The following is a 57184-nucleotide window of genomic DNA, read 5'->3' as shown; positions in this document are numbered from 1 at the left end:
GCGCCCACCGAGGACGAAGAAGAGGCGGCTGTCGTCGATCCGATCCAGACGCCAGCGCCAGCTGTGCCATACGATGTTGACGACATCCTGCGCGAGGGCTGTTTTCTGGAGCGCGGGGAGATCGACCTCCTGCTGGAGCGATTGCGCACACGCAAGAACCTGATCCTGCAGGGACCGCCGGGAACGGGTAAGACCTGGATGGCCAAGCGCCTCGCCTTTGCACTGATGGGGGAGCGCGAGGAGGCACGCGTCCGTGCCGTCCAGTTCCACCCAAACCTCTCCTATGAAGATTTCGTCCGAGGTTGGCGGCCAAGCGGCGATGGCAAGCTGACCCTTGCTGATGGTGTCTTCATGGAGGCGATCCGCGCGGCGCTTGGTCGCCCAGACGCCCGCTTCGTCGTCATCATTGAGGAGATCAACCGTGGGAATCCCGCGCAGATCTTCGGCGAACTGCTGACGCTTCTGGAGGCGGGCAAGCGCACACCGCGCGAGGCGCTCGAGCTCTGCTATCCCGATGCCGACGGCATCCGCCGCCCGGTTCATGTGCCCGAGAACCTCTTTGTCATCGGCACGATGAACATCGCTGACCGCTCGCTGGCGCTGGTCGACCTCGCGTTCCGCAGGCGCTTCGCCTTCGTCGGACTTGAGCCGAGGCTGGGTGAAGCCTGGCGAGGGTGGGTAACCGAGAAGGGCGGCGTCGATCCCGCCCTCGTCGATGACATCGAGCGGCGTATCGTGGCGCTGAATGCGCAGATCGCCGAGGCGTTCGGCCGTCAGTTCGAGATCGGGCACAGCTATGTCACACCGACGGCAAAACTCGAACCCGGCGCAACGCGCGAGTGGTTCCGTCAGGTCGCTGAAACGGAGATCGGCCCGCTGCTTGACGAATACTGGTTCGACGCGCCCAAATCGGCACGAGAGGCACTCGACCGGCTGTTGCAGGGATGGTGATCGCCGATGCCGGGGTTGCGCCTGAGAGCGCTGCTGCGGGGTTCATCGGCCGCATCCCCGTGCGCAATATCTGGCTCCTCATGCTTTACGCCTCGGACCTATTCCGGAAGGCCGGGCCCACGCGCGTAGACGTCGACCGCAACCCCGACGAGATCGCCGATCTCGTCGCTGAGTTATTGGCGCAGGCGGTCGAGGAGCGTCAACGCCAACAGCTGAGCCTCGGTTACCGTCCCCGCAGCGCCGACCTATCGCGGGTCCGGGGGCGGATCGACGTGCTGCGCACGGAGCGCCGACGGTTACTCGCGCGCGGAGCTGTGGCGTGCCGCTTCGTCGAGCTCAGCGTCGATACACCGCGCAACCGCTACGTCCGCGGCGCACTTGAGGCCGTAGCGCGGCTGGTAACGCGCCACGATCTGCGCCATCGCTGTCGACGGCTGGCGGCAGACATGCAAGCGCAAGGTGTGGCTGGGGCCATGCCATCGCGCGGCGAGCTCAGTGCCGACCGGATCGGTCGTCATGACGCCAAGGACAGCGAAATGCTCGCAGCGGCGATGCTTGCGATGGATCTCGTTCTGCCCACCGAGCGAGCTGGCGCGCGCGCCTTGCCGATGCCGGAAAGGGAAGAGCAGTGGGCTCGGCGGCTATTTGAACGCGCCGTCGGCGGCTTCTACAGAACCGTACTGCCACGGGAGCGCTGGCGCGTGCGGACGGGTGGCTTGCTCGAATGGCCGATCGATTGGTGGACCGAAGGCGCACGCGACATATTGCCGGGGATGCAGACTGATATTGTGCTCGACGATGCGTTGGCTATCCGCCGTATCGTGATCGACACCAAGTTCACCAGCATCGTGACGGCGGGCTGGCGCCGCGAAACGACGCTGCGCAGCGGGTACCTTTATCAAATTTACTCGTACATACGTTCACAGGCAGGACGTAACGACCCGCTGGCCGACAACGCGGAGGGCTTGCTCCTGCATCCGGCCATTGGTGAAATGTTTGATGAAGCAGTCTCATTGCACGGACATCTTATTCGCTTCGCCACTGTAGATCTGGCGGCCGACAGCGGAGCTATTCGTGAGCAACTTCTGAAGCTCACGTTGCAGTCCAAAGAAGAGACTGATCATGGCAAGCACGTCCGAGCTCGATCCCACATGACGCTGTAGTCGGCGAGCATTTCGGCAATAGCCGACCCCTCCGGCAACAGACCGAGTTCGTCGGCGGCGCGCGCCTGGAGCCGGCTGCTACCGCCCCAGCACCGACTTGATCGTGTGACCTCCGCCATAGATGGCGAGCCAGAGACCGGCGAAGCCAAGCAGGTTCTCCCATGGGATCGGTACGATGGCTGTGCCGGCGGTTGCGTTCACAACCGGAAGGATCACGCCGTTCCAAGTCCAGAGGAACAGCAACATCCACGACATGGCCGGGCGCCATCCCCAGGAGAAGACGCTGCCACGCTGGTCCTCGCGGTCCAGCATGTGGTCGCGCTGCGTGGTCGCCATAGTGAGATAGGCAACCCACTCGGCGCTTCGTTCGCGCTCGATCGCCTGCACCTTGGCGGCGGCTTTGGGATCAGCCTCGATCGCAGCTTTCACTGCTTCCGGTGTGGGCTGAGCACCGAAGGCCTGGGCGAGCGCTTCAACCACCTGTGCGGAAGCTTCTCCAGCGATCCCGCCGACATTGGTGCGCAGTATCGAACCCAGAATGGGGGCACCGAGGCTGACAAGGACAGGAGCAAGGGAACTAAGCATTTGCGGCCTCCCGGGCGTAGGCGGTGGCGCGGTGGGTGTTGATCACTGCGCGGATGATAAGGAAAGCGAGCGCCGCGAACGCGACGGAGGCGATGCCAACGAGCAGCCAGTCGCCGAGTTGCGCGCCCTGATCGAGGGAGATTGCGCCGCCACCGCCAGCGCCGGCCGCTGCCCCCGTCTGCTTACGCGCCTGGGAGCGCGCCTTGTCCGCCTCACCGCCCAGTTGCTGCTTGACTCGATCGCTGTTGTCGTTCGCAGCCGTCAGGGCCCACGCCACGCCTTTTGCTTCAATATCAGCAACACGACGCGCCCAGCCGCGGCCGAACGTGTTCCAGATGTTCAGCGACCGCATGAAGCTTAGACGGATAGCGCAGATGCGCTTTACCGTCTCATGGTCCGGCCCGCCGATCGACGCGAGGAGCCATTTGCGGCCGCGCGAGACGCCGCAGTTCACCGACGCATCGTAGATGGCAAGATCGACGCCGGTGCCCAGCGTTGGCCCGCCGCTGGGCACCCAATACTGCTCGAAGTAGATCTGCTCGGCTTCGGCAATCGTGATCTGGCGAACCAGGCGAACCGGCTTGCCGTGCTGGCGCAGCCAAGCGTGGTACACGGCTTCGGTCACGCCATACATCGTCTTGCCGCCAGGATCGGCGGGGTGGTCGGACCATCCGCCCTCCCACGCCTTTGTTACGTCATGGCAGCGCCGGAACTTGGCCGTGCTCATGGGGCGGTTCTCCTCTTGAATGCTGGATACGAAAAACCCGCCTCGAGGGCGGGTGTGGTTGGTCATGGCGGCGGGTGCTGCGGCTTAGGGGTTGCCGCCGAAGATCTTCAGCTTGATCGCGATTCCGGCGAGAAGCGCCAGCATCACCCCGGTGGTGATCATCCGTACCGACGTCTGCACCGCGGTGCGGCGCACAAGCCGGATGCAGTCTAAGAGCGCACGCAAATCACGGATGTCGAGCGCCGCCTCCTTGCCCTCCAGGCCAACATCAGCAAGCGCTCGTTTCGCACCTTCCTCGGCGGCGCGCGCCAGGACCTCTTCGAATTCGGCTTGCGGCATACATATGAGGCCTTGATCAGAACGGGGTGGTGTCATCGTCTCTCCTTTCCCGCTCATCAGCCGACCTTAGCGCCCCAGAACGAGGTATGATCAGCGGCGAAATAGCCGTCCGCGACGCGGAAGGTGCCCTGCAGCTCGACCGTGTCTCCGGCACTGAGCGGCACCATCGTTTGCAGCGAGAGTGCCGTCGCTTCGGAGACGTGGGTCCCAGAGCTTTCGCCGAAGGAGCCTCTGATTTCGGTGGCGCCGTTCAGAACCAGGCGACCGCGCATGCGCGCCGTGGTGCTGGAATTGACCTTGTAGAGAAGCGTTGCGCCGAAGAGGTAGGTGCCGGCGACCGGCGCGACGAAACGGTTGTTGCCGGCGTCGAAGGCACCCTGGTCATTGTAGTCCGTGTTGTTGATGCCGATCCTCGTCCAGGTGTCGATGCCGACGTAGTTGTCGTAATTCGTGTAGGCTTTGAAGCGAGGCAGCCGCGGCTGGTCGACGATGCCGTTCGCGTTGTCGACGATGAAGCCGTCAAAGAAGCTCGAGCCGTCCGCCGACACGGCAAGCCGGAACTTGTCCGAGCCGAAGAGCCCAAGCAGCGCTTTCGTGACATAGGCGGTCTGGAGCGTGAGCCCGAGGTCGTCGCCGGCCGATTCCTTGTTCATCGTGTAGAAGAGATGGCCGGTTCCGCCTTCGCCGACGGTCCTGGCTGTCCAGAGCGCGGCGTTGAGCTTGGCGGAGAACGGATTAGCCGCGTCCGCCGTGGTGCCGATCCCGAGCAACTCCAGGTTCTGCAGCGCCGTCGGCGTGGTCCCGATCCAGCTCGACCCATCATAGACGAGCAACACGTTCTCGTCCTCGATCCAGGCCCGCCAGCCGGTCCGAGGCGGCAGGCGCAGCCAGGCGCCGTCGGTCCAGAGCGCGACATTCAGGTCCCAGCCCATCCAGTCACCGCTGGCTCCAGAGCCAACGATGTAGCGGTCGCCATCCATAGGGCTGCCTGGCGGCGCGGTCAGATCGCGGTCGAGGACGGAAAGTTGCACGAGCCCGTCGAGGATCCGCAGCGCCTCGTTGTGGGTGACATGCTTCTGGGCCTGCGCCGCCAGAATGTAGGGCAGCAGGAGATGGGTCGTGGCGTCGGACATGAGGGGCTTTCAGAACGTGAGCGTGACGGTCTTCGGAGCACCCCGACCCACAAGGGCCGAGAGCTGGAATATGCGGACGGTGAGTGTGTTTCCGGGGTCTAGCAGTCCGCCCCAGTCGGTGGACTGCTGCGCGGCGGTGTAGGTGACGCTCGTCGTGCCGGTACTCAAGACGCGCTTCACGGTTGCACCGTCGAGGATCTCGATCTCGTAGGCTTCGAGTCCCTCGGCCAGCGGCACCTCAAGCCCGCCCCAACTGTCGGCGGCAAGCGCGCGAGATCGACGTGTCCAGCGGATCGTCAGATCGCCGACCGTGCGCGGGGTGCGCCATGGCTGCTCGACATGAGCGACCGAGAACGGCCGGAGCCCCACACCCTCCGGCGCAAAGCCCTGCGCCGCATAGGTCTCGTCGCTCACGGGCCGGCTTGCGGGGCCGATGCGCCAGTTCCACGGCAGCCCGAGATCCGCCTCGGCAATCGGCAGGGAGGCGAGGCTGTCGTCGAGTACTACGACCCGAGCACCCGCGGGCGCGGGATTGCCTACTGCGCCTTCGGTGCCGCGCTGGCCGCGCAGGAGCCGCGTCAGCCGGTAGCGGCCCGGCGCGGTGAGCTCGGCCGATCCTGCCTGGACGATCTCCCAGACGCCCGGTGCGCTCTCGATGGCGAGCGCGTTGGCACCGCCCATCAGGGTCAGGTCGGTGACGCTCTCGAGCGTCCCGGAGAACAGATCGACCACCAGCACGTTGCCGAGATCGAAGCGCGAGGTTGGCCCTGACCAGAAGTCAAAGGCCAGAACGCCGACACGCGCCCGTGTTCCGAAGCTCGTCAGCAGTTCGAAGCCGTCCGTTGAAGGGCTCCGGTAAACGGCCATCTGGCCCGGCCACGGCACCGAATGTGCTGCGACGAAGGGTCTGTGCGCAGGCTGGTCCTCGGTCAGTTGCGGCAGATCGAGCAACACTGCCACTGGCGCGCCGAAGACAACGGCCCTGGGCAGCGCCGCGGGGCGTGGCGCACCGGGCGGCAGATCGTAGGCTTCCCGGTCCTGGCGGAGAGCCTCGATACTCCTTGACTCTGTGTCGGCGGTCGAGACGAAGCGCAGCGGGACCTTACGTCCGTCATGAACCAGCGTGATGACGTCGGCCGGATCGAGCGCCAGCCGCGACGGCGGCAGGCGGAAGACGGCGCTCTCTCGCCCGGTCCATGCTTCCATGAGCGCGCGACGGCAGCGCCGCTCGGCCTCCTCGGGCGGCACGGCGAACGGGAAGCTCTCAGAGGCGATGCGGCTCGTATCCACGGTGATGCGCCGGGCCTCGACGAGTGCGGCGTCGTAGTCTTCGTCGGCGCGGGCCACCTGCCACTTCAATGCCTGCGGCAGTTCGGTCTCCTGCCCACGCGTGAGTTCGAGCGCGTCGCCCTCGCGTGCGGCGACAAGATCGTCCGGCGTCACGCTGGCGACCGCTGCCCGCCCGCGCATCATGAAGCGGATCACGCCTTGGGTCTCGACGGCATCAAAGCCGAAGTGGCGCGACAGCGTGGTGATCGAGGCGCGCGGGCTTTCGAGCGCGCCGATGGCGTAGCCCTCGATCGCACCCCAGAGGCCGGTGACGTCGATCCTGTCCTCGGGCATCCCGGCGCGCAGGCAGAGATGGCGGACAAGCGCGGCCAGGGATACGGCCCCGAGCCTCCCGGTCAGCCAGTGCCCGAGCCGCCAATTCGGACCGTCGGTCCAGACGTCGGTGAGCTCGGGGAAGAACGGATATGGCCGTGCGTCCCACGTCCAGGCGGCGCATTCGGGAACGTGCACCATCCGGTCGCCGTAGATCGACGACAGTGGGTTGTTCGCGCTATCGCCCCAGAAGAGATAGGTCGCTTCGAGGTAGGCCCGCTGGATGGCGTCGTCGCGCCAGCCGCGCGAGAAGTAGGGCACGAAGCTCTCCGACGATTTCGGGTCGAAGAACACGTTCGGCTGGTTGGTGCCACGGTCGATTGTGGGGCAGCCGAGTTCGGTGAAGCGAACGGGCTTGGACTCCGGCGCCCATGCGGTGGACGTTCCGCTTTCCACCCCGCCGGGGCGATTGAAGTGCGGGTTCGACCACCAGGCGCGCAGGTCCTTGTAGCGGAACACCCACGACTTGCCGGCGGCGCCATCGGTGATCGGTGTCCGCACCTGCGATGACCGGTCCATGTCCGAGGCATAGAACCAGTCGAAGCCTTCGCCTCCGGCGATGTTCGCCTGCAAGTAGGCGCGGTCGTAAATCGCGGGCCAGCCGTCCTCTGCGTCGAGATGCTCGAAGCCATCGCGCCAGTCGGACAGCGGACGGAGGCCCACGCATGACCGACTCGACGAACACCATCCGGGTCGTCATCCCGCTGACCATCCGCAAACGCAATGGGCGGCCGAAGATCCTGCCGCCCGACGAGGTGATGGTCCGGGACGGCCGGTCTCAAGACCTCATGTGCTGCGCGCCATCGCCCGCGCTTGGAACTGGCGGCGGCAGCTGGAATCCGGTGCCGCTTCCACCATTCAGGATATTGCCGCGGCTGAGAAGGTCTCCGACCGGTTCGTGAGCCGAATGATGCGGCTCGCCTATCTGTCGCCGGAGGTGCTCGACCACCTCGTGATCAGGCGCGTGCCACCGTCGCTTTCGCTGAACGACCTCGTTGCGGTTGCCGATCGGCCGTGGGCGGAGCAGCTTCAAAGGGCCTTTTCCCCATGACGTCTTCCGCATCCCAGCAAGCACATGCGTAGGAGGTGGAGGTGGGGCAGCGTTCGCATCTGGTCAGTGGCGCGGGGAGGATCGTTTGGTGTGGGGGCATCTAGCGACATTTCAATCCAGCCGGCACCACGCGCGTTGTTCCGTGTTGTACCAGGCAGATTGACAGCAGACGGCAGGCGTGAGAGAAGGGCGGCAATGGAACAACGGAGAACAACGCCATGGCCGAGAAATCCTTTACCGCATCGAAGTCCCGTTCCAACCGCCCGGGGTGGAGCGTCACATTTCGCCATCCCGTAAGGACGGACAGTCGTGGCGAGCGCGGCCTCAAGGTTCGGCGCGGTCTCGGCACGAGTGACGAAGCAGAGGCCGATCGCCTCGTCGCTCAACTGAATGAGCTGCTGAGCGACGAATCCTGGTGGAGTGGTGACCGTCGCGGCGATGCTGAGTCCCGGTACGATCCCATTGTTGTTTCCGCCTTCTTCGACGGAATCGAGGCATCGCGCATCGACCCGGAAACAAGGCGTAGCGAAGTGATCCCGCTTCCAGATGCCGAAGACGGCTACAGCACCGTGATGTTCCTCGGCACAACGGGCGCGGGAAAAACGACGCTGTTAAGGCACGTGATCGGCGCTGACCCCGAAACTGACCGCTTTCCGTCCACATCAACCGCCAAAACGACGACGGCCGACTTCGAGATCGTCACAGCATCCGATAACTACACAGCCGCCGTCACCTTCATGCCGGAGCATGAGGTACGCGCGCATATCGACGAGTGCCTTGAGGAAGCCTGTCTTGAGGCCGTTCAGAAGAAACCTAGTAGCAAGATCGCAGCCGCTCTCCTGGAGCACCGTGAGCAGCGGTTCCGGCTTTCATACGTTCTCGGCGGCTGGAGTGACGCAGCGGCGGTGGATGACGACGACTTCTCGTTCGATGACGAACAGGACGCGGCGCCAGAAATCGATGAGGCCGAGGCCGTTCCGCCTGAGGAGCGGGAACAGAACCATGCACAAATTAAGGACTTCGTTAACCGGATCAGAACGCTGACGGTGGAGGTCGAGGAAAAGTTCGTTGGAAGCGTCGGCAGTCTCGTTGACCAGAAGACTGCAGACGATCGGGCTACGTGGCTTGAGCTGTTCGGGGTCGAAGCCTTCAAGCACCCGCAGTTCTCGAACCTCGCCTTGGATATAATGGAAGAAGTCGCTGATCGCTTCTCCAAGATCAATGATGGTGACCTTCAGAGGTCGTCGACAGACTGGCCAATTCTCTGGACTATGGAGTCCGACGACCGCGATCATTTCCTTTCTGCTGTTCGGTGGTTCTCAAGCAACCATTACAAGCAGTTTGGGCGACTCCTCACGCCGCTTGTAGATGGCATTCGAGTGAAGGGGCCGCTATTTCCTGAGCTGGCCGAGGTCAGCGAGGCCCCGCAACTGGTGCTGCTCGATGGTCAGGGACTCGGGCATACTGCGACGAGCGTTTCGTCAGTTTCAACGCGCATTACGAAGAAGTTTGCAAGCGTCGACATGATCCTCTTGGTCGACAACGCGCAGCAGCCAATGCAGGCAGCTCCGTTGGCTCTACTCCGCTCGGTCGGCAGCTCCGGTTTCGCGCGGAAGCTGGCGATCGCCTTCACTCACTTCGATCAAGTCAAGGGGGCGAACCTGGGGTCCTTCGAGCAGAAGCGGGATCACGTTCTCGGATCGGTTGGCAATGCCATCGCTAGCCTGCGAGACGTCGTCGGCTCCGGCGTCGCAGGTGCAATTGAGCGCCAGGTTGACGGTCACTCCATCTTTCTCGGTGGCTTGGACCGCAAGACCGCGAAATTGCCCGGTGGCTACAAGCGCGAACTGGCTCGCCTCATCGACATGATGCAGCGCGCGATCGAGCCCATCGAGAGAACGGATTGCAGTCCGATGTATGAGTTCAAGGGTCTCGAGATCGCTGTGCACGACGCCATCGATGCGTTCCGGGATCCTTGGGTAGCAAGGCTCGGACTGTCCTATCACGACGGCATCGCCAAGGAGCACTGGACACGCATCAAGGCTCTCAGTCGACGGTTGGCCAATCGCTGGGCGGACGAGTACGACACGCTGACACCTGTCGCAGACCTTCTCGCACGGCTTCAGGAAGAGGCTTCCAAGTGGCTGGACCGCCCGGCCGGCTGGACAAGGCAGCCTGAGAACGATGATGAACGCGAGATTGCATTGGATGCTATCCGGGAAGCCGTGTTCAAGGAGCTGTCTCGACTGACCAAGAGTCGACTTACAGATGAGCAAGTCGCCAACTGGCGCGATGCGTACGATTTCAGTGGTCCCGGATCGGCAGGAAAGCGTTCTCGGATGATCGAGGAAATCCACGATCATGCAGCCCCGCGGATCAGCGCCGCGATGAGCCCCGATGCCCGGGCCTTCCTTGATCAACTGCACGACATCCTAAGAGATGCAATTCTTGAAGCCGGTGGGCAGGTTCTTCCTGTGACAGCCAAAAAGATCGCGTAGCGCCTGAACTTGTGATGCCTTGGGGGAGGCTACTGCCTCCCCTCAAACCAGTTCGCTACGAAGAGTCCTGTGCCGAGCGCCCGCTCGCGGCCAGCCCCTCCTGATCGCTGACGGCAGCCAAAGCACGATCTAGAATACGGCCCAGTGCGGGCGACTGCTCCCATACTCGCCATGAAACGCCTACCGCGCGTTCTCTGGCTGGCGACGCCAGCCGGGAGTACGGCAGCAGAAGGTGCGTCGACGATGGAAGGAACTGGCTGAAAACGTTGGCCTTCGCGAAGCCGAACCGGGCCGGACTAGATTCGCTCGGTTAGAGACGGAGGGTCGTTCAGAGACGGAAATTGGACCCGGCGTCAGTCTCCGAGGTTCGGGCGCCTCGGCTAAACGCCTTTGAAACAAAAAGAAAAAGCCCCCCAACGGGAGCCTCATCTCGGGTTCGCTACAAGATAATGGCGGAGGGAGTGGGATTCGAACCCACGGTGGGCTTGCACCCACGCCGGTTTTCAAGACCGGTGCCTTAAACCACTCGGCCATCCCTCCGGGCCCCGAATACTCGGGAAGAAGCGCGACCAGATTAATGGCTTTCGCTTCGCCATCAGTCCACGTCGCGGACATTGCTTTACAGCTCGTTTGCCCGCCTCGTCAACGCGGGATCGGTGCGCCGACCTAATCATCCCGTTCCACAATAACGGGGCGATAGATCACCACGGGATCATCCCACCGGTCCATGCTGAGCATGCGAGCGCGCTGTTCGGCGCGACGATCAAGATCAATCCGCTGCAGGCATTCGGCAAAGGGGGCCGTGCCCGACTGAAACCCGTAAGAGCGACATTGGCGCTCATCGAGTGCACGACGTTCTTCAGGGCTCAGTGTCGCGCAGCCCGCCACCAGCAACGATATGCCTGCAAGACAAGTGCAAATCCACCAGCGCATTATCAATCTCCCGGAGGTCCATCCACCACCAAGCTACACGAAAGCCCGATTCTTCGGAATGCCCGAGCGGCTGCAGAAAGCATTCCATAGGCGTAAGCATTGCGGCAAGCTTCTTAACACGTTACACATTCGGCATATTCCATTGTGGCGATTCATCTAACGGTAACGATTTCAGAGCCATCGGAGGGGCCGGCTTGCCAGAGGGCATCGGCCAATAGACGAGATAAATGGGGCAGACATCGTGAGTTTGAAAGCCGGTGCGTGCGATAGAACGAAATTCGAGGGAAGAGGGCAGTCCGCGTATCCAGTCATCGCCGGTGTCGCGGTTATCTCGATGGTTCTGACGGCTTGCGCCGTGCCGACCGAAAAAGCCTCGCTCGATGAAGGGCAGACGACGGAATATTTTGCTGCATCCGAGTACGGGGTCGAGGCCAGCCCGCGTGTGACTGAAGCCAAATCGGGTCTTCGGCGTGGTGGTGGTAGCTATAAGCTAGGCAGCGCTTATCAGGTCAAGGGTCGCTGGTACCAGCCGCAGCAAGATCCGGACTATCAGGCTGTTGGTGCAGCGTCGTGGTATGGCAACGCCTTCCATGGCCGCCTCACCGCAAACGGCGAAGTCTACGACATGAACCATTTGACTGCAGCGCATCCTACTTTGCCGCTACCGAGTTACGCACGGGTGACGAATCTGAAGAACGACAGTTCTGTTATCGTGCGGATCAATGACCGCGGCCCATTTGCCGAGGGCCGCATCATCGATCTTTCAAAGCGCGCGGCGGAAATGCTCGATTACAAGAATTCCGGGGTGGCTAAAGTTCAGGTCGAGTATGTTGGACCGGCGCCGCTCCATGGGCAGGACGACCACTATCTGATGGCATCCTATCAGCCGGGAGGTACAGACAATGTGCCGGCAGATCTTCCCGACGGCGTTATGGTCGCCATGAATAGCGAAGAGACCTCGGCGCCCCAGGCGGCAGCGGCAACGGCATTTGCCGCGCTATCATCGTCGGGCAATTCCGCTGTGGCATTACCTCAAACCGGTCCAGTAGTCCCTGACCGCCCCCTTGTCGCTCCTGCTTCTTCGGGCTCGAGGGAGCTAGCTCTAATGTCCTACACGGAGCGGCAAAGGACGTCCACGTTGCAGATGTTTGATGCTCTGGTACAACCCGGACAGACGGGTGCGTCGGCGCCTGCAACCTCCCAACGCGGTGATAACCGACCCGCGCAGGCAAACAACGCGTCCTATATCAACCTGGGCGCCTGGTCTGAGCGCGACCAAGTTCAGGATATCCGCAGCGCACTTACGAATGTCGGGAGCGTTACTGTCGAGAAAGCGTCCGTGGGGCACGAGGATTTCTACGTTCTTTCGCTCGTGCCGGAACATCGGGCAAATCTTGACGGGGCATTGCGGGCGGCATGGTCGGCCGGGGCGGGTGATGCGTTTATCGTTCGGGATTAGCGGAATCCCGAGTTGACGCTGAGGGTTCCACCGCTATTCGGCCGTTGATCAGCGGCTCTGGCGGCCTATGTTGAGATCAGCATTATGTCGCGGAATGGGCTGCAGTCATGCTCCTGCGGGTTGCCAGGACAATTCTAATCCTCTTTCTTGCGTCCGTGGTGTGGGGGCATGCGCAGTCACAGCCATTTGAGACCAAGGCTCCTTATGCCTTTCTGATTGAGGCGGAGACAGGCACGGTCCTGTTTTCGAAGAGTGCAGACGAGCCCTTTCCGCCGGCCTCGCTCGCCAAGCTGATGACAATCGAGCTTGTGTTCCAGGCGCTGAAGGAGGGCAGGCTTTCACCGCACGAAATGTTTTTCGTAAGCGAGTACGCTTGGCGCACGGGCGGCGCAGTGTCGGGTACATCCACGATGTTTGCCGAAGTGAGTTCTTCGGTACCCCTTGAAGCGCTGCTGCAGGGCGTGATTGTCCAATCCGCCAATGACGGCGCTATCGCCATTGCAGAGGGCCTAGCCGGTTCCGAGGAGCGGTTTGCGCAGAGAATGACGGATCGTGCCCGCCAGCTTGGGATGGAAACTTCCACATTCGTGAATTCAACCGGATTGCCGGCCGAGGGGCAGCATGTCACCGCCCGCGAGATGACCATGCTGGCACTGCATCTCTGGCGCGAATATCCGGAGTATTACCACTACTTCGCCGAACCGGGCTTCGAGTGGAACGGTATTTTTCAGCGCAACCGCAATCCGTTGCTGGCGGTGGACATCGGTGCCGATGGGCTCAAGACTGGGCATACAGAGGCATCAGGCTATGCAATAGTCGCCTCCGCAGAACGTGACGGAAGACGTCTTTTTGCGACATTGAGTGGTTTGTCGAGCGGGAGCGAACGAATCGAAGAAACGCGAAAACTTCTGGATTGGGGCATGCGCGGATTCGAGCGGAAGAACGTGCTCGAGTCCGAGGAAATCGTGGGCGAAGCGCGGGTCTTCGGCGGCAACAAGCGCACCATAGGCCTGCGGACAACCCGGCCCTTGTCGGTCTTCGTCCCCGTCGACGAATCGGCAAAGCTCTCCGGCCGGATTGTTTATCAAGGACCGCTCACCGCGCCGATCGAAGAGGGTGTGGAAATCGGCAAGCTTCAAATACGATTTGGCGATCAGGTGAGCCAGGAAACGGTGCTCTATGCCGCAGAATCAGTAGAAAAGGGCACACTTCACCAGCGCGCCCTCGACGCGGCTGGCGAACTCCTGATCGGATGGATTCGCTGACAGGCTTCATTTTCCGCGCATCGCGGCAGCGCTGGGCGTCCGAGTTTCAACAACGCATCGGAATACCAACCAATTGTTGGAAACTTCAGTCCGCTGGGACTATGAAGGGTGGAGAGTTGATCTGAAATGAAAATAGGGCGGGTGAGTGCCGCGCGGAGTGTTCATAACGTTCGAAGGAGGCGAGGGCGCAGGGAAATCTACCCAGATTCGCCTCCTGGCAGACCATTTACGTGACAGGGGCCACGAAGTGGTGGTGACGCGCGAACCGGGGGGCTCTCCCGGGGCGGAGGCGATACGTCATGTGCTGCTTTCGGGCGCCGCACAACCCTTCGGCACAAATATGGAGGCCCTGTTGTTCGCGGCAGCTCGCTCCGATCACGTCGAACAGCTTATTCGCCCCGCGATCGAGCGCGGCGCCGTTGTTCTCTGTGACCGTTTCGTGGATTCTTCACGTGTCTACCAGGGTGTTACTGGCGAGTTGGACCCGGAGTTCATGGCGACGCTGGAGCGCGTTACGGTCAATAGCATGATGCCCGACCTGACAGTCTTGCTCGATGTCGATCCGCAAGAGGGCTTGCGCCGAGCATCGGAAAGGCGGGGGGCAGGGGATATCGACCGCTTTGAGAGGGAGGCGTTGCAGAATCACCGTCGGCGCCGCAGGGCCTTTCTCGATATCGCCGGGAACGAGCCGCAGCGATTTGTCGTGATCGATGGTTCCCCCGCCTCGGAGGAGGTTGCCGACGCGATTCGACTGAAAGTGGAAAAGATTCTACCGGAAAGGCGGAACGCTGAAAGTGAAGGCAGTGAGCAGAATGTTTGAGCGCTCTGCCCCGGAAAGGCACGATTCGCTGCCGGATATCCCCGAACCCTCGGAAAATCCGATGCTGGTCGGGCACGAAGAGGTGCGTGCCATGCTTGCCGGCGCCTTTCGATCCGGAAAGATGCATCACGCGCTGCTCTTTGCCGGTGCACGCGGGATCGGCAAGGCGACACTCGGCTTTCACCTGGCCCGGCACTTGTTCGACCACCCGGACGGGGCCGCATCTGAAGCACTTGGTGAAGCAGACCCTTCGAGCCGTACGTTCCGCCTTGTCGCACAGGACGCGCATCCGGGATTGCTGCATTTGACACGTCCACAATCGGATCGGGACAAGAAGTTCAAAACTGTCATTACCGTCGATGAGGTCCGCCGCGTCAGTCGCTTTCTATCGATGACGCCCCCTGATGGTGGGCCTCGTTTCGTGATCGTCGATCCGGTCGACGACATGAACATCAATGCCGCCAACGCGTTGCTGAAGAACCTCGAAGAGCCGCCGGCGAACACCACCTTCATTCTCATAGCGCACTCTTTGGGCCGGTTGCTCCCGACCATCCGATCACGCTGTCAGGTTTTCAAATTCCAGCCGCTTTCCGCCGCGCTTCTGAAAGAATTGCTCGTTCAGCTCGGGGTGGAACTCCCCACCAGCGATGAGAAACGCGCGTTGCTCATGGAGCGGGCCGGCGGCAGCGCACGCAGCGCCATTCTGATGACGCAGTTCGGCGGATTGGAAATAGCGAAGGCGATGGATGAAATCACATCCCGCCGAGTGCTGGATGTTTTCGAATGTCATCGCCTGGGCGAGGCGGTCGCCGCACGCGACCGACAGGTGCAGTTCGATCTCTTCAACAACAGCGTTCTCGACCGGCTTTCGGGTGCTGCAGTTGGCGCTGCACAGGAAGGCGCGATGGGGCGTGCCGCGCATTTGTCCGAGCTATGGGAGGGCCTGCGCGAAACGATCGCGCAGGCCGAAATCTATAACCTCGACCGCAAACAGCATGTCGTCGGCCTCATGGCGCGGCTTCACAACGCCTTGCACGAGCGTTAGCAAGCATGGCATTCGGCGCCGCGATGCGCTATCTGAGCGCGGGCCATAGCAAATCCAGGCACTTTCACACATGACAAGCAACACCTTCTACATAACAACCGCGATTTCCTATCCGAACGGCAACCCGCATATCGGCCACGCCTATGAGCTGATCGCAACCGACGCGCTTGCGCGCTTCCAGCGCTGTGACGGAAAGGACGTCATGTTCCTGACCGGAACGGACGAGCACGGAATCAAGATGCTCCAGACGGCGCGGAAGGAAGGTATGGACCCTCGTGTCTTTGCCGATCGGAACACGCAGAAGTTCATGGAGATGGCGGAGGCGCTGAACGCCTCGAACGACGATTTCATCCGCACGACGGAGGAGCGCCACTATGCGGCATCCCAAGCGATCTGGAAGGCGATGGCCGCAAGGGGCGACATATATCTCGATACCTATTCCGGCTGGTATTCGGTAAGAGATGAAGCTTATTACGGCGAAGAGGAGACGCATGTCGGCGAGGATAGCGTACGCTACGGCCCGCAGGGCACGCCTGTGGAGTGGGTCGAGGAGGAAAGCTACTTCTTCCGCCTGTCGGCGTATCAGGACAAGCTTCTGAAGCTTTACGAGGACAATCCCGATTTCATCGGCCCCGCGGAGCGGCGTAACGAGATCGTCAGCTTCGTCCGTTCCGGCCTGCGCGACCTGTCCATTTCGCGTACGACCTTCAGTTGGGGCGTCCCCGTGCCCGGCGACGAGAAGCACGTGATGTATGTCTGGGTGGATGCCCTCACAAACTACATCACCGCAGTTGGTTATCCTGACCAGAAGGCCGCGAGATGGCGGTACTGGCCAGCCGATGCACACATAATCGGCAAGGACATCACGCGCTTTCATGCGATTTACTGGCCTGCATTCCTGATGTCGGTCGGCTTGCCACTGCCAAAACGCATTTTCGGCCACGGCTTTCTGTTCAACCGCGGCGAGAAGATGTCAAAGTCGGTCGGTAACGTGATCGACCCGTTCGCCCTGGCCGACCATTATGGGCTCGATCAGGTCCGCTATTTCCTGCTGCGCGAGGTTCCTTTCGGGCAGGACGGAAGCTACAGCCACGATGCCATCGTCAATCGCACGAATGCGGATCTTGCCAACGACCTCGGCAATCTGGCCCAGCGTTCGCTCTCCATGATCGCCAAGAATTGCGATGGCAAGGTGCCCGAGCGCGGTGAACTCGCCGAGACGGATCGCAAGCTGCTCGCCCAGACGGAGACAGCGTTGGCGACCGCTCGCGAGGCTATGGGCCGACAGGCACTTCACAGTGCGCTTCAGGCCATTTTTGAGGTGGTTGGCGAAGCCAATCGTTACTTCGCCAGCGAGCAGCCCTGGGCCCTGCGCAAGAGCGATCCCGCGCGGATGGAGAGCGTGCTTTTCACCACAGCCGAGGTGTTGCGGCGTATTGGCTTGCTCTGCCTGCCCTTCATGCCGGATTCGGCGGGAAAGCTGCTCGACCTGCTTTCCGTCCCGGCCGAGCGGCGTAGCTTTGCTGAAATCGGCGAAGCGGGGACGCTCGCACCCGGCACGCCGCTGCCGGCTCCCAAGCCGGTGTTCCCGCGCTACGTCGAGCCGGAAGAAGGGCAGGGGGACTGATGCTGGTCGACAGCCATTGCCATCTCGACTTTCCCGATTTCGAGACGGAGCGGGATGAGATTGTCGCGCGTGCCAGCGAGGCTGGCGTTGGCCTCATGGTCACCATCTCCACGCGTGTCGCCCGTTTTGACGGGCTGCGTGCGATTGCGGAGCGTTACGACAACGTATTCTGCACGGTCGGCACGCACCCGCACAATGCCGCGGAAGAAACGGAAGTGACGGTGGATCAGCTCGTCGAGCTTTCCGCCCACCCAAAGGTGGTCGGCATCGGCGAAGCAGGACTCGACTACCATTACGACAAATCGCCGCGAGATCTTCAGGCACAAAGTTTCCGTCGGCATATCGCGGCGGCGCGTACCACGGGCCTGCCACTCGTCATCCATGCTCGGGACGCCGATGATGATGTGGCGACCATTCTCCGCGAAGAAGCGGAGGAGGGGGCTTTTCCCTTCATTCTCCACTGTTTCTCTTCCGGGCCCGCGCTCGCGCGCACCGGGGTAGAGCTCGGCGGCTATGTCTCCTTTTCTGGCATTCTGACCTTCAAGAAGTCGGATGCCCTGCGCGAGATTGCCAAATCCGTCCCGCACGACCGGCTGCTGGTCGAGACCGATGCCCCCTATCTGGCGCCGACGCCGTATCGCGGAAAGCGCAACGAGCCTTCGTATGTGGTGCATACGGCGAAGGTGCTGGCCGAAACGATCGATCTTACTCCGGAAGAAATTTCCGCCGTCACGACGGATAATTTCTTTCGTATTTTCAATAAGGTGTCGCGAATTGCTGAAGAGGGTGGTTAGGTTTGAGCGATCGAATTCGGCTGACCATTCTTGGCTGCGGGTCATCTCCTGGCGTTCCACGCATTATTGGTGATTGGGGAAACTGTGATCCCACCAATCCCCGCAACCGGCGGTTACGCGCGGCGGCATTGGTCGAGAGGCTGACGCCGGACGGCCATGTGACACGGGTCGCAATCGACACCGGGCCGGATTTTCGAGAGCAGATGATCCGCGCGGGCGTCGACCGTCTCGACGGTGTCGTTTACACACATCCCCATGCCGACCACATTCACGGGATCGACGATCTCCGCGGCTATGTTCTCGTGCAGCGGCACCTCATCGACGTTTATGCTGACGAACCGACGATGCTGCGGCTTCGCGAGGCTTTCAGTTATTGCTTCGAGACTCCGGAAGGCAGCAGCTACCCACCGATCGTGCGACCGCACATCATCAGCCACTCGGAGAGTTTTACGATCACCGGGGCAGGCGGTCCGCTAACCTTTACACCGCTTCCGCAAATCCATGGCCATATCCGGTCGCTCGGTTTTCGCGTCGGCTCGATCGCGTACTGCTCAGACGTGAGCGATTATCCGGAAGAAACCGTGCCGCGCCTAGCGGGCCTGAAGGCGCTTGTTATAGATGCACTTCAGTACCGTCCGCATCCGAGCCATTTTTCGCTCGAGCAAGCATTGGAATGGATCTCACGTCTTGGTCCGGAACGCGCCATTCTGACCCATATGCACATACCGCTGGACTACGAGACGGTAAGAAACGAAACTCCGGAGCACGTGCTTCCGGGATTCGACGGAATGACGATTGAAGAAAAAATCGCATCTGATTGATTTTCGGAGGGATTCAGATGTCAAAGAGCGTTGATCGCGTGGCCGCTGCGGCGGCCGAAGCAGCCTTGTCCATTGAAATCAAACGCATGGGTGAATCGACGCGAACGGCCGATGAAGCCGCGCGCCAGTGCGGATGCACAGTCGATCAGATCGTCAAATCACTTATCTTCGCCGGCGAAACCTCGAACCGTCTTTATCTCTTCCTAGTTTCCGGTGGCAAACAGCTCGATCTCGATAAAGCGCGCGTGGTGGTCGGCGAAAACCTCACGCGTGCCGATCCACATCGCATCCGCGAAGAAACCGGTTTTGCGATCGGCGGCGTATCACCTCTGGCACAGCCTCAGGATGTCCATCGCTACGCAGACAGGACATTGCTCCGCTTTGATCAGGTCTGGGCTGCGGCCGGCGCACACGATGCGGTATTTGCCGCCGAGCCGAAAGCGCTCCTTGCTGCCGCAGGGGCGAAAGTCGCGGATATCGTGCCATGATGGAGCATTCTAAATCTACAGGCGGCACAGGGATTAGTTCCATAATCTATCTTATGCGATCTATTTGTGTATCAGTTGCGCTGGCGCTTTTCCATCTTGCCATTGGCCCGACGGCCGCCGGCGCACAGACCACCCCTTTTGCGAACGGCGATCAAATGCCGGACATGACGGCCACCTGCGAAGATCTCGGTTACTGGATCGAGCAGCTACCTAATAGCGATCACAGAATAGACATGGCTGTGGCAGGTCCTCTGGCGGCGGTAGAGTTCGACGGTGCGTTGGCGTATCTCGTCGTTTGTCCCGCTGATGGTCCGCAGGCTCTCTGCATCACCTACAGCACGAACGGAATGGAACCCGGTGAGCATATCAAGATGTCCGGTGGCACACAGCGTATCGCCTCGAACAAGATTATACTTGATCCATGTCTGGCGGTTCGAGATTGATTATGGACCGCGGTTGAGACTGCTACGGATGCGCGCTACGGCTTTACCGCCACCGAATGGAGCAGTCACCATATGACCCCTTCCAAAGACATTTCCCGCCTGATTGAGATCATGGCTGCCTTGCGCGATCCCGAGACGGGTTGCGCATGGGATGCCCAGCAGAACTTCGCTTCCATCGCACCTTATACGATCGAGGAAGCTTACGAGGTTCTCGACGCCATCCAGCGCGACGACATGCACGATTTGTGCGACGAACTGGGAGACCTATTGCTTCAGGTGGTTTTTCACGCGCGTATGGCTGAAGAAGCTGAACATTTCGAATTTGGCGACGTCGTCGAGGCGGTTACGTCAAAGATGATCCGCCGGCACCCACATGTTTTCGGAGATGAAGACGCTCGCGAAGCCGGCATGGCCAAAGGCATGTGGGACAAGATCAAAGCCGAGGAGAAGGCCGAACGCCGGGCGCGCCGCGGCACCGAGGCGCAGGGTTATCTCGATGAGGTTCCGACCTCCCTGCCCGCACTCATGCGCGCGTTGAAATTGCAGAAACGGGCTGCACAGGTCGGCTTCGATTGGGGTGAAGCCAAACCTACGCTCGATAAGATCGAGGAAGAGATTGGCGAGGTACGACAGGAAATGGAAAGTGGCAACGAGAAAGCCGTTGCGGAAGAATTTGGGGATCTGCTGTTTGCCGTCGTCAATCTCGGTCGGCACTTGGGTGTCGACTCGGAAGCCGCCCTCCAACAGACAAATGAGAAATTCCGGACCCGGTTTCATGCTATCGAACGCGGATTGCAGGCCGAGGGAAAAGCTCTGGGGGCTGCCTCACTTGACGAAATGGAAGCGCACTGGCAGCGCGCGAAGCGCGATAAGTAGGTGATTTTACATATATTTTTTCGCGATTTTATCAAGCGCGATCAGGCGCTCTATCAATTCAGGCATCCTTTCAAGTGGCACCATGTTCGGTCCATCGGACGGCGCGTTGTCCGGATCCTGATGCGTCTCGATGAATACACCGGAGACACCGACTGCCACGGCCGCCCGTGCGAGCGTCTCGACGAAGCGCCGCTCACCGCCAGTAGAGCCGCCCTGCCCGCCCGGCTGCTGCACCGAGTGCGTGGCGTCGAAGATCACCGGTGCGCCTGTTTCGGCCATTAGCGGCAATCCGCGCATGTCATTCACCAGGGTGTTGTACCCGAATGAAGTTCCGCGCTCTGTCACCAGCACGTTGGAATTGCCCGAGGCTGTGATCTTTTCAACCACATTTTTCATGTCCCAGGGCGCAAGAAACTGCCCTTTTTTGACGTTGACCGGCTTTCCGGTTTTCGCCGCCGCGATGAGGAGATCGGTCTGACGGCAAAGGAAAGCGGGGATCTGCAACACATCGGCCACCTCGCCCGTCGCGGCGCACTGCTCTTCGGTGTGAACATCCGTGAGAACCGGAACACCGAGTTCGCGCTTGAGATCAGCAAAGATCGGCAGCGCCATGTCGAGACCCGCACCGCGCTTGCCGGACAGTGACGTCCGGTTAGCCTTGTCGAAGCTGGTCTTGTAAACGAATCCGATGCCGAGCTTTTCAGTAAGCTCCTTTAGCCGACCTGCCATCTCGAAGGCATGGTCACGCGATTCGAGCTGGCAAGGACCGGCGATCAGCGCCAAGGGCGCGTCGTTGGCAAATGTGGCCTGGCCGATATCGACGCGTGGATTGGGGGTCATACCTGGAACTCCTCAAATATAAAGGTCGCGCCCTGCCCCACTGCAGGCGGGACGACAATCCTCCGTTCGCGCACTTCGTGATGAATCTCTGCGGCCGCGAGCGCCCCGCGCACATCAGGGAGATACTGCGTAAGGAATGTGATGCCACTGAGGCCCAATCCGCCACTGCCATCCATGTCTAAGGCGCTAGCCAGAGCCGGTGGGATGAGGGAAACCGTCGCGTTAGCCATGGCGAACTCAACTGGGCCAGCATCGCGGCGCAAGGGCTCAATCCCACAAAACAGGCTCAGGAAGTTCTCGTAATCTCCGGGGCGCGAGGCAGTCAGCAAGACGTGCGAAATACCGATGACCCCATTCCGGTGACGCTGCAGAGTCGCGCGATCCGCCGATGGGGACTTGACGCGTTCGCAGGTGAAGAAAAAGACCTCGCTGTGGATGGGAGCCGCAAAGGCGAGCTTGAAGGACGCTTCGCCTTGCACGCCGTGCGCATCGACAAAGGGACGGGAGAAGGAGAGGATGGAACCCGCCGACACCCCTTCCCCCACAAAGCGCGCGTGATCGGCATCCGCATCCGCCGTGCCAAGCACAAATGCGGAGAAACCTTCGTCACCCTGAACAGCGCGATAATGGCGGTCGCGGTCGACAAACGTATTTCCCACCTGGATAGCCGCCGCAGTCAAATCCTCGGCGACGATCGCGAGCGGCTCCAAATAAGTATCGTCTTCGAAAAAGACGCAGCAATTAGCAGTGCCGAAAGGATGTGCGGCATCCGCCGCGACGGTAAAGCCAAGAGCGCTCAACCTCGCGCGTGCCGCCGCCAGGCTTCGCGTCGGCAGCACGCAATGGTCGAGCGGATAGGGCTTCATCAGACCAGTCGCGATTGCTCGACCGCAGCGCCGATAAAACTCGCGAAAAGCGGGTGCGGCTCGAATGGCCTGCTCTTCAGTTCCGGGTGGTATTGGACGCCGATGAACCACGGATGATCCGGGTACTCGATCGTTTCCGGCAGAACACCATCCGGTGAAAGGCCGGCAAAGACGAGACCACAATCCTCCAGCTTTTCGCGATAGCCGATATTCACCTCAAAGCGATGACGATGGCGTTCAGAAATGTCAGGCGTTCCGTAGATGCTGGCGATCTTCGAGCCCGTTCGGAGACTCGCGTCATAGGCGCCCAGCCGCATTGTCCCACCAAGATCGCCGGCCGCGGTCCGCTTCTCCAGCATATTGCCCTTCAGCCACTCGGTCATCAGGCCGACGATCGGCTCGTCCGTGGGGCCGAATTCGGTCGAGGACGCCTTTTCTATTCCGGCCAGCGACCGGGCCGCTTCGATACAGGCCATTTGCATGCCGAAGCAGATACCGAAATACGGCACCTTGCGCTCGCGCGCGAACTTGGCCGCCAGGATCTTGCCTTCGGACCCGCGCTCGCCAAAACCGCCCGGCACCAGGATGCCATGGACCTTTTCCAGCCACGGTGCGGGATCTTCCTCCTCGAAAATTTCCGATTCGATCCATTCGAGATTGACGCGTACGCGATTGGCCATGCCGCCATGGGCAAGCGCCTCGTTCAGCGATTTGTAGGCGTCCTTAAGGCCGGTATATTTGCCGACCACGGCGATGGTGACCTCGCCTTCCGGATTGTGGATGCGCTCGCAAACCTCCTGCCAGCGCTCCATGCGGGGCTTTGGCGCCGGATCTATGCCGAAAGCGGCCAACACCTCCGAATCGAGGCCTTCGCGGTGATAGGCCATAGGCACGTCATAGATATGGGCAACGTCCAGCGCCTGAATGACCGCGGATTCCCGGACATTGCAGAAGAGGGAGAGCTTGCGCCGCTCCTCGGGGGGAATCTCACGGTCTGCACGCACGAGCAGGATGTCGGGTGCAATGCCGATCGACCGCAACTCCTTGACGGAGTGCTGGGTCGGCTTTGTCTTGAGCTCACCGGCCGCCGGAATCCACGGCATCAGCGTGAGATGGACGTAGATTGCATTGCCGCGCGGCAGTTCGTTGCCGAGCTGGCGAATGGCCTCGAGGAAAGGCATCGCCTCGATGTCGCCGACCGTACCGCCGATCTCGCACAGCACGAAATCATAATCCTCATTGCCCTCGAGGATGAATTGCTTGATCTCGTCGGTGACGTGCGGGATCACCTGCACCGTGGCGCCGAGGTAGTCCCCGCGCCGCTCCTTCTCGATGATGTTCTGGTAAATTCGACCGGTGGTGATGTTGTCGTGCTTGTTGGCAGAACGCCCCGTAAAGCGCTCGTAGTGGCCGAGATCGAGGTCAGTCTCGGCCCCGTCATCGGTGACGAACACTTCGCCGTGCTGATAGGGCGACATGGTTCCGGGGTCGACATTGAGATAGGGATCGAGTTTCCGGATTCTCACGCGGTAGCCGCGTGCCTGGAGCAGCGCACCAAGGGCTGCTGCAGCTATGCCTTTTCCCAGGGAGGAAACCACGCCGCCTGTGATGAATACGTATCGCGCCATGGGACTCATCGCTTAACTGGATGAGGGCGATTCCGCTAGAGCAAAATGCCCACACCCATCTTTTTTTCGCACAGCGATAGCGTTGCGGACGTCGTCATGTCCGCTCTGCCATCCATTCGGAGGCTTCCGTTATTGCCCGGTCGGTACCTGCGTCTCCGGATCGGTCGGCTGGCCCAAGGGCGTTGGCGCTGCCGGCGCGTCCCCTGCCCCGCTTGGAGCTTGCGCCCCATCATCGTCGGCAGGCGTGCTCGGTGTGCCGCCCAGCTCATCAAGAATGCCGCCGCCGCCGTCTTCCTGCGTCTGGCTCTGCGGAAGGTTGTCGAAGATATCCGTCGGTTGCGCTTGATAGCGGGCCAACAGCGAAAGGGCCAGTGAAGTCGCGAAGAAAGCGGCCGCCAGGATAGCCGTTGCGCGCGTCAGGGGATTCGACGAACTGCGTGCCGCCATGAAACCCGAGCCGCCACCGCCGATGCCAAGACCTCCACCTTCAGAACGCTGAAGCAGAATCAGGCCGACAAGCGAGACGACGACGAGCAAGTGAATGACGATTACGATGGTCTGCATAAGTCCCTTCCGGCGCCTGACAGGCAAAAATTCGCCTGCAGGAGCGGCTCATTGCACGGCTTCGATACGTTTTCAACCCCCGGCCACGCGGATACTCGCCGTGCACGCATCGGCTCATATCTAAGCACTTGCCCGTTAAATGAAAAGTGCGTGAAACGGAAAACTCGTGCGTCAGGCGTGCGCCGCGGCGGCGGCTTCGCAGATGGCCAGAAAATCCTCGGCTTTCAGACTGGCACCACCGACTAGCGCGCCGTTCACATGGTCGATCGCAAGCAACTCGCGCGCGTTGTCGGGCTTGACGGAACCGCCATAAAGCAAGCGCACTTCCGAGGCCTCGTTCCCGAGCCGTGTTTTCAGTTCGCGGCGCAGATGATCGTGCGCCTCGGCGACATCGGCAGCCGTCGGCGTCAAACCGGTGCCGATGGCCCATACGGGTTCATAGGCGATCACCGTATTATCCGCCGTCGCTCCTTCCGGCACCGAGCCCGCAATCTGCCGGGAAAGAATGGACAGTGTGTCGCCGGAGTCCCTCTCCGGCCGCGTCTCCCCAACGCAGACGATTGCGATAAGTCCCGCGCGCCAGGCGGCCTTCGCCTTGTCGGCAACATCGGCATCGCTTTCGCCGTGGTCCGTTCGCCGCTCGGAATGGCCGACAATAACGTGTGTGGCGCCGCAATCGGCGAGCATCTCGGCCGAAATTTCACCCGTATGCGCGCCCGTGGCAGATGGATGGCAATCCTGCCCCCCTGTCTTTACCGGTGTATTCCGCAGCGTTTCGCTTGCGCGCGCCAACAGTGTGGCCGGCACGCAGACAAGCCCCTCGATCTCCTCGCCTGCTATCGTCGTGAAGCCTTCCCCGATTGCCTTCAGGACATCGAGTGAAGTGCTCGTGCCATTCATCTTCCAATTTCCGGCTACGAGCGCTTTCATACCGGCCGTCATTTCAGATTCTCCGAGAGAATTTGCATCGCGAGAAACTCCTCCCTATCAAAAAGTGGCTATAAAGCAATCGACAGGGGCGCTTGAGGGCGTTATTGCCCACAGAGGGTAGGAAACAACAAGAATCCAAACGAATACGATTATGCTCGATAGCCTGAGAAATTCCGCCAAATCCTGGGTCGCTAAGCTTCTGCTTGGTCTTTTGGTCTTGAGCTTTGCCGTCTGGGGCATTTCTGGCCAGATGTTCACCGGCATCGGCAGTGACGTTCTGAAAGTTGGCGGGACATCGGTGTCCGTCCTCGACTATCGTCTTGCCTACGACCGCCAGATTTCGCTGCTTTCGCGGCAGCTTGGAACCCGCCTTACGCGCGAGCAGGCGGTGAATTTCGGGCTGGACGATCAGGTTCTTCAGCAACTCGCGACAAGTGCGGTTCTCGACGAAACGGCGCGAAGGATGGGTCTGGGGGTTTCGCAACAAACCGTGGCCCAACTGACCGCATCGGATCCGGCCTTCCGAGGTGCCGGCGGCAGCTTCGACCGGCGGCAATTCGAATTCGTGTTGAGCCAGGTTGGAATGCGTCCGGAAGAATATCTGCAGAACCGGGAAAATGACGCCATCCGGCAGCAGGTCATCGATGCCGTTGCCGAAGGCGTTTCCGCGCCGGATACACTGTTGCGGAACGTCGCTCTCTACAGGGGCGAGAGCAGAACCATAGAATATGTTCCCCTGCCCCGCTCGCTCGTTGAGCCGATTGAGCCGCCGAGTGACGAGGAATTGCAGAGTTGGTTCGACGAGCGCAAGGATAACTATGCCGCGCCGGAGTATCGGCAAATCAATTACGTAAAGCTCGAGCCGGAAGATGTGGCCGATCCCTCGGCGATTTCCGAGGAACAGATTCGCACAGCCTACGAGCAGGAGCGGAATCGTTACACGACGCCTGAGCGCCGCACCATTGAGCGAGTGTCTTTCTCCTCCACCGAGGAAGCCGAGGCAGCACGTGAAAGCCTGCGTAACGGCGCCACGTTCGAGGATATCGTGGAGCGGCAGAATGGCAGCCTTGAGGAAGCGACACTCGGCACGCTTTCACAGGATGAGATAGCCGATCCCGCGATTGCCGAGGAAGCTTTTTCCTTACCTCAGGGTCAGGTAAGCCAGGTCGTGGAAGGCACCTTCGGCCCAGTCCTTCTCCGCGTCACCGAGATCGTGCCCGAAGAGGCCACTCCGCTGGAGGAAGTCAGTGACGAGATCCGGCAGCAATTGGCTCTCGAAGACGGCAGCCGCGTCCTGCTCGACACATACGACGCCTATGAAGATGCTCGAGCTGGCGGAGCTTCGATGCAGGAAGCAGCCAATCAACAGGGGCTGACGATGGAGACGGTCGAGGCAGTCGACCGGTCCGGCCGCCGGCCTGATGGAACCGTCATCTCAGACCTGCCTGAGTCGCAAGAGCTTCTCAACCAGGCTTTCGAAACGGAGCAAGGGCTGGAAAATCCGCCGATCCATATCGGAGCGAACGGTTACCTTTTCTATGAAGTCAGCGAGGTCACGCCGGCCCGAGAGCGCACTTTGGATGAGGTCCGAGATCAGGTTCTGGAGGACTGGACGAACGCCGAAGCGGAAGCGCGGCTGGATGCGCTGGCCGGTAGGCTCGAAGAAGAGCTGGAGGGCGGCAAGACCCTGGACGAGATCGCTGAAGAGGTTGATCAGGAAAAGCGGGTCAAGCGCGGTCTCAAGCGCCAGTCTGACGATCCCGATCTGGGCCAGGCCGGCGTTGCGGCTGTCTTCCGGGTTCCGCAGGGCGACACCGGATCGTTTGCCAACCCGGCTGGTGCAGGCCGGTTTCTTTTCCGGGTGACAGAGGTGTTTCAGCCTGCATCCGCGTCGGCCGATTTCCTGCCCGAGAATGTCGCAAACAGCATGTCGCAGGGAATCTCCAATGATCTTCTGGAGCAACTTGTGACGCAGCTCCGTGCGGAAAACGAGGTGGTGGTGAACCGGGCCGCCATGCAACAGGCCCTGAACTTCTGAGATGGCCGATCTGAAAACGCATATCGCAAAGGTCGCGAGCGGTACGCCTCTTAGCTTTGCGGAGGCCCGTGAGGCGTTCGATATTATTATGTCGGGCGAAGCGACACCGAGCCAGATCGGCGGTTTCCTTATGGCGCTCAGGGTTCGCGGCGAGACCGTTGACGAGATCAGCGGCGCCGTAGACACAATGCGAGCCAAGATGCTTCCCGTGGAAGCGCCTTCGAATGCGATCGATATCGTCGGAACGGGCGGTGACGCGTCGGGTACCTACAATGTGTCCACATGTGCCGCGTTCATCGTAGCTGGTGCCGGCGTGCCCGTGGCTAAGCATGGCAACCGCGCACTGTCCTCCCGTTCGGGTGCTGCCGACAGCCTCAGCGCGCTGGGCATCGACATCGAAATCGGGCCGGAACGGATCGCCTCCTGTATTGCCGAAGCAGGTCTCGGCTTCATGTTCGCGCCCAACCATCATGCAGCCATGCGCCATGTGGGGCCGATGCGCATGGAACTAGGCACACGCACGATCTTCAATTTGCTTGGGCCGCTCTCGAACCCGGCCGGCGTGCGGCGGCAGCTTGTCGGCGTGTTTTCGCCCGAATGGGTCGAGCCCATAGCCCAGGTCCTGAAGCAGCTTGGTGCGGAGAAAGCCTGGGTGGTGCATGGCGACGGGCTGGATGAAATGACGACGGCGGGAACGACGCGCGTTGCCGCGCTTGAAGATGGCTCTGTGACCACCTTCGACATCACCCCCGCAGATGCGGGACTGGAGCACGCCAGCACGGCAGACCTGAAGGGTGGCGACGGCGAGCATAATGGCAAGGCCCTTCGCGCGGTGCTCCAAGGGGAAAAGAACGCCTATCGCGACATCGCGCTTTTCAATGCCGGCGGTGCTCTGGTGGTTGCCGGAAAAGCTTCCAGCCTGCAAGATGGCGTCGCCCTCGCCGCAGAATCCGTCGATAGCGGGCGGGCTCTCGGGGCGCTTGAGAAACTGATCCACGTTTCCAACGGAAACTGAGCCTATGGCGGACATTCTGCGCAAGATCGAAGCCTATAAGCGCGAAGAAATCGCTGCGGCCAAAAGCGCCCTGCCCCAGGCCGAACTTGCCGCACGTGGCCGCGACGCCGCACCCGTGCGTGGTTTTGCCGGGGCACTACGGGACAAGCAGGCCGAAGGCCGGTTTGCCCTCATTGCGGAGATCAAGAAGGCGAGTCCTTCCAAGGGGCTTATCCGGGAAGACTTCGATCCGCCAGCACTTGCGGCAGCCTATGAACGCGGCGGGGCCGCCTGCCTTTCCGTCCTGACCGATGCTCCCTCCTTTCAAGGTAGGCCCGAGTTTCTGACGCAATCGCGTGAGGCCACGCAATTGCCTGCCCTGCGGAAGGATTTCATGCTCGACCCTTATCAGGTGTTCGAGGCGCGCGCTTGGGGAGCCGACGCAATTCTTATCATTCTCGCCAGCGTCTCCGACGATGAAGCAAAGACGCTTGAGGAGACTTCCCGACAACTGGGAATGGATGCGCTTCTGGAGGTCCATGACGAAGCGGAGCTGGAGCGTGCGTTGCGCCTCTCCTCGCCGCTCATCGGCATAAATAATCGCGATCTCAGGACGTTCGAGACAAAACTTGAAACGGCGGAACGGCTGGCGCAGATGGTGCCAGCAGACCGGATCATAATCGGCGAAAGCGGCATCTTCACATATGCGGACTGCCTCCGCCTTTCGAAGGCCGGTATCTCCAGCTTTCTAGTGGGCGAAAGCATGATGCGCCAGAACGACGTCGAAACGGCCACACGCGAACTATTGGGATTGAACGCCGACTCGCGACAAGAGGCTTAGGAATGACCGCTGCATCCAAAGGCTTGACCCATCTCGATGCAGGAGGACAGGCCGAGATGGTCGACGTCGGCGGCAAGGCCGATACGCAACGCACCGCGATCGCGGCCGGTGCCGTCAAAATGAAGCGCGAAACACTCCAGGTTATTCTGGAAGGCAATGCCAAGAAAGGTGATGTGATTGCCGTTTCACGGCTGGCCGGCATCATGGCAGCGAAGAAAACGCATGATCTGATACCACTCTGCCATCCCCTGGCCCTCACCAAGATCGCCGTTGAGATCGACCCCGACGAGACCCTTCCCGGCCTGCGTGTCGAAGCCATGGCAAGGCTTACCGGCAAAACGGGCGTGGAGATGGAAGCGCTAACGGCGGCCTCCATCGCATGTCTGACGATCTATGACATGGCCAAGGCGCTGGATAAGGCAATGGTGATCTCCGACATCCGCCTGATCGAGAAGACCGGCGGAAAATCAGGACACTGGCGGGCGGACGATACGGACGATGGCTCTGCTTCCGGTTGATCAGGCGCTGGAGCGCATTCTCGAGGGCATGCATCCTCTGCCCGCCGAGACGGTGCCGCTCGTGGAGGCGGTTGGGCGTGTCTTGGCCGCTCCGCTGCAGGCGCGCCGCTCCCAGCCGCCTTTCGATGCCTCCGCGATGGACGGGTACGCGGTGCGTGCAGCCGATGTTGCTTCCATACCGGCGATCCTTCGTCTCGTTGGAGAAGCGGCGGCCGGTCAAAGATATGACGGCAGGCTCAGCGCTGGCGAAGCGGTCCGCATCTTCACCGGTGCGCCGGTGCCACCGGGTGCGGACACGATTCTCATCCAGGAGAATGCAAAGCGGCTCGACGACGGGACTATCGAAGCCACGGAGACCGTTGCCCCCGGCTGGTACATCCGGCGGGCAGGGCTCGATTTTCGCGACGGTGATCGGGTCCTCGAGGCCGGTCGGATTCTTGACCCGGCGGCCATTTCTCTGGCCGCCGCCGCCGGTCATCCGGTTGTTCCCGTCGTCGGGCGTCCGCTGATTGCCGTCATCGCCACCGGAGACGAACTCGTTCGGCCGGACACGGACCCGGGCCCCGACCAGATAGTCGCGTCCAACAGCTTCGGGATCGGTGCGCTTGCGCAGCAGGACGGCGCACAAATTCTCGACCTTGGTATCGTGCCGGATGATCGTGAGGCGCTTGCAGCCGGGTTCCGGAAGGCGCTGAAAGCCTCGGCGGACATTGTCGTTACCCTCGGCGGGGCCTCGGTTGGGGAGCGCGACCTCGTGCGGGAAGTGCTGACGGATGAAGGCATGAAGCTAGCCTTCTGGAAGATCGCCATGCGCCCGGGAAAGCCGCTGATGTTCGGCCACGCCGACACTGCACGTGTGCTGGGCCTGCCGGGTAATCCTGTCTCCAGCTTGGTCTGCTCGCACCTGTTTCTCCGTCCCATGATCGCGCGGCTGGCCGGTCGCAGCTACATTCCGGATCTTCGGCAAGCCGTACTGGCAGAATCGATGAAAGCCAATGACGAGCGGCAGGATTATGTTCGCGCTTCGGTGACAGAGGGGAGCGAAGGGCTGATTGCGTCGCCTTTTCGCGTGCAGGATTCATCGATGCTGATGACACTGGCGGCGGCGAACGCCCTGATCGTCCGCGAACCGCACGCGCCCGCGTGTGAAGCAGGCGCGCCCTGCCAGGTTTTGATACTTCGGTAAAGCCCCTGCCCTACCTGGCCATAAAGGTCGGTGTCGTCATGGACTGCAGCATCGTTCGCGTGACACCGCCGAAGATGAACTCCGCGACGCGCGAGCGGCCAAAGGCACCCATGACAAGCAGATCTGCGCCCGTTTCGGCCAGATGATTGGCGATAACCTCGCCCTGCGACAGGTTGCCCGACTGCTCCGCCTTTGTGGAAACGTTGAGGCCATGGCGGGCAAGGGAAGCAGCGATCGCTGATCCGGCCATGCTGGCGTCCTGCTGGAGGGTGTCACTTGGATCGACCGTCAGCACTTCGATATTGCCGGCCTCCTTCATCAACGGAAGCGCGTCGAAAGCCGCGCGCGCGGCCTCCTTGGTGCCGTTCCAGGCCAGAACGACTTTCCGGAATTTAGCGCCATCACCTTTGTACGTGCTGGGCAGGAGAAGCACCGGCCGGCCGCTATCGAAGAGGAGCGCTTCAAGATCCGCCGCAACCCTAGCGTCCGCGTCGGGATCGTTCTGTTGTGCGATCACCAGGTCTGCAGCACGCGCGCTCTCTATCCCCGAGACGGCTGAGTCGCCCGAAACACTCTCAAATTCCCGCCATTCGGCCATGATGCCTTCCGCCGCGGCGCGGTCGTCGAACAGTTTGCGCAACTCGGTATGGCGCTTTCTCGCCTGCGCCTCAAATTCCACGCTGAAATCCACCGCAGGCGCGCCCATTGGCGAGGCCATCGCAACGGGCAAGGCTTCGGCATGCAGCCCGATAACGTGGGCATCCTGTCGGGAAGCGAAGGGCATCGCGAAATCGAGCACCCGCGGCGCATCCGCCCTGCTTTGCAGAATGGCGAGTACTGTCTTGTGGTCCATCCGACCCTCCTGTTGGGTTCGGCGCCAGGCGTTCTGCCCGCACGCCGTTAGAATGTACCCCAACGGAGAAGGCCTTATTTGCGTTTCATCAATGAATCGATCATCGCCTCGACCGCCTCTTTGGCCGCCTTGAGCGCTTCTTCCGATCGTGAACGCACGACGACTTCAGTCCAAAACCGTCCTTCCTCGTATTTCGGATAAGATCCGATGATCGTATCGGGATGCGCCTGCTGAATCTGTCCGAGCGCACCGCCCATCGTTCCCTCCGGCAGAGGTGAAGGAACAGCAACTGATATCAGCTTGGTGCCGACCTTCAGCGTGGGCAGAAGTGCGTCGAGCATGGCCTGGAAGATCGCCGGCACACCTGCCATGACATAGACGTTCTCGACATTGAAACCGGGCGCTATCGAGATCGGGTTTGGGATATGTTTTGCCCCTTCCGGCATGCGCGCCATTCGCTTGCGCGCCTCGGAAAACTCGATGCCGCGCTTGGCATAGTGCTCTTCCAGCATCCGGAAGGCTTTCTCTTCATAGTCGCAAGGAAGGTCGAAGGCGCGAGCGATCGCGTCCGCGGTAATATCGTCGTGGGTCGGTCCGATGCCCCCGGTGGTGAAGACGTAGGTATTGCGCGCGCGCAGGATGTTCACCGCTTCGACGATCGCTCCCTCGTCATCGGCCACGATCCGCACCTCCTTGAGGTCGATTCCAACGGCCGTCAGGATGTCCGCAAGGTGGCCGATGTTCTGGTCCTTCGTTCGGCCGGAGAGGATCTCATCCCCGATAACCACCATTGCTGCGGTAACAATTTCGCCCATTGCGCATTTCCTCGATTGATAGACGTGAGATACCCGCATCGCGAATGCGCGGCAATGCAAGGTGAACACTGTGTCTGCAAATCACACGGTTTCATTGCGGGAAACAACACTTAGATCGAAACGAGCAGTGCACGGGCGCTGGAGAAAAGAGCAGGAGCGATTATGGCTAAGATTCTGGTCCTTTATTATTCGAGCTGGGGTCACATGGAGCAAATGGCGAGGGCCGCGGCCGACGGCGCACGCGAGGCCGGCGCCGACGTGACTGTAAAGCGGGTTCCCGAGCTCGTGCCGGAAGACGTCGCCAAGCAGGCAGGCTACAAACTCGATCAGGAGGCGCCTGTGGCCGACCCGCTGGAACTCGAAAACTACGACGGTTTCATCTTCGGCCTGTCGACGCGCTACGGGATGATGGCCGCACAGATGAAGAATTTCCTCGATCAGACCGGCCCGCTTTGGGCGGCAGGCAAGCTGATCGACAAGACGGCGACCGTTATGGCTTCCACAGCCACACAGCATGGCGGCGCGGAAATGGCGCTGGCTTCCATGCAAATGGCATTGCAGCATCATGGCCTGATTATCGTCCCTCTGTCTTATGCCTACCAGGGTCAGATGGGCAATGATCAGATTCGCGGCGGCGCGCCCTACGGCATGACCACGACCACGAACAGCGATGGTTCACGTTTTCCCTCCGACCAGGAACTGGAAGGCGCGAGGTTTCAGGGCACGCGCTTCGCCGGCATCACGGCCAAGCTGGCCGGCTGATCCCTACCGGCTTGAGGCGGGAAGCGCGGGCGGTCTTCGGATCGCCCGCTTTTGTTTCGGGTGGCAAACCTCATGCAGGAACAACACGCGCTTGCGGCGGTTTGAGCCAATGAGGCCGAGTCCGACTCGGCCTCATTCTAGGTTGATTCCAACGGGAGGAGGACGAAATGCTTTCAATTCCCCGCCGCCATTTCCTTATCGCTGCCGCCGGAACGGCCGGTGCCGCGGCGTCTTCGCTGACCCCGCTCGGCAGCCGGCCGGCGCTGGCGCAGGAAAGCGAGAATGGCTCAGGATCTTTGCCGGAGCCATTCGGCTCGAAAATCGCGGATTCTCTGATTGTCCATTCCGAGTTGACGTTGGAGACGGAACGCGATGCGATCGGCACCAGCGGCATTACCGCCAAGGATATCCTTTACGTTCGCAACAATCTTCCCACGCCCAGTGAAGAGATCGTTGCAGACCCGGATGCCTGGGAAGTGCAGATCGAAGGTGTGCGCGAACCACGCAGCGTGACCGTGGGCGAGCTCAAGAGTATGGGCGTCGAGACGGTTTCTACTGTTCTGCAGTGCTCCGGCAATGGCCGCGGCTTCTTCGATCATGAGACGAGCGGCTCTCAATGGCTCACGGGTGCCGCCGGAAACCTTTTGTGGAGCGGTGTGCCCGTCCGCGATGTGGTTGAAGCGCTGGGTGGCCTGGAGGACGGCCGCAATTTCATGACCAGCACGGGTGGCGAGGATTTACCCGAAGGTGTCGACGAGAGCCAAGTGGTGGTGGAGCGCTCAATCCCGGTCGACCACGCGATGGAGCACGGGATTCTCGCTTGGGAAATGAACGGCGAGCCGGTGCCGCTGATTCATGGCGGACCTCTGCGCGTCGTCATTCCCGGCTATTACGGGATCAACAACGTTAAATACGTAAGACGTGTAGCCTTTACGGAAGAGGAAAGCGACGCGTCCATCATGCGCACGAGCTATCGCGTTCGCCCGGTCGGTGTGGAGGGTGCTCCTGACCAACCTTCCATGTGGGAAATGAAGGTCAAATCCTGGATCACCCGGCCGCTGGCCGATGTGGAGAGTGGCCGTGTTCTGCTCTATGGCGTCGCGTTCGGCGGCATCAATGCGCTGGAGCGTGTCGAGGTGTCTACGGATGGCGGCGAGAACTGGCAGGAAGCGCGTCTGCTCGGGCCGGATCTCGGCCGGTTCGCCTGGCAACCTTTCGTTCTCTCGGCGGAGCTTGAACCCGGAACGTACACCGTCACCAGCCGCGCGACGGATTCGGAAGGCCGTGTTCAGGAGGAAGTTACAGAGCCGAATCACCGTGGTTATGATTACAGCGGGTGGCGCGTGCTTGCCGTGGATGTCACCGTCGTCTAATCTCGTTAAGCCCGCCCTGTTCGGGGCGGGCTCTTTTTCCAATGGAGTGCTTTTATGCTGAAGGCCTGCCGCTACGCCGGTGTTTTTGTATGTCTGGCCGTGACCATACCTCTTGCCGGGGCCAGTGAGGACAATCCTTCGGAAGAACAGATCGAAATGGGGCGCGAGGTGTTCACCTCTGCCGAGCCCGCCTGTGTTGTCTGCCATACCTTGCAGGACGCCGAAGCGGCGGGGCGTATCGGTCCCAACCTGGACGACCTGCAGCCGAGCGAAGATCAGGTTCGCCTGGTCGTGCGTGGTGGTGCCGGCGCCATGCCCGCCTATGAAGGCCTGCTCAGCGATGAAGAGATCGATGCCGTGGCGGCTTATGTCGCCCACGCGGCCGGCGGCGAATAGCGGATAAATAACGCCAAAGCCGCACGCCCGACAGGCTTTCGCAGTTGCAAGCGCGGCGTGACGGCTTCCCCGATATCCACACCTGATACACACTACATATAGCGGTCACAAAACTTACAAGAACGATCCCTTGACGGGGGCATACGAGTCGCCTTTTATACTCCCATAACGTCCGTTCGTGGGCGCGGCCCGAAAGTTCACCAGTCGGCCTAGTTCTTCAATTGGTAGGTGCGTTGTCGATCACCGCTCGGCTTTTTGCGAGCGGGAGAGAGATGCTTTTGCGCCTGTTTGCGAGTGATTGCGTACCGCTGTCAGTGCTGGCGTTAGGAAGCTGTTAATACTATATTTAGGGTTTGTGGCGCAATCTGACACTAGATAAGGTGCAGTTCTCCGCTTGGAGAGATCACCTCGCGAAGCGTCGGATTGGTCCGGCCCGGCTCCTCAACCGGCGGCATGCTTTATCGGCAGGCTGGCGGGGAACGGGGTCTGGGAAGCGGGCGGAATGGCGGCCGTTGCATGGGGCACGGGCCGTTTTCGGCGGAATGGACTCCGTCGCGAAAATGTGACGGGAATTGCCCCGAGCGGGGCACTATATTTTGGGATCGAGAGGGACGAAGATGCGCATCGAACGCCGGTTCACCAGAGAAGGCCAGTCTCCATACGCGGAGGTCGAATTCCGCAAGGCTACGAGCGAGATCAAAAACCCGGATGGCTCCACGGTCTTCCGGCTCGCCGATATCGATGTGCCGGCCCAATTCTCTCAGGTCGCCAGCGACATCCTGGCGCAGAAGTATTTCCGCAAGGCCGGCGTGCCCGCGCGCCTGAAAAAGGTCGAGGAGAATTCGGTCCCCTCCTTCCTGTGGCGTTCGGTGGCCGACGAGGAAGCGCTGAAAGAGTTGCCCGAGGACGAGCGCTACGGCTCCGAGATCGACGCGCGCCAGGTCTTTACTCGTCTCGCCGGCACCTGGACTTATTGGGGCTGGAAGGGCGGCTATTTCGATTCCGAGAACGACGCCCAGGCCTTCATGGACGAGCTTTGCTACATGCTCGCCACCCAGCGCGTCGCGCCCAACTCGCCGCAATGGTTCAACACCGGGCTCCACTGGGCCTACGGCATCGACGGCCCCGGCCAGGGCCACTATTACGTCGACCCCTTCACCGGCAAGCTGACCAAGTCCAAATCGGCCTACGAACATCCGCAGCCGCATGCCTGCTTCATCCAGTCCGTGGGCGACGACCTCGTCAATGAGGGCGGCATCATGGATCTCTGGGTGCGCGAGGCGCGGCTGTTCAAATACGGCTCCGGCACCGGCTCCAACTTCTCGCATCTGCGTGGCGAGGGTGAGAAGCTGTCGGGCGGCGGCAAGTCCTCCGGCCTCATGTCCTTCCTCAAGATCGGCGACCGCGCTGCCGGCGCCATCAAGTCCGGTGGCACGACGCGGCGTGCGGCCAAGATGGTCGTGGTCGACATCGACCACCCGGATATCGAGGAATATATCGACTGGAAGGTGAAGGAGGAGCAGAAGGTCGCCGCCCTCGTCACCGGCTCCAAGATCGTCAAGAAACACCTCGAAGCCATCATGAAGGCCTGCGTCAACTGTCAGGCCGACAATGACGACTGCTTCGACCCCACGAAGAATCCGGCACTGAAGCGCGAGGTGAAGCTCGCCAAGCGCAATGCCGTGCCGGAAAACTACGTCAAGCGCGTCATCCAGTTTGCGCGTCAGGGCCACACGGACATCGAGTTCAAGACCTACGACACGGATTGGGACTCGGAGGCCTATCTCACCGTCTCCGGTCAGAACTCCAATAACTCCGTCTCGTTGAAGGACGACTTCCTGCGCGCCGTCGAGAGCGACGGCGAGTGGAAGCTGATCAACCGCATCGACGGCAAGCCCGCCAAGACGCTGAAGGCCCGCGATTTGTGGGAAAAGATCGGCTACGCCGCCTGGGCGTCGGCTGACCCGGGGCTGCACTTCAACACCACCATGAACGACTGGCACACCTCGCCGGCCGCCGGCCCCATCCGCGCCTCCAATCCGTGCTCGGAATACATGTTCCTGGACGACACGGCCTGCAATCTCGCCTCGGTGAACCTGCTGCAGTACCGGCAGAAGGACGGTACAATCGACATCGCGGCTTACGAGCATACCGTGCGGCTGTGGACGATGGTGCTGGAAATCTCCGTCATGATGGCGCAGTTCCCGTCCAAGGAGATCGCCAGGCTTTCTTACGAGTACCGCACGCTCGGCCTCGGCTATGCCAATATCGGCGGCCTGCTGATGACCTCGGGCATTCCCTACGATTCCGACGAGGCCCGCGCCATCTGCGGCTCGCTCACGGCGATCATGACGGGCGTGGCCTACGCAACTAGCGCCGAAATGGCCGGCGAACTCGGACCCTTCCCGGATTACGAGCGCAATTCCCGGCACATGCTGCGCGTCATCCGCAATCACCGCCGCGCAGCCCATGGCGAAACGCAAGGTTATGAGGGCCTCGCCGTCAATCCCGTCGCGCTCAAGCCCGAGGATTGCCCGCTGCCCAACCTGATGGAGCATGCCCGCGCTGCCTGGGACCGCGCGCTTGAGCTGGGCGAACAGCACGGCTACCGCAACGCGCAGGCCACCGTCATCGCGCCCACGGGCACGATCGGCCTCGTCATGGATTGCGACACGACCGGCATCGAGCCCGACTTCGCGCTGGTGAAGTTCAAGAAGCTCGCCGGCGGCGGCTATTTCAAGATCATCAACCGCGCCGTGCCGGAGGCGCTGCGTAGTCTCGGGTACTCCGAAGCGCAGATCGCCGAGATCGAGGCCTATGCCGTCGGCCATGGCAATCTGAACCAGGCCCCTGGCGTCAATCCCTCGATCCTGAAGGCGAAAGGCTTCACTGACGAGAAGATCGAGGCGCTCAACGGCGCGCTGAAGGCCGCCTTCGACATCAAGTTCGTCTTCAATCAGTGGACGCTGGGTGCGGACTGGCTGAAAGAGAATTTCGGCTTCACGAGCGAGCAGCTCGACGATTTCTCCTTCGAGCTTCTGCCCGCGCTCGGCTTCTCGAAGAAGGAGATCGAGGCCGCCAACATCCACATTTGCGGCGCCATGACGCTGGAAGGCGCGCCGCACCTGAAGGATGAGCACCTGCCCGTCTTCGACTGCGCCAATCCCTGCGGCAAGGTCGGCAAGCGCTATCTCTCGGTCGAGTCCCACATCCGCATGATGGCCGCGGCCCAGCCCTTCATCTCGGGCGCCATTTCCAAGACCATCAACATGCCGAACGACGCCACGGTCGAGGACTGCAAGGAAGCCTACATGCTCTCCTGGAAGCTGGCGCTGAAGGCCAACGCGCTCTACCGCGACGGTTCCAAGCTCTCGCAGCCGCTCAATTCCTCGCTGCTTTCGGATGACGAGGACGAGGCCGACGATCTGGCCGAGGAGCTGGTGGCGAGCCCCGCTGCCGCCCAGGCCACACAGGTCACCGAGAAGATCGTCGAGCGCGTGGTCGAGCGCCTCTACCGCGACCGCGAGAAGCTGCCCAACCGCCGCAAGGGCTACACCCAGAAGGCCGTGGTCGGTGGGCACAAGGTGTACCTGCGTACCGGCGAGTTCGACGATGGCCGCCTCGGCGAGATATTCATCGACATGCACAAGGAAGGTGCCGCTTTCGGCGCCATGATGAACAATTTTGCCATCGCCATCTCCATCGGCCTGCAATACGGCGTGCCGCTGGAGGAATATGTCGACGCCTTCACCTTCACCAAGTTCGAGCCGGCCGGCATGGTGCAGGGCAATGACGCCATCAAGAACGCCACCTCGATCCTGGACTATGTCTTCCGCGAGCTGGCGGTCTCCTATCTCGAGCGTTCGGACCTCGCCCATGTCGACACGTCCGACTTCACCAACACCGCGCTCGGCCGCGGCATCAACGAGGGCAAGGCGACCCCCTTCTCCAAGGGCCTGACGCGCGGCGCCTCGCCTTTCAAGCTGGTCAGCAGCAAGGAGCCGAGGGGCGAAGCCGGTTCGGACTCCCCTGCCCGTTCCACGCCCGCCGGCGGCTCCGCCTCGAATGTCCGCGCCATCTCGTCGGGCAGCGCGGTGACGGCGCTAAGTTCCGCCAACCCCGGCCTCCAGGAAGAGCCCACCGCCTTCCGCCGCGACTATGAGGAGCGCGCCCGCGAGCTTGCCGAGGAAGCCGAGGCGGAAGAAGGCACGGACGCCCTATTCTCGGAAAAGGCAGCCGATGAAGCGGCGGAGGCCAAAAAGGTAGAGTCCCGCCGCCGCCAGCAGGCAATCGCCCAAGGCTACACCGGCAACATGTGCTCCGAGTGCCAGAATTTCACGATGGTGCGGAACGGCACGTGTGAGAAGTGCGATACATGCGGGGCGACGAGCGGGTGTAGTTGAGGCAACAAAGGGGTTTGAGGAGGGCAACATAGTTTGTCCTCCTGCAGCCTAACATGTCCGCAATGGCAGCTTGGCGATGTCCCAACTGCAGAAAATGGCTGAAGCTCATGAAATCCGGGCAGTTTGCTGCCCGGTTTTCTGTTGCCGGAAAAAGGCCGGAAGTAGGCCTCAGCTGTCAGAAGTAGCGAGGTTTGTGCTTACGGCAACCAAACGCAAGTGCACTAGGTTCTGTGGACAAAATGTTCAAACGTGATCTGCCAAGGGTCACTCTCCAAAGAGCGCTCTTCGCCAATCCAATGGAAACTGTTTGCAGTGATCTCTGTGAATCGCCACCGTGCTTTCAGCCCGCGTGAATCCTCACCTAGCTGAACAATGTCCTTGCCCTCTGCCCGTCCGATCTGGCGCGAGTAATCTTGGTTGAGCGGGTCACTCCAAATGATGTGCCAACCGCCGATCTCGGGATCGAAAACGCGTAAGGTCGTGCCATACATGGTGGATGGAGCAGGGCGCTTGGGCCTGATCCAGATATCCTGAATTGCACGGCCTTCGAGTACCCAGTCGAAATGGATTTCCCCGGTCGATTTCTGTTTCGTGCCGTCATGGAGATGATGAAGCGTCTCCATTTCCCAGCTTCCAATGAGCCACCCATAAAGCTCCATGTCCTTCGCGTATTCAGTTACCGGACCGTCGGATCCAAGAGCAGCGAGAAGCGTAGAAATCGTCATAGTCCAAAACCTTTTGTTGCGCGGCATAGATAGAGAATATCACACAGTCTCCCTGACAGCCCTCTGTCAGGAGGTGCGCGTAAAGACTTTTCAGCCCCGCCTGGGTCGTGCAGATAAACGGGATTCCCATTTCACCTGACGCGTGATTCAACGCTGCTCTTTGAGGAGAGCGGCGTTGATTCGACGACTGATGAGCGATGCGGAATGGGCGTTCTTCGCGCCGTTCCTGATCGAGAACCGTTCGAGCGGCGGCCGACGGCCGCAGGATCACCGCAAGGTGCTGGACGGCATCTTCTGGATCACGCGGACGGGCTCGCCCTGGCGTGATCTGCCGGCCGAGTTCGGCAACTGGAACTCAGTCCATCGCCAGTATCGCCGCTGGACGGAAGCCGGCGTCCGGGACGTGATGCTGGCAGGCCTTGCCGAAAGCGACGCGGCCGACACCACCATGCAGATGATCGACAGCACGATCGTGAGGGCGCACCAGCACGCAGCCGGCGGAAAAGGGGGATTCAAAGAAATGCTATTGGCCGTTCGCGCGGTGGGCTCACGACCAAGCTTCATACCCGAACGGATGCGCAGGGCCTCGCCATCGGCTTCTGCCTGACGCCCGGCCAAGCCTCGGACATGGCCGCCTACCAGGAGCTGATGCAGGAGGAGGCACCCGATCCGGCCGCGATGCTGGCCGACAAGGGGTATGACAGCGACGCCATTCGCAACGATCTCGAGCGGCGCGGCGCGGACCCGGTGATCCCGGCAAAGTCGAACCGCAGAGTTCAGCGCCCGGTCGACAAAACCAAATACGCGCTGCGCAACCGCATCGAGCGCTTCTTCAATCGCCTCAAGCAGTCGCGGCGCATCGCCACGCGATACGACAAGCTGGCTTCAAGCTTCCTCGGCTTCGTTCAACTCGCAACGATCAGACAGTGGATCAGGTTTGTCCACACGACCTAGGCCAACCGAAAGATTCCTCGCTCGGTTGCGTCTTGAATTCGCTACTTCCGAAGAAACCTTGCAAGCTCTTTTGACACCCTGTCCGGTATTTCCGTTAGTATCCCATTCTTCATTTCACGGAAGACGGTCAGAGAGCTGTCGGGCATGGCATCAGCAATGTAACGCGCGACCCTTGCATCGCTGCCCGACGAGTGCTCCCCCGTCATGACCAGACCGGGCATGCGTAGGTGCGGGAGTTTCGGACTGATATCCGTTTCGAGGTAGAGACTGTATGCGTCGATAAATACGCGGTCCTCTATGCTGTTGAGCTGTTCGAGCCTTGCTTCAAGTGATCCTGGATGTGCCGCAACGAATGCATTGGTGTACCAACGCTTCACCAGTCCCGGTAAAACCTTTCCGACGCCATCGGCCGAGAGTTGGCGGAGAAGTTGTTTCCCCGCAGATTTAGCCTTTTCGTCACGACGCGCAGGGGCGGCGATCATACAGAGTTTCCTGACCCGGTCCGGAAAACGGTACGCATACTCGGCTGCGATCAGAGCGCCCAGAGAATGGCCAACGAGAAAACATTCTCTCAGCGAAAGTTCGTTTCGCAGTTGCTCGAGATCGTCAACGAGCAAGTCCAAGGTCAGCTTGTCGTACTCCTTACTGGATGCTCCATGCCCCCTGAGATCGTATGAGATGCAACGGTAATCGACTGCCAAATCGCGGACAACATGGCTCCAGACTTCGTGTGTCGAGGCGTTCCCGTGCACGAAGAGAACATCCGGGCCCTCCCCCTTCACGTAATGCGCTATCCTGCGGCTTACGGTCTGCATTCAGCTGCCCTTGGACTTTTGGCTGACCAGCGTTCCGGCGCTCCCCCAGTTTTCGGGGGAATACTCGCTGATGACCACCTGGACGGAAGCCGGATTTCCCCCGCAGCTTCGCACGAAACCATCTGTCAGCTCCCTGACGAGACCGGTCTTCTGCTCTTCGCTACGCCCCTCGAACATTTCCACGCGGATAATCGGCATTATGGCTCCTCATTGCGAGATATGGCTTCGGATTAGGTTCAGATGCCGGGCTTGTGGTCGACGGCGCAACGCAAATTGCGCTGAAGCGCGTTCGTCCTTGCCACGATGGGAAGGATTCTGCTGCGGAGGCCGAGCAGTTTTTGCGGCCATCGTGTGCCAATGTACCCGTAAAGGTAGGACATCTTTTGAGTTTGGTCGATGTAAGGCCGTTCCATCTCTTCCCATTTCGCCAATGCTGCGGGGATGTCGTTTTTCTCGGCCACAGCCCTAGCAAGCACGGTCGCGTTTACGATGGCTACGCATGCACCTTGGCCGAGATTCGGCGACATCCCGTGTGCCGCGTCGCCCACAATGCAGACATTGCCCCGCGACCATGCAGAACAGAAAACGTTGAAGAACGGACGCCAATACTCTTCTGGATGTCTTGGAAGTCGACTGAGGTACTCTTCGTAGATTGGATGGCTGTCAACCCAAGCCTCCAGGTTGAAAGGCTGCTGGATTCTCCCGGCCGTGTCGTGCTCCGGGCAACAGAGGAAGACATAATGATATTCCTTGCTTGCCGCGGCCATGCCGATCCTGCGGCCGCCGTTCCACATTTCTATTCGCTGTCTACTGAGGCCGTCACCCTCCATGCGTGGAATGAGATGCCTCCCGCAGCCGTCCTTCAGATCGATAATTCGCTCGGTCAACCGCAGGGAGTCTCGCACCCGTGAAAAGACCCCGTCGGCTCCGACGACCAGGTCTGCCTTCGGGCCGTAGCCTCCCGGAAATTCAAGCCTGCCTTCAGGATCAGCGCCCAGAACGCGTGAGTTCGTTACAATTTCCACACCTTCTTTTACCGCCTGTTCGGCAAGTATGCGGTGCAGTTCAGTACGGAGGATTACAATGAGCTCAGGATCCGCATCGCCCTCACGCCTGAGCTTCACTTCCCTTGCCTTGTGGTCCTGCAGGAGACGGGGTTTTTCCGACCGAACTCCCGTCGTGGCAACCTGGTCGTAGACACCAAGAGTCCTCAGTGCGTCGAGCGCATTCTGCCAAAGGTAAATGCCAGCCCCGATTTCTCGGAGGTCCTTTCCCTTCTCATGCACCCTTACTTTCCATCCCTGCTGTGCAAGCGCCGTCGCCGCTGCGAGTCCAGCCAGCCCTGCCCCGGCTATTTCGGCTACCCTTGACCTGCTCATTTCTGTGTACCCTCTGCCTGAGGCTTCTGTCCGGCAATAAAGTTGTTGATCTCGGAAGCCACCTTCGAAGGTGCTTCGGCGAGAATCGAATGTTTTAGATTTTTCAGGATTACGAGTTCGGAGTTCTGCAGCTGACTGTGTATGAACTCGTTCAGCCGGGGATTGCAGCCGCCGTCAAACTCACCTGTCAAGACGAGCGAGGGAGTAGCGATTTCGTGGAGCCACGGAGCCATCTCCGTTTCCGCGTAGATGTGAAAGACATTCAGGAAAACCTTCGGATCCGTTCCCATTACCTGTTTCAGGCGCGCTTCCACGACCCCGGGATTGGCCCGTGCAAATTCATCGGTGTACCAGCGGTCAACAAGCGTCTCGAGAACGTTACCGATGCCCTCCTTTTCCATCCGGGCCACCACGCCCTGGACTTTTTCGCTGTCGCTTTCCGTACGGCCGGCGGCGGTTGAAAGCAGCGCGAGCGTAGTGACGCGATTTGGGTACTTTCGGGCATAGGCGGGACCGATCATCCCCCCAAGAGAGTGCCCCGCCACGTGCATCCTGTCCAAACCCAGCCTGGCCCGGAGCCTTTCCAAATCGTCGACCAACTCGTCGAGCCCGAATTCGTGCTCCGGAACGGTGGCTTCCCCGTGACCTCGCAAGTCGTAAGTGATGCATCGGAAGTCTGACTTGAGGATCTCAACGACACCGTCCCATGCGCCATGCGACGCTCCGATGCCGTGAACAAACACCAAGGGTTCCCCGCTTCCGGTTTCCCAATGAGGACAATCGATCGAAACCGCCATTCCTACAAATCCAATCTTGCTCAAGTTCAGCCAAACCGCGGCGAAATCTGATGCTGCGGCGAGCCAATCAAATTCAACGACTGAAATTCGGTCAAACGAATAATTTCGATCTATATATCGATTATATCGATGCTAGAGCATTATCGATTTCATCGAATAAACCATGAAAAATATCGATTTGCCTTGATGATAACACTCTGCTTGGCTTCGTATCCGAGTGAGACAATTCAAAAGAAATGAGATCGCGATCTGGTTAGGCGGAACCACGCGACAAGGAATGCAAGGGGTGGAAGGCAGCCGACTGGCCAGTGGACTGAGAAGGCTGGCAGTATGCCTGAGAACAGTGAATCGTACGAAAACAGGGGCGCGCCACTGGAATGGCACCGAAACTGGAAACCAAAGGGCTTTACAAGGTCTACGGGGGGCGGCCCGAAAAGGCACTAGACTTGGCTGGCCAAGGCGAGCATCCGTCTGACATTCTTGCAAGGACGGGGCAGATGCTTGCCGTTTCCGATATTTCTTTCGAGGTCACAGAAGGGGAGATCTTCACGATCATGGGGCTGTCGGGCTCGGGCAAATCAACGCTTGTGCGATGCCTGAACCGCCTCATCGAACCAACGGCTGGTTCCGTCTCAGTCGACGGTGAAGTTGTTTCCGATATGCCGCCATCACGGCTGAGAGAGTTGCGTCGGCGGAAAATAGCAATGGTGTTCCAGAACTTCGCTCTTCTCCCGCACAAGTCTGTTCTAGAGAATGTAGAATTTGGCCTGATGCTCCGCGGCGAACCCAAGGAAGTACGCCGTAAGAAAGTGACCAATGCCCTGGAGCAAGTCGGTCTTTCGGCATGGGGAAATCGACATCCTGATAACCTGAGTGGGGGGATGAAACAGCGCGTTGGTCTCGCGCGCGCATTGGCCAGCAACGCGGATATCATGTTGATGGATGAGCCTTTCAGCGCACTCGATCCTCTGATCAGGGCCGATCTTCAGAACGAGTTGCTGCGAATCCAGAGGGAGATCAGGAAGACGATCATCTTTATTACTCATGATTTTCATGAGGCGGTTAAGCTCAGCGATCACATGGCCATCATGCGCGACGGTCGCTTTGTTCAGACGGGCACTCCGGAAGAGATCGTCCTCAAACCAGTTGACGATTACGTGAGAGAATTCTCGAAGGATCTGGATCGAGCTCGTGTTGTTACCGCCGGAACGATGTCCGGGTTGGGAGGTAGGGCGTTCACAACTAACACCTCGGCCGATACTGTCGTAGGCTTCATGAGAGAGACCGGCCGCAACTGTGTGGTCGTCGTGGACACTTCAGGAAAGCCTAAGGGTTATCTTTTTCGAAAGGATCTGGAAGACCGTCCGGATCTTGCCGGCAAGTCCGCCAAGGACTTCTGTAACGGGACCAGCGTTAAGTGTATTGCCGCCACCGACCACCTTATCGACGTCTATCCGCTCTTCCAGGACGGCCTACCCCTTGCCGTGATCGATAGCTCGAACCGAGTTTCGGGCACGTTCGAGGCAAACGATGTGCTAGTCCACCTGGCAGACCCGGCCCAGGTCACGACAGAAGCCGCTACATCGCAAGCCACGCCAAAAGGGGCGGAGCGGATATGAATAGATTACCCAGAGAATTCGAATTGCCAGTCGACGAGGTGATAAACTCGTTCATCGACTGGTTGGTGGCAGGCTGGCGGCCGCTGTTTCAGGCTATCAGTTGGCCGATCGAGAACGTTCTGGATGGCGTCCAGTATTTCATGCACGCCCTGCCCTTCTGGGTGGTAATCTTGGTTTTTCTCGCTGTCGGATCGGTTGCCGCCGGAATAAGGGTTGGCCTCTTCTCGGCGCTCGCGTTCCTAGCCATCGCTTTCATGGGTATCTGGAGCGAGGCAATGACGACGCTGGCCATTCTGGTTACGTCACTAACTTTCTGCGTATCAGTCGGAATTCCGGTTGGCATCCTGGCCGGTAAAAGCGATCTCTTCTGGGCGGCCATGCGCCCTGTACTCGACGTGATGCAGACCACGCCATCCTTTGTGTACCTGGTTCCTGTCGTCATGTTATTCGGAATCGGGACCGTACCGGGCGTGATAGCGACGATCGTTTTCTCCATACCGCCCATCATCCGGCTTACCAACCTCGGCATGCGTCAGGTTCCGGTCGAAACCAGAGAAGCAGGAGAAGCCTTCGGAGCCACCGAGTGGCAGGCGCTGATGCACATCCGATTGCCGCTGGCGCTACCCTCCATCATGGCTGGACTCAACCAGACGCTCCTCATGTCAATGGTGATGAGCGTCATCATTTCCATGATTGGAGCAGAAGGGCTCGGCCTCATAGTACTGCAAGGCATTGGGAGATTGGATGTGGGCCTCGCCGGTATTGGCGGCATCGGAATCATCCTGCTTGCGATCACGCTCGATCGCATCACGCAAGGACTTGGTGAGCGTACGAAACATCGCCACAACGATGCCGAGACTGCATCTCTGCTAAAGCGGATCAGAACGGCGATCGTCCCGATAAGAAACCAAGCAGTACAGAACTAGACCGATCAATGGGAGGTACAGCAATGAAGAGGACTGTTGGAAAGATTACCATGACGTTAGGCGTTGCCTTCCTAGCGCTGTCGGGGGTGAATGCATATGCACAGGAACTGCCAGGGGAAGGAAAGCGCGCTAAGCCTGCGCGGCCCAACTGGGATTCCTTCTGGTTTGGGCAGGAAATACTCGACCAAGGCTTGGAGCAACTTGGATATGAGGTCGACAGGCCAAAAACATTGGGCGTACCGGCAATCTTCACGTCCATGGCCCGGGGCGACCTGCATTACATGGCAGACACAATCCTGCCAAATCATGCACCCATGTACGAAGAGACTGAAGGCGAGGTCAGGCGGATCGGACCGATTATGGATCCCGGAACCATCCAGGGATACGCCGTGGACCGCAAGACGGCCGAAGAATACGACATCCAATATCTGGAGGACCTAAAAGATCCCGAGATCGCAGCTCTGTTCGACCAGGATGGTGATGGACGAGCAGACATGATCGGGCCAAACGCAGATTGGGAAGGATCATCCGCAGTTGTGCGGCATCACATGAAAGAACTTGGGCTTGAGGATACAATCCGCGTAGTCCAGGGCGAGTACACTATGATGTCGGCCGATGCTAAGGGGCGCTATGCGGATGGACAGCCGATTTTTCTCTACACCTGGTATCCTAACCCAACGACGATGGATCTGTTGCCCGGTGAAGACCTTGTCTGGCTTGAACTTCGCAATCCTACATTGCCCGATGACCAAATGGAGCAGTACCAGCCCCTTCAGGACGTCAAAGGCTGCGCGTCTAACCCCTGTGAAATCGGGTGGCTGCCCACGACCTATTATGTCGGTGTCAGCGAAGAGTGGGCCCAGGACAACCCGGCTGCCGTCGCGTTTTTCAATGCAGTCGAAATGCACTTGGAAGACAGGGTTTGGCAGAACGGACTGATGAAAGCCGGCGAAGACCGGGATTCTGATATCGAGCGCCATGCCAGCATGTGGATAGAAGAACACCAAGAGCAGTTCGATTCCTGGATCAAGGCAGCTATAGAGGCTGGCAAGGAGTGAATATCATGGGCCCCGATAAACGCTTTGGGGCCCCAGACCGGAATGGCTTAGCTTTTGACATTACTCAAATCGATAGGTAGCGTCCTGCCATCATGACTTCCGGACCATAGATGGCTAGGCATAAAGATATTAACTGGAACCTGCTGTATACCTTTGTGGTTGTAGCAGAAGCGCAAAGCATCTCGCGGGCTGCCCACATTCTTGGACGGGGCCAGCCGGCGGTTAGTGCAGCCGTGAAAAGCCTGGAAGAACAGATTGGTCTGCAGTTGATCGAACGCGGTCCAAGACTTTTCAGGCTCACCGAAGCAGGCAGACTTCTACACAGGGAAGCCAGCGAAATCTGCGGGGCTGTAGACCGCATTCTGGTTCTTTTGAAGGACTCGGAGGCCGCCCTCGCTGGAAGCGTTCGCCTTACCATTGCGAGCCATATGATGAGCCCGGTGCTGAATCAGGCAGTGCGGGAATTCCATCTCCAACACCAACGGGCTGCTGTTTCGTGCACAGTCATGAACACGCCCGAGATGCTTGAAGCCCTGTCGAACCGACTGATCCATTTCGGCATCGGCCCCATATTTCGGAAACAGCCGGAATTCACCTATTTTCACCTTTTCAAGGAATACTGCGGCTTCTATTGTGGCCCCCAGCATGAGCTTTTTGGGAAGGCTGATCTGGACGTCGGCGACCTCAAAGGCCACAATGAAGTGACTTACAAGTCCGCCATCTTTTCCGACGCTTTGAACTCTATTTCCGAATTGCGGTCGAAGATGGGTTTCCGAGAGCCACCCACTGGCGTTGCCAACAATCTAGAGGAAGTTCGCCGAATGGTCCTTTCCGGTATCGGAATTGGGGCCATTCCCGTCCAAGTCGCAGCGCGCGACGTCAGGGATGGCTTGTTATGGCGGCTACCGCCCTACGAGAACGTTATGCCGATCGACGTCTACTTGATAACCAACGAGAAAGTCCGTCCCAGCCAGACTGAACAAGAGTTCATACGAATTCTCACGGAGACAGTGGGATCCATACCGGAAAAGATGAGGATATACACTGACGACAAGTACGATTACGTGATCTAAGAGATGTTTTGTTGAAGCGTATCTCCGCTCTGGAGTTCGGCACTGCTTCATGGGAGGGGCTCGTAGGAGGTCGGGCGATTGTGCGCTAGCAACGATCAGCTTCGCGAGTGCCTCATAGGCCTCCGCTACTGATTATCAGGGTCGGCTCGGGTCAGGTATGTTAATCTCCCAAGCCCATCCTGCATAGCACTCCCGTGCATGGTCCTAATACGACGAGTTGCCGGAGGCTTACAGTTCGGGCAATGCGCTACGCCGACCCGCTTCAAGCGTTAGTGACTTGGGAATCGGCAGTTCTTCGCTCGGCAAGCACATCGATGATCGACGGTTTCGTACGTGCTTCCTCCAGCATGTCTACCAATGTTTCCACGCTCAATATCGCGAGCGGCGTATCCAGAGTCTTGCCTTGCTTCTCAAACGGCCAAAGCCATTGAGCAATCGCGTCGCTGGGCAGTCGCTCGGGCGCTTTGTCGAGCACAATGCAGGTCGCCTCCTTCGTATCGCCCCTGACCACGTCAGGAGCCAAATGCCGCCATATGATCTGCGTTTTTCCGTCCGAACCGCTTGGCCAGATAGCTGAACGGAATCTCCCTGCCCTGCCTTTGAAGCGCCTTTTCGGTTCTGTCCGGCATCGGGTTCTGCCTCTTCATCTATCACTAACAGAGTGTAACTAGTTTCTCTTGTGTACAGCGTTAGAACGGAAGCGTTGCGATAACGGGAGGAACGCCAAGTTGCGCGGGGAAGCGAGCTCTAGCCGATTTCAGACAACCAGAACTCCAAGACCACCCAACTAGTCCTCCCCGGCGTCAGCCGTTCTGCAAAGCTGCTGTGCGCGTCGTCGCACTTGCATTACAGAATTTAGGAGACTTCTTTTGCTTACCAAGACATATGCGATCGGGGATGTTCATCGTCGCGCAGATCTCCTTGAGCCTTTATTATTGGAAATTGAACGTCATGCCGATCGCATAGGAGTGGAGCCTCGAGTTCTGTTCCTGGGCGATATCGTTGATCGCGGTCCGGACAGTCGGGTGTGTATGGACCTTGTCCATACTACGATAATGAAGTGGCCCACATCTCGGCTTATCCGAGGGAATCACGACAATTACTTCCTTGATTTCATGACTTCCAAAGAACCGAATCCAGGGCGATACGAACGCTGGTTTCTGGAGGTTGGCGGCGCTTCAACAATGCTGTCTTACGGCCTGCTAGAAGCAAAATCGATTAGGGAAGCGGCTGAGGTATTCCGGTCGCACTGGCCCGATCACCTCGAGTTGCTGCGCTCGTCGGAGTACATCCTTGTTGATGACACGTTTGCGTACGTACATGCAGGCATATCTCCCCTGCGCGGACTTGATGACCAGGACCCACGAGATCTGATGATGATACGGGATGAGTTCTTGTCACATGAGAAGCCGTTCTCACGCATCATTGTTCATGGGCATACGCCTACAGCCGACCTGAAGCCCGATGTGAGGCCAAACCGCATCGCCTTGGATACTGGAGCGTATGCCTCCGGGAGGCTTTCATGTTTTGTCGCGCCCGGGATGTCCGATAGCGGGTACTTCCTGTTTTCAATAGCTAATGATGATGGCCGCGTGAAAATTGCGCAGGAGGAAGTCCGGTCGGAAATGGGAAGACCGAGCGAGTTGGCCAATTACTAGAAGCGGTTTCGTATTCATCAATTCCTTTTCTACTCTCAGCGGCGACTGTTGCGGCAACCAGGGAGGTCGACTTGCGTCAATTGCAGCAGTGGATTTGTTCTGTGGTGCTGGCTATCCGCTTGTGGGGACCCTAATGTTTTTTTGACGACCGGGAGGGGGTTAGCTGCAGAACAGCAGTTTATCGCTATATCCAGCCGAACAGGACAGTCCGGTATCAGGCCCCGACGCCGCCGTTGAAGCGATGAACGGGAGCGCTATTGGTGAGATGGCCGGCATTGGGTGGGAAACGGACCGGCAGCTCTTGGTCGCGCGCCCTGCGGAAGCGGACGTTCTCTCGATTCGCGGGCTTTCAGCTTCGCGCCCCATTGTTGACGTTCACTGCCGCAATCGTCCGTTCCAGAAGCGGACGCTTGTTACACGGCCCGTGGACCAACCAACCTCACGCGTCGACACCGAAGGTTTCCATGGTAAGCTGGAGCACGAGGGGGATTGTCTACGTGTTTATTGAGCGAGTGGTCATTGAGAACTATCGATGCCTGAAGAAGGCGGATGTCACGTTCAACGAGAAGATGAACGTGATCGTGGGCAACAACGAATGTGGCAAATCAACCTTGCTGGAGGCGATCCACCTTGCGCTTACCGGGCAGCTCAACGGTCGCCCTTTGGCAATCGAACTGCACCCCTACCTCTTCAACGTCGATCTCGTTCTCGAATATTTCGAGAAGCGCAAACAGGGGCAGACCCCAGAACCGCCCCGCATCCTGATCGAACTTTATCTTGCGAACGATGCCTCACTCGCAAAGCTTAAGGGCAACAACAACAAGCTCGGGCTCGACCAGTCCGGCGTCTCTCTCGCCATTGAGCTAAACCCTGCCTTGGCCGAGGAGTTTGCGGAGTACGTATCGGACCCGGCAGAGATTCAGACCGTTCCGATCGAGTATTATGTCATCCGCTGGCGCAGCTTTTCGGAAAACGATATCTCCAATGCGCGCGAGATCCCGCTCAACGCAAGCCTTATCGACGCGAGCACGATCAGGAATAACGTTGCCGCCAGTCGCTACATCGTTGACATTGTAAAGGAGAGCTTGAGCCCGAAGGAGAAGGTCGACCTGGCTCTCACCTACCGGCTCATGAAGCATCGCTTTCTGGAGCAGCCTAAGGTCCAAACGATCAACGACGCGCTTGCGGAAAAGAAGGGGAAAATCAGCGAAAAAGCCATCTCTCTTTCGCTCGACACGTCGGCGCGGGCCACATGGGAAGCCGGCATCATGCCGCATCTCGATGATACACCGCTGCCGCTAGTCGGCAAGGGAGAGCAGAATGCGGTCAAGATAAAGCTGGCCATGGAGACGTCGGCCAAGTCCAATATCATCCTCATTGAGGAGGCCGAAAACCACCTTTCATATTCCAGCCTCAACGAGCTCATCGGCCATATCGCCGAGCATGCTGGTGACCGCCAGATTTTCATCACAACGCACAGCAGCTTCGTTCTCAACAAGCTCGGCGTCGAGAGCGTCCTCCTATTTAAACGCGGTGAAGCAATTCGGCTCAACGAGCTGAAGGATCAGACCACCCGCGATTATTTCATGAAGCTGCCCGGACACGACACGCTCCGTCTCATCCTGTCGAAGCGGTCGATCCTCGTTGAGGGTCCATCGGACGAACTGATCGTTCAACGTGCCTATCATCGAAAGCACGGCAAAATGCCGCTCGAACAGGGCGTGGACGTCATCTCGGTCAACTCGCTCGCGTTCAAGCGTTTCCTTCAGATCGCTGTGGCTATGAAGAAGGAAGTGGATGTCGTCACGGACAACGACGGCAAGGTCGAAGCTCTGAAGACGAAGTACGCGGACTTCTTCAACTCCGACGAAATCTCAATTCAGTACGACGATGACGAGACAGCAAACACGTTAGAGCCGCAGCTCATGAAGAAGAACGGGCTGAAGGTTATCAACGCCGTCCTTGAAATGGATTTTGCGGACGAGCAGGCAGCTATCGACCACATGATCAACAACAAATCTGCCACGGCTCTGAAATTCTTCGAGACGGACGTTGGGTGGGAAGCTCCGGATTATATCGGCCGTGCCATCCGTTAATCGCATTGTCATATCGGCCGCAGGTGGCGGAAAGACGACGCGCGTCGTCGATCAGGCACTGGCATCCACACAGGGTGTTACGGCGCTCATCACGTACACGCGCAACAATGTGCGCGAGATTCAGCTCAAAGCTTTCGAGCGCTCGCCGGCTGTCCCACCTCATATTGAGGTGCTCTCGTGGTACACCTTCCTGCTGAGAGAGCTTGCTCGTCCCTACCGCTCAGCGCTGCACGAGGAACGCATCCATGGCATTCATTGGGTCGAGGGAAAATCGGCAATCTATTCGGCCGAATCCAAGACCGCAGAACACTATTTCCTCGATGGCGACCGCATCTACTCCGACAAAATAGCCAAATTTATATGCGCTTGTAACGTGGCCTCGGGCGGTGCCATCATGCGTCGCCTCAAGGAGCGGTTCACTCACATCATTATCGATGAAGTGCAAGACATGGCCGGTTACGACCTCGACGTGCTTGAGCTGATCCTGAAAGCCGAGATTCCGCTAACCCTCGTCGGAGATCACCGGCAGGCTATCCTCTCGACCAATAATTCTCCGAAAAACAAACAATTTGCCGGCCCGGCCATCATCAAGAAATTCGAGCTTTGGCAGAAGGCTGGTCTCGTCGGCATCGAGTACGAAACCCATACCTATCGTGGCAATCAGGCGATCGCAGACCTCGGCGACGGATTCTTTCCTAAAGAGCCCAAAACGGTTTCCAAGAACGCCGTCGTGACGGGGCACGATGGGGTTTTTCTGGTAGCGAGCGCCGATGTCGATGAGTACGTGAAGCGCTTCTCCCCGCAGGCACTTCGCTACAATGTGAAAACCCCTTGTGGCGGGTATGCGGCGATGAACTTCGGCGAGGCAAAGGGCCTCACATTCCCACGGGTGCTTATCTTCCCGCATGGCGGTGCAAAATCGTGGCTCGCGTCCGGCAAACTGAGCCATGTCGAGAAATCTGCGACCCGAATGTACGTCGCTGCGACCCGTGCTCGTTACAGCGTAGCTTTCGTGTTCGACGGCAAGACCTGCGCTATACCAGCCACTTGGTGGAAACCATGAGGACTGAGCGTACGCTCTCAGAATCGCTTAGCGAACAGGTTAATAGGCTCGCGGGCGGATTTGAAGCGTCCGCAAAGCGATACATCGCGGCTCCGCCCAACCTTCCTCGCTCTATCCCTTGGTGGTGAAATGGCGCTAGTCGGCACCATCGATCCGTCATGGAAGGACATGTCGAAGTACGTGGTTCATTTCGCGAAAGAAAACCCGCCGAGGTCCGCCTACGACAATGCGATCTCGATCCTTTACGAGCGACGAATCATTGCGAAGAACGCGTTCGGCGCTGGACGTCACCTTGCGCCCGCGAGGAAGTCGGTATGCTTCAGCGAAGTGCCGCTTCACCACCTGAAGCGTCTTGCGGATGTTCGAGGGCAGCACGGCATTGGTTTTCGGAAGGAATATGTCGTGGAACGCGGCGGTGGACCTATCCTCTATGCCTACAAGGATACGATACAGGCGAAGGCGGTCAACGCAATGGTTCATGCAGCCGTAAACGAGCCAAGCTCGCCGATTTGGGATGTCGCACCGTTCGTCGATTTGCCGGGCACCTACGGCAAGTCAAAATACCTCTATGAGTGGGAAAGGGAATGGAGGCACGTCGGCAACCTGCATTTCGCGGAGACGGATCCTGCGTTCTTGATCATTCCCGAGGACCTTGATGATATTGCAAGGGGCTTCTTCGCGTCCGCCAAGCTCGAGCATGTGGGTCCCAGCTACGAATGTCCGTTCATCGATCCCTACTGGGGAGAGGACAAGATAGAAGCTGCCCTCTATCCGTGAACCCATCCGCGGGACGCTCGCCGAGCGTTTCAAACTGCGAGGGCAGCCCAGTCAGACGGCGCGCTTAGGACGCTTACGTCAGATCGGGTGCATTACCGACCGGCTAAAGTCCGGTTGTATTTGTCTGCCTCATCAAACCTGCCAGTCCCCTTCCGGCCCATTCAGTCGCTGCATGAACGGCAGCTCCTGGGCGGCGGAAACAGCTCTCTGAATGTCCGAGTTGGGGTCGGTTGCTGAACGGCGGCTTACTCAATTTTTCGGCCAGAACCGGACAGTCAGCAGACGGCCCCGAATGTGCCCTAGAGAACCATTTCCGATCCGGATGGGAGACGGTCGATATCTAAGGCTGGATTGGGGTGGTTACCAGAAGGGCAGCTTTCGGAACCCAAGCTTAGATTTCTGCCGCTGGCTCCCAGGTAAGTCGATACGCGTCACTGCCCAACGCGGCCGTCACGCGCAACAGTAAGCTTCCTCGATCGTCGTCTTCGGTTGTCAGGACGTGCCGCTCGAGAGGACCGAGCGCCGAGAACTGCTGGTGCAGCGCAGTAATCGGTGCGGGATCAGATAGTGTATCGCCGCCTCGTAGGCGGCAGCGTTCGATCGCAGTCTCCAGGGATGGTCGAAGCACGATGTAGTGAGTCGGAAGGCTGATTGTGCTGAACGCTTCGAGGAACCATGGCCCTACGATGCCGTCAACGATGACGAAGTAACCACCTTTGGCGTAACCGGCTGCGACATTTGCCAAAACGTCAAGCACCACCTCGTTCTGGCGATGCGCTTCCGGAAGATAGGGTGAAACCGCTCCGTGCTTTATGAAATGCCAGAAATCATCTGCATGCAGATGAACCTTGGGCGATCCGCCTAATGCTGCCAAAGCGGAGGCTGTCGTCGTTTTGCCTGCCCCTGGAGTTCCTGTTAGGATCAGAATTTCACCTCTGTGGTCGATGCTCATCGATACTTCTCGCGATTGAATTCGGCTGCTGTGCTGTGGCAGCTTCTGGATGATCGCACGAGCCCTTTCAATGTCTCAGAAGGGGTCGAACGCCGCTTCTCTATGCGGCACGCGAGCCGTGAACGGCAGGCGCAAGATCGCCGATAAACCGTTGGGCGGCTCATCCCGAGCCATTCGCGGTCACCGTCGGGAATACGGCCTCACGTCGGTTGTACGTGCGACATTCCCCTCCGCTCAATCCAGCGCACTTATCGCCAGATCGATTAAACTGTCCGCGCGCTCCTTGTCCAAAGCGTCCCTGAACCGTGCGATGAGCCAGGGATCTCGGACCATCAGCGTCGCGTCCAGGATTGCCTGTGTTGTAGCAGCAAGGTTAATTTTGCGTCCGCTCAACCCGTCAGAGGTTTCGGCAACCAAGCCATCGATTAGACTGGATAGCCGCTTACTATGCGCGGCGACTGCAGCCGGATTGGCGGCGGCGAGTTCCAGATAGGCGCGAAATAGCGCCGGATCCCGATCATGGCGCTCGATCTTTATGGCAAGCTGGGTCTTGAGGAGGTGCCTCAGCCGTGCCCGCGGCGTTCCCTGCCCTTGAGCGATTTCGGCAAGCTTGGCCTCCACCTCGGAAAACCAGCGCGCGGCGAACGCGGCCATGAGCGCCTGCTTGGTCGGGTAGTAGCGATAAGCGTTCGACTGCGACATACCGCATTCGGAGGCAATCTCCGTCACCGTGACCTTGGCGGGCCCGTAGCGCGCGAGCAGCCGCTCTGCAGCGTCAAGAAGCTGCGCCTTTATGAGGTCTTCATCAGGCTTGGGACGAGCCATCTCAGATCCACCGCCGCACTCTACGAGCGTAGCCGCGCCAGGGTTCGCCGAAGACGCGCTCAGCCGCCCGCTCCTCAAAAGGAATGTAATAGAATTGACAGACCAGGAAGAAAAGAGCCGCAGGCGCGAGCGCGCTTAGCCGGTTGGCAAAGACTGCCGCGCCCAAAAGTGAGACACAGAAGCCGAGATACATGGGATTCCGGCTGATGGCGAACAGCCCATTTGTAACGAGCGTGTCCGGAGCTCGGAAAGTGTTGATGTTGGTTCTGACGCGATGGAATTGGCGCGAGGCCGCTATGGTGACCGCCATGCCGATGGCGACAATGGCAATTCCGGGCCAACGCCAGGATTCGGGCAGCAAATGCGGTCCCCATCCGATCCCATAAGCGGCCCCTATAAGGCCTAGCATCGATATCCAGAGTAATGGTGGCAGGATTCGCATGGCAGCTTCCTCTTCATAGAGGACTATAATAACTGATAATAATATTGCAATTATCAATTTTGGTATGCAAGGGTGCACGTCGGCTGATATTGCCATCGAGCGATGCGACTGTCAGCATCCGCCGCAAGGAGGTGGATTGTGGAAAATTCTGCTTTAAGCGGGAGGATGCAGAAGCCGACATTTGAACTAAAGGGTTTCCAGCGTGGGTGGGATTGTACAGATTACCCACTAGCAGCGCGAGGAGTTCGCCATGTTCGTCAACCGCCGCTTTGTTGTGCGTGGACTTTGCGCACTGCTATTCACGCAGACTGGTTTTGCCGCAACCGAACCGGACATGA

General features: G+C 59.6%; 54 protein-coding genes and 1 tRNA gene (1 of these 55 cut by a window edge). 32 read left to right on the top strand and 23 right to left on the bottom strand.

Annotated elements, in window-relative coordinates:
• Together LY631_RS04530 and mcrC are read left to right on the top strand one after the other, a co-directional pair.
• A protein-coding gene (locus LY631_RS04530; protein ID WP_274423951.1) for an McrB family protein crosses the window boundary here: on the top strand, positions 1-951 show its 3' end. It extends 1254 nt beyond the left edge of the window; only the last 951 of its 2205 coding nucleotides appear in the window; its start codon lies beyond the left edge, outside the window; it ends in the stop codon at positions 949-951.
• A complete protein-coding gene (gene mcrC / locus LY631_RS04525) occupies positions 945-2114 on the top strand; it encodes a 5-methylcytosine-specific restriction endonuclease system specificity protein McrC (RefSeq protein WP_274423950.1) in 1170 nt (389 codons plus the stop codon). The genes LY631_RS04530 and mcrC overlap by 7 nt, the downstream gene beginning before the upstream one ends.
• A gap of 78 nt (positions 2115-2192) precedes the next feature.
• Here the strand turns inward: mcrC and LY631_RS04520 are convergent, their stop codons facing one another.
• The 5 genes from LY631_RS04520 to LY631_RS04500 form a co-directional block, all read right to left on the bottom strand.
• Positions 2193-2699 carry a 3TM-type holin gene (locus LY631_RS04520; RefSeq protein WP_274423949.1) on the bottom strand — a complete coding sequence of 169 codons (507 nt, stop codon included), beginning with the start codon at positions 2697-2699 and terminating at the stop codon, positions 2193-2195.
• Complete coding sequence (locus LY631_RS04515) at positions 2692-3426, bottom strand: glycoside hydrolase family 108 protein (RefSeq protein WP_274423948.1); 735 nt, start codon at positions 3424-3426, stop codon at positions 2692-2694. Before LY631_RS04515 ends, LY631_RS04520 begins: the two co-directional genes overlap by 8 nt.
• 84 nt (positions 3427-3510) lie before the next feature.
• Entirely contained in the window at positions 3511-3801 is a 291-nt protein-coding gene (locus tag LY631_RS04510) for a DUF6127 family protein (protein ID WP_274423947.1), read from the bottom strand.
• Positions 3802-3821: 20 nt separating this feature from the next.
• Positions 3822-4898 (bottom strand): DUF2793 domain-containing protein, encoded by a 1077-nt coding sequence (locus tag LY631_RS04505; protein ID WP_274423946.1) that lies wholly within the window; start codon positions 4896-4898, stop codon positions 3822-3824.
• Positions 4899-4907: 9 nt separating this feature from the next.
• Positions 4908-7223 (bottom strand): baseplate multidomain protein megatron, encoded by a 2316-nt coding sequence (locus LY631_RS04500; RefSeq protein WP_274423945.1) that lies wholly within the window; start codon positions 7221-7223, stop codon positions 4908-4910.
• Between the two features lie 127 nt (positions 7224-7350).
• On the opposite strand from LY631_RS04500, the gene LY631_RS04495 reads away from it, so the two are divergent.
• Positions 7351-7611 (top strand): hypothetical protein, encoded by a 261-nt coding sequence (locus tag LY631_RS04495; RefSeq protein ID WP_274423944.1) that lies wholly within the window; start codon positions 7351-7353, stop codon positions 7609-7611.
• Between the two features lie 218 nt (positions 7612-7829).
• Entirely contained in the window at positions 7830-10109 is a 2280-nt protein-coding gene (locus tag LY631_RS04490; protein WP_274423943.1) for a hypothetical protein, read from the top strand.
• A gap of 450 nt (positions 10110-10559) precedes the next feature.
• On the opposite strand, the gene LY631_RS04485 is transcribed toward LY631_RS04490, so the two are convergent.
• Together LY631_RS04485 and LY631_RS04480 are read right to left on the bottom strand one after the other, a co-directional pair.
• A tRNA-Ser gene (locus LY631_RS04485) sits at positions 10560-10649 on the bottom strand.
• A 126-nt stretch (positions 10650-10775) separates the two neighbouring features.
• Positions 10776-11042, bottom strand: a complete 267-nt coding sequence (locus LY631_RS04480) for a hypothetical protein (protein WP_274423942.1) — start codon at positions 11040-11042, stop codon at positions 10776-10778.
• 241 nt (positions 11043-11283) lie between these two features.
• On the opposite strand from LY631_RS04480, the gene LY631_RS04475 reads away from it, so the two are divergent.
• From LY631_RS04475 to mazG, 10 genes are all read left to right on the top strand, one after another.
• Complete coding sequence (locus tag LY631_RS04475) at positions 11284-12501, top strand: septal ring lytic transglycosylase RlpA family protein (RefSeq protein WP_274423941.1); 1218 nt, start codon at positions 11284-11286, stop codon at positions 12499-12501.
• 107 nt (positions 12502-12608) lie between these two features.
• Positions 12609-13766: a D-alanyl-D-alanine carboxypeptidase family protein gene (locus tag LY631_RS04470; protein ID WP_274423940.1), complete on the top strand. Its 1158-nt coding sequence runs from the start codon at positions 12609-12611 to the stop codon at positions 13764-13766.
• A 145-nt stretch (positions 13767-13911) separates the two neighbouring features.
• The gene (tmk, locus tag LY631_RS04465) at positions 13912-14586 is read left to right on the top strand and encodes a dTMP kinase (RefSeq protein ID WP_274423939.1); all 675 of its coding nucleotides are present in this window, start codon (positions 13912-13914) and stop codon (positions 14584-14586) included.
• Positions 14579-15631 carry a DNA polymerase III subunit delta' gene (locus LY631_RS04460; RefSeq protein ID WP_274423938.1) on the top strand — a complete coding sequence of 351 codons (1053 nt, stop codon included), beginning with the start codon at positions 14579-14581 and terminating at the stop codon, positions 15629-15631. Before tmk ends, LY631_RS04460 begins: the two co-directional genes overlap by 8 nt.
• Positions 15632-15701: 70 nt before the next feature.
• On the top strand, positions 15702-17258 hold the full coding sequence (metG, locus tag LY631_RS04455) for a methionine--tRNA ligase (RefSeq protein WP_274423937.1): 1557 nt from the start codon (positions 15702-15704) through the stop codon (positions 17256-17258).
• Entirely contained in the window at positions 17258-18052 is a 795-nt protein-coding gene (locus LY631_RS04450) for a TatD family hydrolase (protein ID WP_274423936.1), read from the top strand. The genes metG and LY631_RS04450 overlap by 1 nt, the downstream gene beginning before the upstream one ends.
• Before the next feature lie 2 nt (positions 18053-18054).
• Positions 18055-18873: an MBL fold metallo-hydrolase gene (locus tag LY631_RS04445; RefSeq protein ID WP_274423935.1), complete on the top strand. Its 819-nt coding sequence runs from the start codon at positions 18055-18057 to the stop codon at positions 18871-18873.
• A gap of 17 nt (positions 18874-18890) precedes the next feature.
• On the top strand, positions 18891-19361 hold the full coding sequence (locus LY631_RS04440) for a YbaK/EbsC family protein (RefSeq protein WP_274423934.1): 471 nt from the start codon (positions 18891-18893) through the stop codon (positions 19359-19361).
• Positions 19358-19804 carry a hypothetical protein gene (locus LY631_RS04435; protein WP_274423933.1) on the top strand — a complete coding sequence of 149 codons (447 nt, stop codon included), beginning with the start codon at positions 19358-19360 and terminating at the stop codon, positions 19802-19804. The genes LY631_RS04440 and LY631_RS04435 overlap by 4 nt, the downstream gene beginning before the upstream one ends.
• A gap of 72 nt (positions 19805-19876) precedes the next feature.
• The gene (gene mazG, locus LY631_RS04430) at positions 19877-20680 is read left to right on the top strand and encodes a nucleoside triphosphate pyrophosphohydrolase (RefSeq protein ID WP_274423932.1); all 804 of its coding nucleotides are present in this window, start codon (positions 19877-19879) and stop codon (positions 20678-20680) included.
• A gap of 6 nt (positions 20681-20686) precedes the next feature.
• On the opposite strand, the gene kdsA is transcribed toward mazG, so the two are convergent.
• From kdsA to tpiA, 5 genes are all read right to left on the bottom strand, one after another.
• A complete protein-coding gene (gene kdsA / locus LY631_RS04425; protein ID WP_274423931.1) occupies positions 20687-21520 on the bottom strand; it encodes a 3-deoxy-8-phosphooctulonate synthase in 834 nt (277 codons plus the stop codon).
• On the bottom strand, positions 21517-22386 hold the full coding sequence (locus LY631_RS04420) for a VOC family protein (RefSeq protein ID WP_274423930.1): 870 nt from the start codon (positions 22384-22386) through the stop codon (positions 21517-21519). The genes kdsA and LY631_RS04420 overlap by 4 nt, the downstream gene beginning before the upstream one ends.
• Positions 22386-24014, bottom strand: coding sequence for a CTP synthase (locus LY631_RS04415; RefSeq protein WP_274423929.1), 1629 nt, complete (start codon positions 24012-24014; stop codon positions 22386-22388). The genes LY631_RS04420 and LY631_RS04415 overlap by 1 nt, the downstream gene beginning before the upstream one ends.
• Before the next feature lie 129 nt (positions 24015-24143).
• Positions 24144-24578: a preprotein translocase subunit SecG gene (gene secG, locus LY631_RS04410; protein WP_274423928.1), complete on the bottom strand. Its 435-nt coding sequence runs from the start codon at positions 24576-24578 to the stop codon at positions 24144-24146.
• Between the two features lie 171 nt (positions 24579-24749).
• Positions 24750-25520 (bottom strand): triose-phosphate isomerase, encoded by a 771-nt coding sequence (tpiA, locus tag LY631_RS04405; RefSeq protein ID WP_274423927.1) that lies wholly within the window; start codon positions 25518-25520, stop codon positions 24750-24752.
• A 139-nt stretch (positions 25521-25659) separates the two neighbouring features.
• On the opposite strand from tpiA, the gene LY631_RS04400 reads away from it, so the two are divergent.
• From LY631_RS04400 to LY631_RS04380, 5 genes are read left to right on the top strand one after another with little or no spacing between them, the layout of a single operon-like run.
• On the top strand, positions 25660-27546 hold the full coding sequence (locus LY631_RS04400) for a SurA N-terminal domain-containing protein (protein ID WP_274423926.1): 1887 nt from the start codon (positions 25660-25662) through the stop codon (positions 27544-27546).
• A 1-nt stretch (position 27547) separates the two neighbouring features.
• The gene (gene trpD / locus LY631_RS04395) at positions 27548-28561 is read left to right on the top strand and encodes an anthranilate phosphoribosyltransferase (protein WP_274423925.1); all 1014 of its coding nucleotides are present in this window, start codon (positions 27548-27550) and stop codon (positions 28559-28561) included.
• 4 nt (positions 28562-28565) lie between these two features.
• Positions 28566-29381 carry an indole-3-glycerol phosphate synthase TrpC gene (gene trpC, locus LY631_RS04390; protein WP_274423924.1) on the top strand — a complete coding sequence of 272 codons (816 nt, stop codon included), beginning with the start codon at positions 28566-28568 and terminating at the stop codon, positions 29379-29381.
• A gap of 2 nt (positions 29382-29383) precedes the next feature.
• Positions 29384-29899, top strand: coding sequence for a cyclic pyranopterin monophosphate synthase MoaC (gene moaC, locus LY631_RS04385; RefSeq protein WP_274423923.1), 516 nt, complete (start codon positions 29384-29386; stop codon positions 29897-29899).
• Positions 29880-31085, top strand: a complete 1206-nt coding sequence (locus LY631_RS04380) for a molybdopterin molybdotransferase MoeA (RefSeq protein WP_274423922.1) — start codon at positions 29880-29882, stop codon at positions 31083-31085. Before moaC ends, LY631_RS04380 begins: the two co-directional genes overlap by 20 nt.
• 10 nt (positions 31086-31095) lie before the next feature.
• Here LY631_RS04380 and LY631_RS04375 read toward each other — a convergent pair whose 3' ends face one another.
• Together LY631_RS04375 and LY631_RS04370 are read right to left on the bottom strand one after the other, a co-directional pair.
• Entirely contained in the window at positions 31096-31938 is an 843-nt protein-coding gene (locus LY631_RS04375; RefSeq protein WP_274423921.1) for a universal stress protein, read from the bottom strand.
• 74 nt (positions 31939-32012) lie between these two features.
• Positions 32013-32753, bottom strand: coding sequence for a competence/damage-inducible protein A (locus LY631_RS04370; RefSeq protein ID WP_274423920.1), 741 nt, complete (start codon positions 32751-32753; stop codon positions 32013-32015).
• 162 nt (positions 32754-32915) lie between these two features.
• Between LY631_RS04370 and wrbA the strand changes: the two genes are divergently transcribed.
• The 4 genes from wrbA to LY631_RS04350 all read left to right on the top strand — a co-directional run bounded on the left by wrbA (position 32916) and on the right by LY631_RS04350 (position 39687).
• Positions 32916-33515, top strand: a complete 600-nt coding sequence (gene wrbA, locus LY631_RS04365) for an NAD(P)H:quinone oxidoreductase (protein WP_274423919.1) — start codon at positions 32916-32918, stop codon at positions 33513-33515.
• A gap of 167 nt (positions 33516-33682) precedes the next feature.
• Complete coding sequence (sorT, locus tag LY631_RS04360; protein WP_274423918.1) at positions 33683-34888, top strand: SorT family sulfite dehydrogenase catalytic subunit; 1206 nt, start codon at positions 33683-33685, stop codon at positions 34886-34888.
• A 54-nt stretch (positions 34889-34942) separates the two neighbouring features.
• Positions 34943-35284 carry a SorU family sulfite dehydrogenase c-type cytochrome subunit gene (gene sorU / locus LY631_RS04355; protein ID WP_274423917.1) on the top strand — a complete coding sequence of 114 codons (342 nt, stop codon included), beginning with the start codon at positions 34943-34945 and terminating at the stop codon, positions 35282-35284.
• Between the two features lie 617 nt (positions 35285-35901).
• Positions 35902-39687 (top strand): vitamin B12-dependent ribonucleotide reductase, encoded by a 3786-nt coding sequence (locus tag LY631_RS04350; protein WP_274423916.1) that lies wholly within the window; start codon positions 35902-35904, stop codon positions 39685-39687.
• A 221-nt stretch (positions 39688-39908) separates the two neighbouring features.
• Here LY631_RS04350 and LY631_RS04345 read toward each other — a convergent pair whose 3' ends face one another.
• Complete coding sequence (locus LY631_RS04345; RefSeq protein ID WP_274423915.1) at positions 39909-40439, bottom strand: hypothetical protein; 531 nt, start codon at positions 40437-40439, stop codon at positions 39909-39911.
• A gap of 163 nt (positions 40440-40602) precedes the next feature.
• On the opposite strand from LY631_RS04345, the gene LY631_RS04340 reads away from it, so the two are divergent.
• Positions 40603-41366 (top strand): IS5 family transposase gene (locus LY631_RS04340; protein ID WP_274424441.1). Its coding sequence is split into 2 segments (ribosomal slippage): positions 40603-40924 and positions 40924-41366, totalling 765 coding nucleotides; the frame shifts between segments, so codons are not numbered across the junction.
• Between the two features lie 41 nt (positions 41367-41407).
• Here LY631_RS04340 and LY631_RS04335 read toward each other — a convergent pair.
• Genes LY631_RS04335 through LY631_RS04320 form a run of 4 tightly spaced genes read right to left on the bottom strand, consistent with a single transcriptional unit; the run spans position 41408 to position 44303 of the window.
• The gene (locus LY631_RS04335; RefSeq protein WP_274423914.1) at positions 41408-42181 is read right to left on the bottom strand and encodes an alpha/beta fold hydrolase; all 774 of its coding nucleotides are present in this window, start codon (positions 42179-42181) and stop codon (positions 41408-41410) included.
• Positions 42182-42379 carry a tautomerase family protein gene (locus LY631_RS04330; RefSeq protein WP_274423913.1) on the bottom strand — a complete coding sequence of 66 codons (198 nt, stop codon included), beginning with the start codon at positions 42377-42379 and terminating at the stop codon, positions 42182-42184.
• Between the two features lie 38 nt (positions 42380-42417).
• Positions 42418-43560: an FAD-dependent oxidoreductase gene (locus tag LY631_RS04325; RefSeq protein ID WP_274423912.1), complete on the bottom strand. Its 1143-nt coding sequence runs from the start codon at positions 43558-43560 to the stop codon at positions 42418-42420.
• Positions 43557-44303, bottom strand: a complete 747-nt coding sequence (locus LY631_RS04320) for an alpha/beta fold hydrolase (protein WP_274423911.1) — start codon at positions 44301-44303, stop codon at positions 43557-43559. The genes LY631_RS04325 and LY631_RS04320 overlap by 4 nt, the downstream gene beginning before the upstream one ends.
• 431 nt (positions 44304-44734) lie before the next feature.
• Here LY631_RS04320 and LY631_RS04315 point away from each other — a divergent pair, with 431 nt between their 5' ends.
• From LY631_RS04315 to LY631_RS04300, 4 genes are all read left to right on the top strand, one after another.
• Entirely contained in the window at positions 44735-45976 is a 1242-nt protein-coding gene (locus LY631_RS04315) for a quaternary amine ABC transporter ATP-binding protein (protein WP_274423910.1), read from the top strand.
• Positions 45973-46902 carry an ABC transporter permease gene (locus LY631_RS04310; protein WP_274423909.1) on the top strand — a complete coding sequence of 310 codons (930 nt, stop codon included), beginning with the start codon at positions 45973-45975 and terminating at the stop codon, positions 46900-46902. Before LY631_RS04315 ends, LY631_RS04310 begins: the two co-directional genes overlap by 4 nt.
• A gap of 23 nt (positions 46903-46925) precedes the next feature.
• Positions 46926-47960, top strand: coding sequence for a glycine betaine/L-proline ABC transporter substrate-binding protein ProX (proX, locus tag LY631_RS04305; protein ID WP_274423908.1), 1035 nt, complete (start codon positions 46926-46928; stop codon positions 47958-47960).
• Between the two features lie 110 nt (positions 47961-48070).
• Positions 48071-49033, top strand: coding sequence for a LysR family transcriptional regulator (locus LY631_RS04300; protein ID WP_274423907.1), 963 nt, complete (start codon positions 48071-48073; stop codon positions 49031-49033).
• A gap of 262 nt (positions 49034-49295) precedes the next feature.
• Here LY631_RS04300 and LY631_RS04295 read toward each other — a convergent pair whose 3' ends face one another.
• Positions 49296-49508: a hypothetical protein gene (locus tag LY631_RS04295; RefSeq protein ID WP_274423906.1), complete on the bottom strand. Its 213-nt coding sequence runs from the start codon at positions 49506-49508 to the stop codon at positions 49296-49298.
• Positions 49509-49902: 394 nt separating this feature from the next.
• On the opposite strand from LY631_RS04295, the gene LY631_RS04290 reads away from it, so the two are divergent.
• The 4 genes from LY631_RS04290 (at position 49903) to LY631_RS04275 (ending at position 54627) form a co-directional block, all read left to right on the top strand.
• The gene (locus LY631_RS04290; protein ID WP_274423905.1) at positions 49903-50691 is read left to right on the top strand and encodes a metallophosphoesterase; all 789 of its coding nucleotides are present in this window, start codon (positions 49903-49905) and stop codon (positions 50689-50691) included.
• 497 nt (positions 50692-51188) lie between these two features.
• Positions 51189-52787 carry an ATP-dependent nuclease gene (locus LY631_RS04285; protein ID WP_274423904.1) on the top strand — a complete coding sequence of 533 codons (1599 nt, stop codon included), beginning with the start codon at positions 51189-51191 and terminating at the stop codon, positions 52785-52787.
• Positions 52788-52896: 109 nt separating this feature from the next.
• On the top strand, positions 52897-53850 hold the full coding sequence (locus LY631_RS04280; protein ID WP_338000415.1) for a UvrD-helicase domain-containing protein: 954 nt from the start codon (positions 52897-52899) through the stop codon (positions 53848-53850).
• 129 nt (positions 53851-53979) lie between these two features.
• The gene (locus LY631_RS04275) at positions 53980-54627 is read left to right on the top strand and encodes an abortive infection system antitoxin AbiGi family protein (protein WP_274423902.1); all 648 of its coding nucleotides are present in this window, start codon (positions 53980-53982) and stop codon (positions 54625-54627) included.
• Between the two features lie 391 nt (positions 54628-55018).
• On the opposite strand, the gene LY631_RS04270 is transcribed toward LY631_RS04275, so the two are convergent.
• From LY631_RS04270 to LY631_RS04260, 3 genes are all read right to left on the bottom strand, one after another.
• Positions 55019-55573, bottom strand: coding sequence for an AAA family ATPase (locus LY631_RS04270; protein WP_445082848.1), 555 nt, complete (start codon positions 55571-55573; stop codon positions 55019-55021).
• 240 nt (positions 55574-55813) lie between these two features.
• On the bottom strand, positions 55814-56404 hold the full coding sequence (locus LY631_RS04265) for a TetR/AcrR family transcriptional regulator (RefSeq protein ID WP_274423900.1): 591 nt from the start codon (positions 56402-56404) through the stop codon (positions 55814-55816).
• A 1-nt stretch (position 56405) separates the two neighbouring features.
• Complete coding sequence (locus LY631_RS04260; protein WP_274423899.1) at positions 56406-56846, bottom strand: methyltransferase family protein; 441 nt, start codon at positions 56844-56846, stop codon at positions 56406-56408.
• Between the last annotated feature and the right edge of the window lie 338 nt (positions 56847-57184).

It is taken from the genome of Chelativorans sp. YIM 93263, from assembly GCF_028767125.1.
GTDB lineage: Bacteria > Pseudomonadota > Alphaproteobacteria > Rhizobiales > Rhizobiaceae > Chelativorans.
The sequence above is the reverse complement of the archived record's forward strand: the minus strand, read 5'-3'. Positions and strand labels throughout refer to the sequence as shown.

What these genes read in the sequence shown, in the direction of transcription:
- mcrC (WP_274423950.1), top strand. Translation starts at nt 945, where the DNA reads ATGGTGATCGCCGATGCCGGGGTTGCGCCTGAGAGCGCTGCTGCGGGG.
- LY631_RS04520 (WP_274423949.1), bottom strand. Translation starts at nt 2,699, where the DNA reads ATGCTTAGTTCCCTTGCTCCTGTCCTTGTCAGCCTCGGTGCCCCCATT.
- LY631_RS04515 (WP_274423948.1), bottom strand. Translation starts at nt 3,426, where the DNA reads ATGAGCACGGCCAAGTTCCGGCGCTGCCATGACGTAACAAAGGCGTGG.
- LY631_RS04510 (WP_274423947.1), bottom strand. Translation starts at nt 3,801, where the DNA reads ATGACACCACCCCGTTCTGATCAAGGCCTCATATGTATGCCGCAAGCC.
- LY631_RS04505 (WP_274423946.1), bottom strand. Translation starts at nt 4,898, where the DNA reads ATGTCCGACGCCACGACCCATCTCCTGCTGCCCTACATTCTGGCGGCG.
- LY631_RS04490 (WP_274423943.1), top strand. Translation starts at nt 7,830, where the DNA reads ATGGCCGAGAAATCCTTTACCGCATCGAAGTCCCGTTCCAACCGCCCG.
- LY631_RS04480 (WP_274423942.1), bottom strand. Translation starts at nt 11,042, where the DNA reads ATGCGCTGGTGGATTTGCACTTGTCTTGCAGGCATATCGTTGCTGGTG.
- LY631_RS04470 (WP_274423940.1), top strand. Translation starts at nt 12,609, where the DNA reads ATGCTCCTGCGGGTTGCCAGGACAATTCTAATCCTCTTTCTTGCGTCC.
- LY631_RS04460 (WP_274423938.1), top strand. Translation starts at nt 14,579, where the DNA reads ATGTTTGAGCGCTCTGCCCCGGAAAGGCACGATTCGCTGCCGGATATC.
- metG (WP_274423937.1), top strand. Translation starts at nt 15,702, where the DNA reads ATGACAAGCAACACCTTCTACATAACAACCGCGATTTCCTATCCGAAC.
- LY631_RS04450 (WP_274423936.1), top strand. Translation starts at nt 17,258, where the DNA reads ATGCTGGTCGACAGCCATTGCCATCTCGACTTTCCCGATTTCGAGACG.
- LY631_RS04440 (WP_274423934.1), top strand. Translation starts at nt 18,891, where the DNA reads ATGTCAAAGAGCGTTGATCGCGTGGCCGCTGCGGCGGCCGAAGCAGCC.
- LY631_RS04435 (WP_274423933.1), top strand. Translation starts at nt 19,358, where the DNA reads ATGATGGAGCATTCTAAATCTACAGGCGGCACAGGGATTAGTTCCATA.
- mazG (WP_274423932.1), top strand. Translation starts at nt 19,877, where the DNA reads ATGACCCCTTCCAAAGACATTTCCCGCCTGATTGAGATCATGGCTGCC.
- kdsA (WP_274423931.1), bottom strand. Translation starts at nt 21,520, where the DNA reads ATGACCCCCAATCCACGCGTCGATATCGGCCAGGCCACATTTGCCAAC.
- LY631_RS04420 (WP_274423930.1), bottom strand. Translation starts at nt 22,386, where the DNA reads ATGAAGCCCTATCCGCTCGACCATTGCGTGCTGCCGACGCGAAGCCTG.
- LY631_RS04415 (WP_274423929.1), bottom strand. Translation starts at nt 24,014, where the DNA reads ATGGCGCGATACGTATTCATCACAGGCGGCGTGGTTTCCTCCCTGGGA.
- secG (WP_274423928.1), bottom strand. Translation starts at nt 24,578, where the DNA reads ATGCAGACCATCGTAATCGTCATTCACTTGCTCGTCGTCGTCTCGCTT.
- tpiA (WP_274423927.1), bottom strand. Translation starts at nt 25,520, where the DNA reads ATGACGGCCGGTATGAAAGCGCTCGTAGCCGGAAATTGGAAGATGAAT.
- LY631_RS04400 (WP_274423926.1), top strand. Translation starts at nt 25,660, where the DNA reads ATGCTCGATAGCCTGAGAAATTCCGCCAAATCCTGGGTCGCTAAGCTT.
- trpD (WP_274423925.1), top strand. Translation starts at nt 27,548, where the DNA reads ATGGCCGATCTGAAAACGCATATCGCAAAGGTCGCGAGCGGTACGCCT.
- trpC (WP_274423924.1), top strand. Translation starts at nt 28,566, where the DNA reads ATGGCGGACATTCTGCGCAAGATCGAAGCCTATAAGCGCGAAGAAATC.
- moaC (WP_274423923.1), top strand. Translation starts at nt 29,384, where the DNA reads ATGACCGCTGCATCCAAAGGCTTGACCCATCTCGATGCAGGAGGACAG.
- LY631_RS04380 (WP_274423922.1), top strand. Translation starts at nt 29,880, where the DNA reads ATGGCTCTGCTTCCGGTTGATCAGGCGCTGGAGCGCATTCTCGAGGGC.
- LY631_RS04375 (WP_274423921.1), bottom strand. Translation starts at nt 31,938, where the DNA reads ATGGACCACAAGACAGTACTCGCCATTCTGCAAAGCAGGGCGGATGCG.
- LY631_RS04370 (WP_274423920.1), bottom strand. Translation starts at nt 32,753, where the DNA reads ATGGGCGAAATTGTTACCGCAGCAATGGTGGTTATCGGGGATGAGATC.
- wrbA (WP_274423919.1), top strand. Translation starts at nt 32,916, where the DNA reads ATGGCTAAGATTCTGGTCCTTTATTATTCGAGCTGGGGTCACATGGAG.
- sorT (WP_274423918.1), top strand. Translation starts at nt 33,683, where the DNA reads ATGCTTTCAATTCCCCGCCGCCATTTCCTTATCGCTGCCGCCGGAACG.
- sorU (WP_274423917.1), top strand. Translation starts at nt 34,943, where the DNA reads ATGCTGAAGGCCTGCCGCTACGCCGGTGTTTTTGTATGTCTGGCCGTG.
- LY631_RS04350 (WP_274423916.1), top strand. Translation starts at nt 35,902, where the DNA reads ATGCGCATCGAACGCCGGTTCACCAGAGAAGGCCAGTCTCCATACGCG.
- LY631_RS04345 (WP_274423915.1), bottom strand. Translation starts at nt 40,439, where the DNA reads ATGCCGCGCAACAAAAGGTTTTGGACTATGACGATTTCTACGCTTCTC.
- LY631_RS04335 (WP_274423914.1), bottom strand. Translation starts at nt 42,181, where the DNA reads ATGCAGACCGTAAGCCGCAGGATAGCGCATTACGTGAAGGGGGAGGGC.
- LY631_RS04330 (WP_274423913.1), bottom strand. Translation starts at nt 42,379, where the DNA reads ATGCCGATTATCCGCGTGGAAATGTTCGAGGGGCGTAGCGAAGAGCAG.
- LY631_RS04325 (WP_274423912.1), bottom strand. Translation starts at nt 43,560, where the DNA reads ATGAGCAGGTCAAGGGTAGCCGAAATAGCCGGGGCAGGGCTGGCTGGA.
- LY631_RS04315 (WP_274423910.1), top strand. Translation starts at nt 44,735, where the DNA reads ATGGCACCGAAACTGGAAACCAAAGGGCTTTACAAGGTCTACGGGGGG.
- LY631_RS04310 (WP_274423909.1), top strand. Translation starts at nt 45,973, where the DNA reads ATGAATAGATTACCCAGAGAATTCGAATTGCCAGTCGACGAGGTGATA.
- proX (WP_274423908.1), top strand. Translation starts at nt 46,926, where the DNA reads ATGAAGAGGACTGTTGGAAAGATTACCATGACGTTAGGCGTTGCCTTC.
- LY631_RS04300 (WP_274423907.1), top strand. Translation starts at nt 48,071, where the DNA reads ATGGCTAGGCATAAAGATATTAACTGGAACCTGCTGTATACCTTTGTG.
- LY631_RS04275 (WP_274423902.1), top strand. Translation starts at nt 53,980, where the DNA reads ATGGCGCTAGTCGGCACCATCGATCCGTCATGGAAGGACATGTCGAAG.
- LY631_RS04265 (WP_274423900.1), bottom strand. Translation starts at nt 56,404, where the DNA reads ATGGCTCGTCCCAAGCCTGATGAAGACCTCATAAAGGCGCAGCTTCTT.
- LY631_RS04260 (WP_274423899.1), bottom strand. Translation starts at nt 56,846, where the DNA reads ATGCGAATCCTGCCACCATTACTCTGGATATCGATGCTAGGCCTTATA.